Annotated in this window: 48 protein-coding genes and 2 pseudogenes (1 of these 50 cut by a window edge); 9 read left to right on the forward strand and 41 right to left on the reverse strand. The window is 42.6% G+C overall.

Annotation, left to right across the window (positions count from 1 at the left end; all coding sequences use genetic code 11):
• From HGO97_RS04205 to HGO97_RS04215, 3 genes are all read left to right on the forward strand, one after another.
• A protein-coding gene (locus HGO97_RS04205; protein WP_216239760.1) for a GntR family transcriptional regulator crosses the window boundary here: on the forward strand, positions 1 to 455 show its final stretch. The gene continues 940 nt to the left of window position 1, outside the view; the window shows 455 of its 1,395 coding nt (coding positions 941-1,395); its start codon lies beyond the left edge, outside the window; its stop codon occupies positions 453 to 455.
• A gap of 161 nt (positions 456 to 616) precedes the next feature.
• Positions 617 to 1,906: an ABC transporter substrate-binding protein gene (locus HGO97_RS04210; RefSeq protein ID WP_246597287.1), complete on the forward strand. Its 1,290-nt coding sequence runs from the start codon at positions 617 to 619 to the stop codon at positions 1,904 to 1,906.
• A 12-nt stretch (positions 1,907 to 1,918) separates the two neighbouring features.
• The gene (locus HGO97_RS04215) at positions 1,919 to 4,033 is read left to right on the forward strand and encodes a hybrid sensor histidine kinase/response regulator (protein WP_216239761.1); all 2,115 of its coding nucleotides are present in this window, start codon (positions 1,919 to 1,921) and stop codon (positions 4,031 to 4,033) included.
• 187 nt (positions 4,034 to 4,220) lie between these two features.
• Here the strand turns inward: HGO97_RS04215 and HGO97_RS04220 are convergent, their stop codons facing one another.
• The 6 genes from HGO97_RS04220 to HGO97_RS04245 all read right to left on the reverse strand — a co-directional run bounded on the left by HGO97_RS04220 (position 4,221) and on the right by HGO97_RS04245 (position 8,704).
• Complete coding sequence (locus HGO97_RS04220; protein ID WP_216239763.1) at positions 4,221 to 5,348, reverse strand: zinc-dependent alcohol dehydrogenase; 1,128 nt, start codon at positions 5,346 to 5,348, stop codon at positions 4,221 to 4,223.
• A gap of 135 nt (positions 5,349 to 5,483) precedes the next feature.
• The gene (locus HGO97_RS04225; protein ID WP_216239766.1) at positions 5,484 to 6,230 is read right to left on the reverse strand and encodes an EFR1 family ferrodoxin; all 747 of its coding nucleotides are present in this window, start codon (positions 6,228 to 6,230) and stop codon (positions 5,484 to 5,486) included.
• Between the two features lie 133 nt (positions 6,231 to 6,363).
• A complete protein-coding gene (locus tag HGO97_RS04230; protein WP_216239768.1) occupies positions 6,364 to 6,909 on the reverse strand; it encodes a nitroreductase family protein in 546 nt (181 codons plus the stop codon).
• A 67-nt stretch (positions 6,910 to 6,976) separates the two neighbouring features.
• Positions 6,977 to 7,801 (reverse strand): DUF2703 domain-containing protein, encoded by an 825-nt coding sequence (locus tag HGO97_RS04235; protein WP_216239770.1) that lies wholly within the window; start codon positions 7,799 to 7,801, stop codon positions 6,977 to 6,979.
• Between the two features lie 65 nt (positions 7,802 to 7,866).
• A complete protein-coding gene (locus HGO97_RS04240; RefSeq protein WP_216239772.1) occupies positions 7,867 to 8,472 on the reverse strand; it encodes a class I SAM-dependent methyltransferase in 606 nt (201 codons plus the stop codon).
• A complete protein-coding gene (locus HGO97_RS04245; RefSeq protein ID WP_330654170.1) occupies positions 8,435 to 8,704 on the reverse strand; it encodes a MerR family DNA-binding protein in 270 nt (89 codons plus the stop codon). Before HGO97_RS04245 ends, HGO97_RS04240 begins: the two co-directional genes overlap by 38 nt.
• A 111-nt stretch (positions 8,705 to 8,815) precedes the next feature.
• Here HGO97_RS04245 and HGO97_RS04250 point away from each other — a divergent pair, with 111 nt between their 5' ends.
• A complete protein-coding gene (locus HGO97_RS04250) occupies positions 8,816 to 9,145 on the forward strand; it encodes a carboxymuconolactone decarboxylase family protein (RefSeq protein WP_246597288.1) in 330 nt (109 codons plus the stop codon).
• A 216-nt stretch (positions 9,146 to 9,361) separates the two neighbouring features.
• Here HGO97_RS04250 and HGO97_RS04255 read toward each other — a convergent pair whose 3' ends face one another.
• The 14 genes from HGO97_RS04255 to HGO97_RS04310 form a co-directional block, all read right to left on the reverse strand.
• Entirely contained in the window at positions 9,362 to 10,042 is a 681-nt protein-coding gene (locus HGO97_RS04255) for a DUF2461 domain-containing protein (RefSeq protein ID WP_216239774.1), read from the reverse strand.
• A 195-nt stretch (positions 10,043 to 10,237) separates the two neighbouring features.
• Complete coding sequence (locus HGO97_RS04260) at positions 10,238 to 11,080, reverse strand: RNA polymerase sigma factor (protein ID WP_216239776.1); 843 nt, start codon at positions 11,078 to 11,080, stop codon at positions 10,238 to 10,240.
• Between the two features lie 174 nt (positions 11,081 to 11,254).
• Complete coding sequence (locus HGO97_RS23650; RefSeq protein WP_330654171.1) at positions 11,255 to 12,481, reverse strand: SAVED domain-containing protein; 1,227 nt, start codon at positions 12,479 to 12,481, stop codon at positions 11,255 to 11,257.
• An 86-nt stretch (positions 12,482 to 12,567) separates the two neighbouring features.
• Complete coding sequence (locus HGO97_RS04270; RefSeq protein WP_246597289.1) at positions 12,568 to 13,794, reverse strand: hypothetical protein; 1,227 nt, start codon at positions 13,792 to 13,794, stop codon at positions 12,568 to 12,570.
• 84 nt (positions 13,795 to 13,878) lie between these two features.
• Positions 13,879 to 17,355: an HD domain-containing protein gene (locus HGO97_RS04275; RefSeq protein WP_216239780.1), complete on the reverse strand. Its 3,477-nt coding sequence runs from the start codon at positions 17,353 to 17,355 to the stop codon at positions 13,879 to 13,881.
• A gap of 28 nt (positions 17,356 to 17,383) precedes the next feature.
• Positions 17,384 to 17,914, reverse strand: coding sequence for a hypothetical protein (locus HGO97_RS04280; protein ID WP_216239781.1), 531 nt, complete (start codon positions 17,912 to 17,914; stop codon positions 17,384 to 17,386).
• Positions 17,911 to 18,789, reverse strand: coding sequence for a hypothetical protein (locus HGO97_RS04285; RefSeq protein WP_216239782.1), 879 nt, complete (start codon positions 18,787 to 18,789; stop codon positions 17,911 to 17,913). The genes HGO97_RS04280 and HGO97_RS04285 overlap by 4 nt, the downstream gene beginning before the upstream one ends.
• Positions 18,790 to 19,166: 377 nt before the next feature.
• A complete protein-coding gene (locus HGO97_RS04290; RefSeq protein ID WP_216239783.1) occupies positions 19,167 to 19,529 on the reverse strand; it encodes a VOC family protein in 363 nt (120 codons plus the stop codon).
• A gap of 71 nt (positions 19,530 to 19,600) precedes the next feature.
• The gene (locus tag HGO97_RS23655; protein WP_330654172.1) at positions 19,601 to 19,831 is read right to left on the reverse strand and encodes a nitroreductase family protein; all 231 of its coding nucleotides are present in this window, start codon (positions 19,829 to 19,831) and stop codon (positions 19,601 to 19,603) included.
• Entirely contained in the window at positions 19,780 to 19,998 is a 219-nt protein-coding gene (locus tag HGO97_RS23660; protein WP_246597306.1) for a hypothetical protein, read from the reverse strand. Before HGO97_RS23660 ends, HGO97_RS23655 begins: the two co-directional genes overlap by 52 nt.
• The gene (locus HGO97_RS23665) at positions 19,968 to 20,144 is read right to left on the reverse strand and encodes a nitroreductase family protein (protein ID WP_246597290.1); all 177 of its coding nucleotides are present in this window, start codon (positions 20,142 to 20,144) and stop codon (positions 19,968 to 19,970) included. The genes HGO97_RS23660 and HGO97_RS23665 overlap by 31 nt, the downstream gene beginning before the upstream one ends.
• Before the next feature lie 413 nt (positions 20,145 to 20,557).
• The gene (locus HGO97_RS04300; protein ID WP_216239786.1) at positions 20,558 to 21,145 is read right to left on the reverse strand and encodes a GNAT family N-acetyltransferase; all 588 of its coding nucleotides are present in this window, start codon (positions 21,143 to 21,145) and stop codon (positions 20,558 to 20,560) included.
• Between the two features lie 280 nt (positions 21,146 to 21,425).
• Entirely contained in the window at positions 21,426 to 21,989 is a 564-nt protein-coding gene (locus HGO97_RS04305; RefSeq protein ID WP_216239788.1) for a TetR/AcrR family transcriptional regulator, read from the reverse strand.
• Positions 21,943 to 22,296: a TIGR04076 family protein gene (locus HGO97_RS04310; RefSeq protein WP_216239862.1), complete on the reverse strand. Its 354-nt coding sequence runs from the start codon at positions 22,294 to 22,296 to the stop codon at positions 21,943 to 21,945. Before HGO97_RS04310 ends, HGO97_RS04305 begins: the two co-directional genes overlap by 47 nt.
• Positions 22,297 to 22,496: 200 nt before the next feature.
• Between HGO97_RS04310 and HGO97_RS24170 the strand changes: the two genes are divergently transcribed.
• Entirely contained in the window at positions 22,497 to 22,763 is a 267-nt protein-coding gene (locus HGO97_RS24170; RefSeq protein WP_216239790.1) for a hypothetical protein, read from the forward strand.
• A gap of 542 nt (positions 22,764 to 23,305) precedes the next feature.
• Here the strand turns inward: HGO97_RS24170 and HGO97_RS04320 are convergent.
• The 6 genes and pseudogenes from HGO97_RS04320 to HGO97_RS04345 all read right to left on the reverse strand — a co-directional run bounded on the left by HGO97_RS04320 (position 23,306) and on the right by HGO97_RS04345 (position 28,231).
• A complete protein-coding gene (locus HGO97_RS04320) occupies positions 23,306 to 24,148 on the reverse strand; it encodes an RNA polymerase sigma factor (protein WP_216239792.1) in 843 nt (280 codons plus the stop codon).
• A gap of 477 nt (positions 24,149 to 24,625) precedes the next feature.
• A complete protein-coding gene (locus tag HGO97_RS04325; protein WP_216239793.1) occupies positions 24,626 to 25,246 on the reverse strand; it encodes a sugar O-acetyltransferase in 621 nt (206 codons plus the stop codon).
• Between the two features lie 23 nt (positions 25,247 to 25,269).
• Positions 25,270 to 26,103, reverse strand: coding sequence for a bifunctional DNA-formamidopyrimidine glycosylase/DNA-(apurinic or apyrimidinic site) lyase (mutM, locus tag HGO97_RS04330; RefSeq protein ID WP_216239794.1), 834 nt, complete (start codon positions 26,101 to 26,103; stop codon positions 25,270 to 25,272).
• A pseudogene (locus HGO97_RS24375) lies at positions 26,096 to 26,844 on the reverse strand (radical SAM protein). Before HGO97_RS24375 ends, mutM begins: the two are co-directional and overlap by 8 nt.
• The gene (locus HGO97_RS04340) at positions 26,832 to 27,779 is read right to left on the reverse strand and encodes a DUF1848 domain-containing protein (RefSeq protein ID WP_216239795.1); all 948 of its coding nucleotides are present in this window, start codon (positions 27,777 to 27,779) and stop codon (positions 26,832 to 26,834) included. The pseudogene HGO97_RS24375 and the gene HGO97_RS04340 overlap by 13 nt, the downstream one beginning before the upstream one ends.
• Complete coding sequence (locus HGO97_RS04345; RefSeq protein WP_216239796.1) at positions 27,776 to 28,231, reverse strand: MarR family winged helix-turn-helix transcriptional regulator; 456 nt, start codon at positions 28,229 to 28,231, stop codon at positions 27,776 to 27,778. Before HGO97_RS04345 ends, HGO97_RS04340 begins: the two co-directional genes overlap by 4 nt.
• A gap of 224 nt (positions 28,232 to 28,455) precedes the next feature.
• Here HGO97_RS04345 and HGO97_RS04350 point away from each other — a divergent pair, with 224 nt between their 5' ends.
• Both HGO97_RS04350 and HGO97_RS24500 read left to right on the forward strand, forming a co-directional pair.
• Positions 28,456 to 28,731: a restriction endonuclease subunit S domain-containing protein gene (locus tag HGO97_RS04350; RefSeq protein ID WP_216239797.1), complete on the forward strand. Its 276-nt coding sequence runs from the start codon at positions 28,456 to 28,458 to the stop codon at positions 28,729 to 28,731.
• Between the two features lie 192 nt (positions 28,732 to 28,923).
• A complete protein-coding gene (locus HGO97_RS24500; RefSeq protein WP_408610842.1) occupies positions 28,924 to 29,100 on the forward strand; it encodes a TetR-like C-terminal domain-containing protein in 177 nt (58 codons plus the stop codon).
• A 48-nt stretch (positions 29,101 to 29,148) separates the two neighbouring features.
• Here the strand turns inward: HGO97_RS24500 and HGO97_RS04360 are convergent, their stop codons facing one another.
• Genes HGO97_RS04360 through baiCD form a run of 4 tightly spaced genes read right to left on the reverse strand, consistent with a single transcriptional unit; the run spans position 29,149 to position 38,997 of the window.
• A complete protein-coding gene (locus tag HGO97_RS04360) occupies positions 29,149 to 31,404 on the reverse strand; it encodes a glycoside hydrolase family 3 C-terminal domain-containing protein (RefSeq protein ID WP_216239866.1) in 2,256 nt (751 codons plus the stop codon).
• Between the two features lie 55 nt (positions 31,405 to 31,459).
• Positions 31,460 to 34,114, reverse strand: a complete 2,655-nt coding sequence (locus HGO97_RS04365) for a glycosyl hydrolase family 2 protein (RefSeq protein WP_216239798.1) — start codon at positions 34,112 to 34,114, stop codon at positions 31,460 to 31,462.
• Positions 34,114 to 35,514: an MFS transporter gene (locus tag HGO97_RS04370; protein ID WP_216239799.1), complete on the reverse strand. Its 1,401-nt coding sequence runs from the start codon at positions 35,512 to 35,514 to the stop codon at positions 34,114 to 34,116. The genes HGO97_RS04365 and HGO97_RS04370 overlap by 1 nt, the downstream gene beginning before the upstream one ends.
• Before the next feature lie 12 nt (positions 35,515 to 35,526).
• Positions 35,527 to 38,997, reverse strand: coding sequence for a bile acid Fe-S flavoenzyme BaiCD (gene baiCD / locus HGO97_RS04375; RefSeq protein WP_216239801.1), 3,471 nt, complete (start codon positions 38,995 to 38,997; stop codon positions 35,527 to 35,529).
• A gap of 173 nt (positions 38,998 to 39,170) precedes the next feature.
• On the opposite strand from baiCD, the gene HGO97_RS04380 reads away from it, so the two are divergent.
• Positions 39,171 to 40,196, forward strand: coding sequence for a MerR family transcriptional regulator (locus HGO97_RS04380; protein ID WP_216239804.1), 1,026 nt, complete (start codon positions 39,171 to 39,173; stop codon positions 40,194 to 40,196).
• A gap of 730 nt (positions 40,197 to 40,926) precedes the next feature.
• Here HGO97_RS04380 and HGO97_RS04385 read toward each other — a convergent pair.
• The 3 genes and pseudogenes from HGO97_RS04385 to HGO97_RS04395 all read right to left on the reverse strand — a co-directional run.
• Positions 40,927 to 41,316 (reverse strand): annotated as a pseudogene (locus HGO97_RS04385) (transposase); the annotation flags it as partial.
• A gap of 163 nt (positions 41,317 to 41,479) precedes the next feature.
• Positions 41,480 to 42,982, reverse strand: coding sequence for a beta-glucuronidase (locus HGO97_RS04390; RefSeq protein ID WP_216239806.1), 1,503 nt, complete (start codon positions 42,980 to 42,982; stop codon positions 41,480 to 41,482).
• Between the two features lie 144 nt (positions 42,983 to 43,126).
• On the reverse strand, positions 43,127 to 43,651 hold the full coding sequence (locus HGO97_RS04395; RefSeq protein ID WP_216239808.1) for a TetR/AcrR family transcriptional regulator: 525 nt from the start codon (positions 43,649 to 43,651) through the stop codon (positions 43,127 to 43,129).
• 203 nt (positions 43,652 to 43,854) lie between these two features.
• Between HGO97_RS04395 and HGO97_RS04400 the strand changes: the two genes are divergently transcribed.
• Positions 43,855 to 45,258: an MFS transporter gene (locus HGO97_RS04400; RefSeq protein ID WP_216239810.1), complete on the forward strand. Its 1,404-nt coding sequence runs from the start codon at positions 43,855 to 43,857 to the stop codon at positions 45,256 to 45,258.
• Between the two features lie 362 nt (positions 45,259 to 45,620).
• Here the strand turns inward: HGO97_RS04400 and HGO97_RS04405 are convergent, their stop codons facing one another.
• The 8 genes from HGO97_RS04405 to HGO97_RS04440 form a co-directional block, all read right to left on the reverse strand.
• Positions 45,621 to 46,034, reverse strand: a complete 414-nt coding sequence (locus HGO97_RS04405) for an arsenate reductase ArsC (protein WP_216239811.1) — start codon at positions 46,032 to 46,034, stop codon at positions 45,621 to 45,623.
• Positions 46,035 to 46,394, reverse strand: a complete 360-nt coding sequence (locus HGO97_RS04410; protein WP_216239813.1) for a thioredoxin family protein — start codon at positions 46,392 to 46,394, stop codon at positions 46,035 to 46,037.
• A gap of 142 nt (positions 46,395 to 46,536) precedes the next feature.
• Complete coding sequence (locus HGO97_RS04415; protein WP_216239816.1) at positions 46,537 to 47,535, reverse strand: permease; 999 nt, start codon at positions 47,533 to 47,535, stop codon at positions 46,537 to 46,539.
• On the reverse strand, positions 47,532 to 47,828 hold the full coding sequence (locus tag HGO97_RS04420; protein WP_216239818.1) for an ArsR/SmtB family transcription factor: 297 nt from the start codon (positions 47,826 to 47,828) through the stop codon (positions 47,532 to 47,534). The genes HGO97_RS04415 and HGO97_RS04420 overlap by 4 nt, the downstream gene beginning before the upstream one ends.
• 84 nt (positions 47,829 to 47,912) lie before the next feature.
• The gene (locus HGO97_RS04425) at positions 47,913 to 48,068 is read right to left on the reverse strand and encodes a hypothetical protein (protein ID WP_216239820.1); all 156 of its coding nucleotides are present in this window, start codon (positions 48,066 to 48,068) and stop codon (positions 47,913 to 47,915) included.
• 1,108 nt (positions 48,069 to 49,176) lie between these two features.
• Positions 49,177 to 49,338: a hypothetical protein gene (locus HGO97_RS04430; RefSeq protein WP_216239822.1), complete on the reverse strand. Its 162-nt coding sequence runs from the start codon at positions 49,336 to 49,338 to the stop codon at positions 49,177 to 49,179.
• A gap of 167 nt (positions 49,339 to 49,505) precedes the next feature.
• Positions 49,506 to 50,072, reverse strand: a complete 567-nt coding sequence (locus HGO97_RS04435) for a DUF3795 domain-containing protein (RefSeq protein WP_216239869.1) — start codon at positions 50,070 to 50,072, stop codon at positions 49,506 to 49,508.
• Entirely contained in the window at positions 50,072 to 50,377 is a 306-nt protein-coding gene (locus HGO97_RS04440) for a hypothetical protein (protein ID WP_216239825.1), read from the reverse strand. The genes HGO97_RS04435 and HGO97_RS04440 overlap by 1 nt, the downstream gene beginning before the upstream one ends.
• Positions 50,378 to 50,784: the final 407 nt, after the last annotated feature.

The following is a 50,784-nucleotide window of genomic DNA, read 5'->3' on the forward strand; positions in this document are numbered from 1 at the left end:
ACTTTACCAAATCTCCTATCCAGGAGGGCTGCAGATTCTATCTCGACAGTCTGCAGATTCTTGCGCTGACCATACGAGGGATTTCCTTTCATACATGGACCCATGCTGCATCTAAAAAAAAGGAGGCTTTACTGGAAAAATTGTCTTTCCTTTTATCTGAAAAAAAGTGCAGCCTCTGTATTGAATCCTGCCTGATCTTCATTGAACAGGAAAGTACGCTTCCTATGGTACAGGAATGCTACACAAGGCTCAGGGAACTTTTGACCTGGGGTTATCCCCTGACGCTGGCAAGATTCAAGAGACAGAACATGGATGAGAAATATGAAACCAGCATTACCAGTATTATCCAATGCCTGACAGAAAAAAGCCCTGAGAAATTCTCTGCTGCCCTGGAAACACTTCTTCTGGAAGAAGAAAAATATTCCCGCCAATTCTGGACCCCCTATATCAACTAATATCCACTTTAGAGGTATCACAATTTGTGGTACCTTTTTTCATTTTATCAACTCTGTTCACATTAGTGTCAAATTTCCTTGTTTTCATCCTGCTTACATGTTACAATGAAAAAAATGAACGGATTTAGCATACGTATAAACACGGATAGGGGAGAATATCATTGAAAGTAAAGCGCATAATCCCTGGTCTTCTGGCATTCCTGATCACAGCAGGAACACTGGGCGGCTGCATGGGCAACAAAAAAGAAACTATGGTGATCGACCTCAATACAAAACCATTGAGCCCAGAGGTTTCCTTGACCTTCTTCGGTTTTAAATATGAAGCGCTCAACGTTATGGCGATTGAGCATACCCTTCATCATTTCATGGATGAATACCCGGCCATCACGATTTCTTACGACGGCATTAAGACCCCGGAATACTTTGAAGTGCTGGAAAAGCGCCTCTCCACCGGCAATGGAAATGATATTTTCATGATCGATCACGAGCGTGTACAAAAGTTTGCAAAGCAAGGATATCTGGCTGATCTATCCGATCTTTCGACCCTGGACAATTTTAGCGGCCTTGCAAAGAGCCAGATGTCTGTCGGCGGTACCATAGATTATCTGCCAACCTCGATCTCCGCCTTCGGACTTTACTGCAACCTTGATCTATTAGAGGAACACGGACAAAAGATTCCTTCCAACCTGTCAGAACTTAAAGATGTATGTGATTATTTTGTTTCCACGGGAATCACTCCCATTGTTGCCAATAATGACATCTCTCTTAAGACCGCAGCTATCGGCATAAGCCTGCTCCCCATCTATCAGCAGGATGATCCGAAAGCTGCCCTCGACCGTTTAAACAGCAGCCCGGATCAACTGGCTCAGACTTTTCGCCCTGGCTTTAAGTTAGTAGAACAAATGCTGCATAAAGGCTGGGTAGACCCGTCGGAAGCGCTTGAAACCTCAAAGACCAAGGATGACCTGGCCCTATTCTCCAAAGGAGAACGCCCTTTTATGCTGACTGGAGCCTGGGCAGTGCCGCGGCTTCGGGATCTGAACCCTGATCTGAACTTTGAAGTGCGTCCCTATCCGATTCTAAGCGATGGCAGTGTCCTTGTCATCAATGTGGACACCCGCATCAGCGTGAATGCTGCCAGTCCTCACCTGGATGAAGCCAAAAAGTTCGTAGAATATCTGACTCAGAGTGATTCCATGTGGGAATTTGTGAACAGCCAGAGCTCTTTCAGCCCTTTAAAGGAAAACCGGCTGGCAGAGGATCAAGCCATCCAGTCCCTCGGACCTTATCTGAACAATGGTTACAGTGTCATTGGTTCCGACGACAATCTGAACTGCCCTCTCTGGGAGATTTCCCGGAAATGTATCCTAGGGATGCTCAATGGCGATGATGCCGACAGAGCAGTATCTCATATGGAAGAATTGATTGCCGAATGGAGTGCAACAAATTAGGAGTGTAGCAAAATGAAGGCTAAATACAAAAACAGAGGATGGTTCCTCATCATCCTTTCCATTATCATCCTCCTTATCAGTGGATTTTTCTATCTTAGGAGCGTACAACGTTCTCTCTGGGAAAAGTCCCTCACAGATATTCTGGAGGTGACCACGCAGGGACGCCATGCATTGGATACCTACATTGAAAAAGACATGGAAATGCTCAGCTTAATCGTCGCAGAAGCTGCTGCCCAAGATCCCCAAAATGAGGAGGCGCTGTCTCAGTGCATGAAATCAAGCGGCACGTCAGATTCCTCTTATATCTGTGTCAACCTGGATTCGGGAATGCTCTACACAGGCTTTTTAAATAGGGGCTATTCTTTGAACGATGAACAGCTTGCCATGCTTTCTGTGCTACAGGGAAAAGGCATCCGGGAGCCATTTCTGGATGGCCGAACCGGTGTCTGGACGCTTGGTTATTATGAAACATTCACCTGGCCTGATGGAACGAAGGGACTGGTTCAAAAAACACAGCCTCTTTCTGAAATCGCAGAGCGCTTTTCCCTCTCCTTTTATAATGATACCGGTTTCTCCTATGTGGTGAATCAGGACGGCGATATCCTCCTGCGTTCCATGCACCGCAACAGTAACCGGACCTTTCACAACCTGTTCGATATCATTGACCTACAGGGCAACGATGCGCAACAGGTCAAAGCCTTTGAATCGGCTCTGAAAGCTGGTAACAGAGGCGTTGCCCGCTTCTGGTATCAGGAAGAAGAATATATTTTCTGTTATGTTCCTATGAAGAACGCACCCGACTGGTATGTTGTATCCATAATCCCCAACCACGTCATCATGGAACAGGCTAACAGCATTGTGAAGGATTCTCAGGTTTTCCTGATTCTGATTCTGGGCGCTTCCGTCGTGATGGCCGCATTTTTCATCCTTTACCGCAATTCCACCCGCCAGATTCTACTGGCAGAGGAAAAAGCCCGCAAGGCCGCAGAAAGCGCTAATATTGCCAAGAGCCGCTTTTTGTCCAACATGTCCCACGATATCCGTACCCCCATGAATGCCGTGCTGGGCATGACAAATCTGGCGTTGGAACACATAGATGAACCTGACAGACTCCAGGGATATTTAGAGAATATCAATGTGTCTGGTCAGCTCTTAGTGGGCCTGATCAACGATATTCTGGATATGTCCAAGATTGAAAGTGGAAAAATGACTTTGAACATTGACACTGCTTCTCTCGATATGGTGCTGGAAAAGATCGTTAAAATCATTCAGCCGACAGCAGCAAAAAAGAATTTAAGTTTTGATATTCAGCTTCATAGAGTTGAGCATAAGACACTCTGTTTTGATGTCCTGCGTCTCAATCAGATCCTGATCAACCTGCTTTCCAATGCAGTGAAGTTTACCCCGGAAAATGGTTCCATCCGCATGGATATCACGGAATCCCCTTCCGAAAAGAAAGACCACGCACATCTGACTTTTTGTATTGCAGATACGGGAATCGGAATGAGCCAGGAATTTAAAGACCATATCTTCGACTCCTTCACAAGAGAACAAAATGACCATGTCAACAAAATCGAAGGCAGCGGCCTTGGAATGGCAATTTCTAAAATGATCGTGGATATGATGGAAGGCACCATCAAAGTGGACAGCGAGGCTGGAAAGGGGACCATCTTTACGGTCGATCTGGATTTCCTTATTCCCGATGAGATACCAATATTCCAGCCATCTGATGAGAAGATTAATCTGTCAGGCAGACACATCCTGCTTGCTGATGACAACGCCATTAATCAGCAAATAGCTTATGAACTGCTGACCGAACTGGGTGCAATCGTCACAACTGCAGATGATGGACTTGTCTGCACACAGGAATTCGAGAACTCCCCTGCCGGCTATTTCGATCTCATTCTGATGGATATTCAAATGCCGAATATGAACGGGTATGAAGCAACAGAAAAAATTCGGGAAATGGACCGCCCGGATGCAGCCCAAATTCCCATCTTCGCCTTGACAGCAGACGCATTTGCAGAAGATATCGCTGCAGCAAAAAAGGCCGGGATGAACAGCCACCTGGCAAAACCACTGGATATCCCGGGAATGATGCGGGAAATTCAGAAATATGTGAAGTAATAAAGGGGCTGTCGCTTTAACGATGATATGCTCCCTTCTAGGTAGACAAGTTATCATACCCACAAACTGCTTTCTACAAGAAAACTGCCAGCGCAGGACAGAATTTCTTCCTCCCAGCTGGCCTTTTTCCTGCTTATCTTCACTTTTACACTTAATCTGTCAATATCCCTTGTTTACATATCTTCTCTTAAGGTCTTAAAATAACCTTTATACAATTATCCTCTTTTTTATCAAAAATACTATAGGCGTGGCTCCCTTCTTCCAAAGAAAGTGTATGGGTTATGATATCTGTCGCATCAAATTCACCTTTTTGAATTTTCTGCAACAATAAATCAACATATCTGGTTGCAGGGCACTGTCCCATTTTTATAGAAACATTCTTGGAAAAGAAGTTTCCAAGAGGAAAATTATTGTATTTATTGCCATATACTCCAATTAACGCGACTGTCCCGGTTTTTCTGATACACTGGGAAGCCATTTCTATCGCTGATTTGGACCCGCCCTGTAATTTGAGCGCAGTTTCAATTTTTTCCACGACCGAGGTTTTTCCGTCCAGCCCGACACAATCAATGACACAGTGAGCTCCGCCATGTGTCATTTCTTTTATATATTCCCCTACCTGTTCGTATTCTTCAAAGTTTAAAGCTTCTACACCATAACTTCTTGCATGTTCCAGACGATATCCTACGCGGTCGACTGCAATGATCCTGCCTGCACCTTTCTGGATACACCACTTGATTGTCATCAGTCCTACCGGTCCGCAGCCTAGTACAACTACGGTGTCTCCTGCCTTAACATTTGCAATTTCCGTTCCCCAATAAGACGTGGGTAGGACATCTGTGACGAATAGAACCTGCTCATCCGTTAATCCCTCCGGTACTTTTTTGGGCCCTACATTGGCATAGGGAACCCTGATGTATTCGGCTTGTCCTCCGGCATAATTTCCGTGATATTTACTATAACCTAATAATCCGCCGGATTCCCCGTAATCATTGGAATGATCACACTGGCTGAATTCTCCCCTGTCGCAGAATTCACAATGCCCGCATGCCACAGGAAAAGGGATCACCACTCTGTCGCCTTTCTTTAAATTTTTAACTTCCTTACCAACCTCTTCGACAATCCCCATTGTCTCGTGACCCAACACATATCCGTCATACATGCCTTTTACTAAACCATGCACTAAATGTAGATCTGATCCGCAAATGGCTGTGGAAGTAACTTTTACAATAATGTCATCTTCCTTTTCAATCCTTGGGTCTTCTACTTTTCTGCATTCCACTTTTTGTATTCCATCGAATACGATCGCCTTCATTGTAATACCTCCTGATGTTGTTTAGAGGTATTATTTGTAGCTGGGGCAAAAATATGCTAAGGAGAGACCATATCGAATCATACTGAATGCGGTGCAGCTACCAGGTAATTTCCTGCGTAAATGCTTTCATCCCTCTTATTTCGGACAAATATATCTTGCTTTTCCCTTACTCTTCTTACCATACTCTATGGCCTCTTTTGGGCAGCGGCAGATACAGGCCATACAGTGAGTGCAGTTATCTCCCCATACCGGCTTTCCCTTTTCAAGACGAATATTGGAAAGGGGACATTGGGTCACACATTTCCCACATGAAATACAGGAATCCAAAGCGTAAAACTTCTTACTATGCACGAACACAGGATAGAATACAGGGTTTATCACCGTACTGCTTATTTTATCCACGATTCCCCTCTTTGGCTCCAAAAATGCTGCACCATTCTTGATACTGGCGGCTGTCTCTTCTATGATTCCTTCCGCATCCTGGATGATCCGCAGTGCTTCTTCCTTTGAAGGCGTCCCGAACATGGCAATATAATTCTCAGGCATGACAATCTCCTGACATCCCATATACCTCATGCCTTTCTCTTCGCATAATATTTTCAAATACTTCCCTGCATTCCCAATACTTCCGCCGCAGGTCAGAATGAAGTAGATCTGCTTATTTCCAGTCAATTTTGTTCTTCTCAGCCATTCTTCTACAATTCTTGGAATTCTCCATGAATAGGTAGGTGCCACAACCACCCAGGGCCTGTCTGAACTCAAATCCGAAAAATCATGCCCACGGATTCTATCAAATAGATTGATTACCTCATCGTCAATCAGCTGCCCGGTTCTCTTTGCAACAAATTCACTGTTTCCTGTTCCTGAAAAATATATAATCATAATTATGAGTCCTTTTCCTTTAGATTTTATATTATTGTGACAGTATCAGTTACACTTATATCTTCTGACTGAATATCAAGAACAGATATCTGCCAGATTTTTATGCAATAAAACCTCATACCAACTTTCTTCTTTACCAATGATTATAACTCAGGACTTCGTCCAAATCCTTCCTTATCTTTCTGCGTGGCTCACCGCTTTTAGCCGGATATCCCACAGTAATGATCAAACGTACCGCCCGCTCCTTAGGAATCCCAAATGCCTGGTGCAGCTTTTCCTGATTCATTGTACCAATCATGCAGGTTCCCAACCCTAACGATGTAGCTTCATAGCATAATCCCATCGCTGCCATCCCAATATCCATTTGTGCAAAATGCTGGGATCCGTAATGTTCTGCAACTCCAGGTTTTAAATGCCCCTCTTCCTCACAGATTAAAATAAAAGCCGGCACTTTTGCTCCCCATGGACATCCAGTCAGTCCATGATCATCAAACGCTTCTACTACTTTTGCATGTGCCTCCGGTTCATCCACGATAATAAAATGCCACGGCTGTGAATTGCAGCCACTTGGAGCCATTCGTGCCACGTCGACCAAATGAGTCAGTAACTCACGCGGCACCTTTTTATTACTGTAAATTCTGCAGCTTTCTCTTGCTGCCTGTAAGTTTTCAAAATCCATGTCATTCTCTCCTTTTCCTGCCAGATTTAAAAATTTTATAGTCATTTTCTCATATTCATTTTGTAAATTAACAGCAGCACTTTTCCGGGGAACAGCCTGCCTTTTTCTTTGCTTTCCCTTCAAAGAAAACACGCAGATTTTCAGGCAGTTCATAACAGCAACAATCCGTCTCCGGTCCGGTAGCAAACATATTTCTAAGAATCGCTTCGGCAAGCATCTGTTTCGGCGGAAGTTCATATAACTTTCCTTCATACTCAAACACACGGCAGTCCACATCCGTCCCGCTGATCTGACTACAGCAGCCGCAACTGGATTCACTCACCTCACTGCATATATCCACACCATTCACCCGGACTGTCGGGGAGGATAAAAACCGATGCTTTACCGCAAGCTGTTCCGTAGAAATCTCAACCTTATGATACTCTATAGAATATCCTGCCAGATTCAAGGCAGGCGTCAATTCCTCAATTACCTCCTCCAATATCTGATCCGTGCCAATACACCGTTCACATACCTGCAGATCCAGAAAAAGATAATCTATCTGCACTGTCTTCCCGGACGAACCGCACTCGGAAGAACTGCACTCGGAAGAACTGCACCCAGATGAACCACACCCACAGGAACAGCCTGCAGATTCTTCTTTTATAATCAGGGTATCCTTCTCTACATTGCAGGGCGGAGTCCACCCCGTATCATCTCCGGCATATACAATCGCCCCTGTCGGGCAAAGATTTCCACACCCATGGCAATGGTTCACACAATTCTCCGGCCGTATTACCACAGGTAACGGAGCCTTAGAAGAATCGAATACCCCATGTGTGCATTGGTTTATACATTTTCCACACTTAATACATCCCGCATAATCAATTACAGGATACCATCTTTCAGCCATAACCTTATTCCTCCTCTAAAATCAAATACAACTGTCTGTTAGTTCACCACATTGTCCACTGGCGTTCATTTTTTTGCGGAAAAAAATAACACTGTGCCAGCTATGTTGGATTCAATCTCAGTAAATCCAGCCGATTCAAAAAATAGCCGAATTTCCTTTTGACTATACACTCTCACATCACCTGTTTTCGTAAATGGATATACCACCGTGTTGGCAAGCCACCGCACCACCGGAGAAAAAAATGGCTCAGCCATAAAAACCTTTCCATTCTTTTTCAAAATCCGCATACATTCATTGGCAAAGGCCTGAGGTGTTTCAAAGTGATGGAATGCACAGGACACCGTTATGAGATCCATACTCTCGTTTTCAAACCCAAGAGGCGCACAGGACCCCACTGCAAATGTGCAGTCCGGATATCTTTCTCTGGCGGCGTTAATCATATTTTCAGAAATATCTATTCCAAACGCATCGACTTTCGCCTTTTTGGAAAGTTCTCCAAGCAAATGCCCATTACCACAGGCAATGTCCAGAATGTGATCTCCGTCTCTGAGCACAGCCTTTTTAATAATCTCTTCTTTATGGGATCTTGTATAATTGCCCTCCGGGGTTGAATCATATTCCCATGCCATCTCGTTATATACACTTCGGGACTGTTCCGTCTTTTTTCCCATATTCCTCCCCCAAAAATTCTATCTCTGTTTCATAATATGTTATCTTTCTATCCAGATTTTCCAGATAATCCGCCCACTTTTTCTGTTCAGCCAGCACTACTTTTCTATGCTCACTCAGAAGTTCCTTACGCTCCCGCATAGTCTCATCGCCCTGATAACGTAAATCAGAATAATGCCGAATGTCCCGCAGGAGCATTCCTGTATCTTTCAGACGTTTGATGAACTTTACCACTTTCTAAAACTTTCTAAAACCCACTAAAAAGTTCTTGACATCGAGTATAGTCTAAGAACTACCCTTTTATAGCAGCTAATTCTATTCTATCAAACACGGAGGTAAAATGATATGGAGAAAACAAAATTTGAAAGAGGTTTGAAGAATTTAAAGAAAATTGACGGTGCTGGCGGCGAAGCCGTAATCCAATCACTTAAAGACATCGCACCAGATTTGGGAAACTATATTGTTGAATTCGCATTTGGCGACATCTATGCAAGAGAAGGCCTGTCTTTACAGGAACGTGAAATCATTACCCTTGCCAGCCTTCTCACTGCCGGTGGATACGAAGCGCAGCTGGATGTCCATATTGCAGCAGCACTGCACGTTGGGATTCCGTTTGAGAAAATCATAGAAACTTTTTTGCAGTGTATTCCCTATACTGGTTTTCAAAGATGCTGAATGCATTGGCTGCTGCCAGGAAATTTCTTGCATAGTAACGTCGGCGGCAGATTTTCCGAGCTGCTGCAATACACAGAACAGGATTTCCATAAATACCGTATCATTGCTGACAACCGTTTCTGCTTGATAAAGCTTAAATTAACCAATAAAACAATGACTGGAAACAGACATACTCCTAAAACACTTGGGATTGAACGAAGGAAAATGAGCATTCCGTCAATGTCTTACCGGCATGGTAAATCCACCCAGAGCCCGGTTGATAAAATCATTGAACGGCTTCATCTGCAAAAACCGCTCGCTTGCGAAATCAACGAAGGCCGGCAAATCGCTAAATATGCTGTCCTCTACCGGGTACTCAATGAACCAGCTCTTGTGTTTTAGGTATTTTGCCACAGCACAGTCGGCGGGATATTCCTTCGGTACGTTTTTCAGGGAGTTACCACGTACCTCGAAATGTTCCACAAACTCCGGCTCTTCCACGATACTGAGAAATTCCTCCTGATGCTGGTAAATATACTCTCTGATCATACTTGTAGCGTCCTTAAACATATCAGCAAAGAGTCCCCCGCCTAAAAACGAGCGGCTTTGGGGCTGGATCATCAGGAAGTAGCCAACCGGAACAGGCTGTTTTCCCCCGGCAGCAATATGCGCACGAAACGCAGGGGTATAAGGGGACTTGTCGTGGCTGAACCGTGTGTCCCTCACCAATCTAAACGTCAAATCCTTGGGTACGTTGTGCAGAATGCTGCCGTCCGTTTCACCGATTTTAAAAATCAACTCCTGAACCAGTGCTTCAAACTGTGCGTTGGCCTCCTGATATTCGGTTTTGTGGGCATGATACCACTCGCGGTTGTTGTTCGCCGCAAGCCCTGTGAGATAATCAAACATTGCATTCATTTTTCTTCCTCCTAAGCTTTTTTCTTCTACTTAATTAGACAAGCTTAAGCATTGCCGTGTGACAGCAAATGCAAATTTTACACTCTAAATTTGTTACAGCAAAAATACAAATACTCTTTTACTGATATACCATTCGCCGTATCGCTTGCCAGCCTCGTATTTACCAGCTCTTTTACCTCTGGTTCCCTTGCCATTTTAGCTCTCCATCCTGATCACATCCATACTGTCGGATTTCAGCAGCTTATTGAGGAAACTCTTTGCATCTAAAGGAGAGCGGTATTGAGGCAGCTGTGTGAAAACACTGGACAGTCTGTCCATCTCTTCCATCGCTTCTGTAAATTCTGCAGTAGTAGAATGGTCCAGCTTCTCCAGGGATCTGTATTCGAGATTCCCGGGATTAAGTCTATGCGTCAGGATTGCATATCCCACACGTTTCTGACAGTTACACTTTCCTGTACCGGAAAGCCCACAGTATTCCCCTAAAAATGCAGCTACCTTTTTGCGGATGCGTGAAAGCCGCTGACGGTAGGCTTCGGCAGTTAACCCCAAGATTTCACCACATACCCTGCTGTCTGCCTTAAACATCAGCCCCAGCACATAGATACAACGGCTTTCAGGGTCCAGGCACTGAAGCATGACATTGGTGCAGGAAGCTTTTAATTCATCTGCCAGTATTTCCTCCTCTACCCCTTGCAGTAAATCCTCTGTATTTGGGACAAACCCCATATTGATGTCCTGGCCATAAAATTCAAAACTCAATGGCCGCTGTGCAAACATGGACTTTTTACAGTTAATAAGATAATTGGTAGCTACACGGTAAGCCCATGTGGAAAACGTACTCTCCTTGCGGAATGTCGACAACTGTGTAATAATTTTAATCATGATTTCCTGCACGGCGTCTTCTGCATCCTGTGGGCTTCCCAGCATTCGCAGTGAAAGATTATAAATCATATCCTGAACACTTAGAAGAAGACTTTCCAATACTTTTTTATTGCCGTTTACCGCCTGATCGATCAATTCCGATTCTTTCTTTTGCATGATACTACCTCCATTTTTTATATTATATCTTATTAGACAATCTTTCTGACCAGTTGTGACAAGAAAAGTTATTATTTGTAAAAATTATTTCACCCAAAATAAGCGCAAAATAATAACGCGGTAAAGCAAAAGTCCTGGCAGATAAGACCGCCAGGACCTTTATTCCAGGAAACACTATGTATCTCTGCTAAATCTGATTGCCTGTGAGTATGTACAAGAATCTCTTTGCTCAAAATCGTATTCATATAGAATACATTTACCAAATCCCGTTGAATTTTGACCTAAGAAAAACATAAATCCATTAGGAGCTGCAGCAAAAATATGTAGTGTTGCACGTCGTTCTACTGTACTTCTTTTTCCAATAGCATTATAAATTGAATTAGCTAAAATTGCTGCATGCATACCATCTTCTATCGCAAAATTTGTTGCGCCAGCTTCGCTTGGTATACAGTTAATAATACGCCCAATTGGTAAATCATTTTCCTTTATGAATTTTAACGCGTCATCGTAAACATAACGAGTAACATTTAAAAATAATGCAGTATCATACTGATTTTCATGAAACTCTTCGTGTGATATATTCCAATTAGCATAGTTTCTTTTAGATAACAGTTTCAAATCCCATAATATGGTACCCCCGTTTGTTGATTTTTGTATTGGAAAGACATTGATACCCGATTTACTATTGAGAACCCTCCCAGCAGCAAACGCTAAAGATGTATGTGTATCTAAAAATATCTGATATGCGTACTTGTTACTGGTATTTTCAAGCAAAAATCCTTTCAGCTTTTCATAAATATCATCATTCCAATCATATTCTTCTTTTATTTTTCGATCTTTAAATTTGTCTTCTAATGGTAAATATAATACTTTATCTTCAGAGTTTATCTCTTTACAAGGAAAACTTTTAATACCAATAGATATTCTTTTAGGGGAATACTTATCCGCGACAAGAAAAATGCGTTTTTCCAATTCCTCATCGAATTCTTTTCTCATAATGCCATTCCCGTGTGTTGAAGAAATCATCTGATCCTCCACAGTAGCCGACGCAATAAGACTAATTTGCTCAAAAGTCATCATATGATTACTTTGTGAAACATATCGAAATAAAGAGTCTCTTACTATTTTTTCCAATGTGTCGATATTATAGGGAATACATGTAAAACTTACTTTTCTGCCCAGAATACAACTTGTGTCAAATTCCTTCAATGATGATTGCGCTTTATCATCCAATTCATTGCTTTGAAACTTATTTATTGAATTAATAAATGTAACAGCATCATTATCACATTGTCCTATTAAAAATAACTCAAATTCATTTGCCCCCACATCATCGTTAATGAGATCCTGCAACCATTTTTTTAATGAGCTTTTACTAAAAGTATATATTGTCGATTTCACTTGAATGCTTTTGAAAACCCTCCCCTTCTCTTCCTCCCACAATACTCCCCCTTATTAAAAATTATTTGCTTTACTTACTGAACACCTTAACCCGCTATAAGATAAATCTTTCTATCGTCAAAACAAATCTGTCCTGTATGATTATAAATCTGAATCATGTCCTCCATTTTCTCAATAAAGACGTGCGTTTCAGGATTACTTATTTCTGCAAAAGCTTCAATTGTACTCAGCTCGATATCATCGGCACTTTCCCTTATATGTGAACCACTGTCCTGGAGGAATTCATCTACCGGTCCTTCTTTTACAACAGGAATGCTGCCGATGAATTTTCCTAGAGCTTTACTTGCAGTGCCAAGTCCCTTTAGCACATTAGTTTCAACAGATACACCACTCATTTTTTCCAGGTACATGGAACACTGTCCATATAGATTTCGATAAGTCATAGAAAGATTTTCGATTTCCTCCTTAATACCAGTAATATATTCCTCTTTGAAATTACCACTAAGCATAATCTCAATGAGTGATGCCATTGAAAATGTATACAACGAAAGTCTATAGTACTTGAACTTCTTCTGAAGATTCTTCAGTATAGAGTTCACTTGATTCCGGGCAACAATCAATTTCTTTGAACTAAGAACCTCATGGACCTTTTTCTGATAACCGTTCATATTTTTTCTTGCAGTTCTCTGAATATCAAGAACCAGCTTATGGTTGCTTGCCACAAAGTGTTCATTATCCCAGTTAAGTTTGTATTTAGAAAGCATGTTAGCAAGTGTTTCGACATCTGCCTCAATTTCAGATTCCTTCTCAATTTCCAAGAAGGAAATAATCTGTTTTTCCATTTTTTCGATATCACTCAACTTCTGTTCAACAGAGAACAGAGCGACCGCCATCATCATGGTTGCAGGGTTAATTGCAGCCACAGTTTCTGTTGTTGCTTCTATAGGTCCTGCCGCCTTAAGCTGAGCAAATTTTGACTTACCCTCTGCAGTCTTGAATGCTCCCCAGAAATTTCCGTTCTTTGCAATCTTCAACGTATCTCCCACAGTGGCATTAGCAAGTTGATACAGTCCCTGCGTATTTATTGTAGTCGTCTGAGTAACAGTTCTTAATACCGGAAGGAGAGACGAAATTCCAGCACCTAGTGTGGCTAATTGAGCAATTGGCACACTCATTGTCCTTTTACCAATAACATCAGCTTTTGCATCATAAAGAATTCCATCTGTTATCTCAACAAGTTCTTTTTCATTTCTAATAATCACATCGTTATGTTTGTTTTCGGAAAAACCGTTTATTTTTACTATTTCACCCATATCCATTCCTCCATCTCTGAATTGTTCTGCATGGATACTCTTTCATATTATTATAGTACTACTTTCTTATGTTTAAAGTACCCTTTAACGGCATTTCTGTTCCTCTAACGTTTTTCTAAGATACCTGTCTAATATTCCGAACTGCTTTGCATCAAGACTAGTTCTATTGGCAATTTTCACACGAACTGTTACTTCTGTTCCGAAATAGTTATCAGGTACAGATTTTAAATATTCCCATAGTGCAAAAAGTTCCTGCATAAGATAACCATTTTTCGTAGAAAACCATCTGCATAAAAAATTACAGACTTCACTTCCGCTTTTACAAACTTCCCCTATACTCAGTTCAAATCCGTTATCATCAATATTTTCAATTTCCATATATCTGCATGGTTTTTCACATTCAATCTTTGACATTTGAGACATATCAACAATAACAATTAAAATCAACTTCTCCACGATAGACTTTGGAGTCAGACATGCTTTTTCGTCCTCTATCGTATAGTCTGTTTCCAATTCATATCCCTGTGTCAGTAGATGAGATATCCAATGAAAAGCAGACTTTTCTGACATCTGATCCAGATTATGATAAAGAATTGGTCTGGATATCCTGCAGTTGCTCATATCCAGCAAATCAGCAAGGCGAAGCAGAATTTTATCAAATTTCAGGCTGATCATCTTTTCAGAGGCCACGGATCTTGTAAAATAAATATCTCTTTCATCTGCCTGATGGGCTTCCGAAACCTCTGCAACGAATTCCCTTAAAGTTTCATCCAGGAAATCCAGATCTTCTCTTGTACGAATTTCAGCAGCGCTGTCTGAAGCATGTTTCGCCCTGATTTTCTTTTCATAATAAGCATCTAATTTCCTATAACTCTGGGTCATCCACTTTTTCACCTGTGAAATATCTTCTATATTTGTGTCTATATTTATTGCTTTATTTTCAGTGCCATTCTCACCCTCGGATTCGCCATTTTGCGGAACATCCTGTTGAATTTCTGACAAATGCTCCCAGGCAATGCTGTCTCCGTCCTCTCGATCTACCAAAAATGCATCTAAAGCAGGTATTTTTACCATTGAAATATCGTGAAGATAGCAAGCCAAAAATAATATATAAAAATCTAGTGAAGATATTTTAAAAAATCCGATTCCATGAATCAGCTTTACGATGTTCCGTATCAATGCAATCGCATGTTCCTGATTATGCAGGGTATAAAAGTACAAATGTTTGGAGCCATTTTTCCACACCTCACAAGTATACTGATGGGTCAGAATCAGCTTATCAATACGGACCGGGTCCGCCACAAAGGACTGGAATATCTCAACGACTTCCATGACTGCATAGTCCAAATCCGCTTTATTTCTTGGATCGTCTAATAAAAACTTCTGCTCCAGAAATGCTTCTTCTGTAAAGAGCCTGTTCCTTAAAAACAGTAAAATTCGAAATTCACCACAACTTAAGGGTTTCCTGCTAAACTTTCTAATCACGAAGCGATCTTCTATTTCTACATCAAATAGCTGTGAATATACTGCATTTGCGACCATTCGTAAAAATTGTGACGTATTCTCATTCACAATTTCTGCCATTTTGATCATATCTTCTGACAGCAGCCTTTTTAATACCTTGCTTTTCCAGTCCCCTTCCTGTATTTGATCCACCCATCGTCTGGCTACCTCATAATGCTTATGGGAAAATGTCTTCAATTTCCATGATGCATAATATTTTAAAGTTTTATATAGATCTTTGGATTCTATTGCAAGTCTTTTACATTCATCTTGATACTTGCTTTGATCTTCCTTACTTTTAAGCAATTCACCATACACTTTAAACAGAAAAGAGCTTTCTTCCTCTTCTCCCTCAAAACAGATAGAATTGAGTTCACTTATGTATTCTCCAAGTCTCTCTCGTTCCCTCTCATCCGCTAACTCACGATACATAGAAACTGCTGCATCCCATATATTCTCATTATAAGACTTCATAAAAGCCTTTCGCTTCTCCGAGTCTTCATCATATTTTTCAGCTTCAAATATAATGTTTTCTAATTCTGCCTTATTCTTTTCATTCTCCTCACACACTCGTCTTAAATAGAGACGCTGTTTCCGATATTCAAAGAAACGGTAATAACGTATCCAGCGTTCACGGAATTTACTTAAATTTTGTATCTGGTTTCTACAATTTTTGATAGCATCATCTGGCTGCTCGTCCACTGACAATGCCAGCAGTTCCTGCAGCTTATTCTCTGATTCACTTAATTTGCCATTCAACTCCTCCATCTTCTTTTGAATTTGTTCTGAAATCACTCCCATTTTCCGTTCAAAAATAACATCCTCTTCATCGGAATACATTTTAAAAAGTTCATTTCCTGCCTGAGAAGCCTCACGGCTAATACATTTCAAATAGATTTCACTTTCATCCAGCTGATCCAGCCTTGTAAAACTGCTCTTGCTCACAGCCTTTTTCTTATTTAGTTCATGAACCTTAATGCCGTAAAGTCCAGCCGCCTTCATGGTCATTGCAATCCTTGGTTGTAAATAGACATTTTTTTCTATAAGAAGTTCAGATTCCAGTTCTCCAATTTTCTTATTTATAGATTCAAGCTGTTCTCCAAACTTATCTTCATTAACATCATTCGTAAAGATTACCGAATCATCCACATAAAAGTAGCTGATTCCCTTGAATTCCTTCTGGAAAATCTCCGCTATCGGTATCATACAGATATTTCCAAAAAAATATGATTGTGGAAGACCTTGAGGAATTCCACGCACAAAATTCTCTTCAAAAGTACACGCTTTATTTCTTTTGTTCTTATAATAGACCTTCTTCAACCTATCGGAAAGTTTGTTTATTAACCTGCAGAATAAAAGTTTTATTAAAATTCTTTTCAATAATTCTTTATCTGAATTTTCTATATTTACAGGAAGACGTTCTACAATCAGCTGATAAACCAACATTGGATTGATTGTTGGAAAAAAGTTCTCCAAATCAAGAGATACCTCATATTTGTATTCCAAAGAGGCATTATACTTTTTCAATGCCTCATTTGCATTCTGAGTATATGCCTGATACTGCTGCTTCCAGGGTTTAAATAAGACCTCTGGATTTAGAGATACTCTGTTTCCATAAAAATTTCCTGGAAGCAGGCGACTTACATTCGAAAGATAAAGTTTCTTATTCTTATCTGGTATCTCATATACCAGTAGATGTAGCATCGCCACAATTGCGATCTGGCTGATAATATCCGTTGTATGAAGCGGCCTGTAAACAACCTTATCGTCCTCCACCTTTTTGGGTCGGAAATAAACTTTGGCTTCTATAAAATAGTCATCTTTATCAAGCAAATCTATAATCCTGTTCTGCACTTGAGTAATGATTTCTTTAATATAGACTTCATCAAATTTGTCCTGCAGGCGGTAATACGCTATTTTGTCCACCTCTTCCAGGAGTTCAAAATCAAATATGTAGGAACGCAATGAATAAATTGCATGATAAATGTTCTGATCCGACAGCAAATAATCTCTATATCTGCCACTGTATTTCTCCGCACGCTTTTGTTCTGTTTTCATCTTATGTTTTTTGGTTCCTTTCTCTTTATTACACTTCCCCATCTCTTAAAGTCGCCTTATTATTCAAAAACTCCCTCAACTTTTCTACTTCCTGTAACACTTTTTCCTCAACATTTCCTATCTTACTTTGATAAATAAAACGCTTTGTCTCACAGAGGACACTGCATTCAACCAGCATCTCCTCAGAATAAACTAAGCCTTTTTCATAAGAAGGACATACCTTCCAGTATGTAAAGATTTTTTCTTTCTCATTATCAAAAATGCAATCTTGTTGCCAATAACGGTCAATAATTAAAGAAACTTCTGTATAACAGGACGCTACTTCAAAAAAAACTTTTACAAGTGGATATTTTCGATAGAAACATTCCAAAAAATCCAGAAATTCATCTATATAATGCGGCAGATATGTACCATTATAGTGATAATCCTTATTCATCCCGCTTAAAAAGGTAGAAAATGCATAAACCTGTTTTTCGAAATCTTCCCTCGATAGTTCTCCTTCAGTCACCCTTTCTCCCAATTCTGCATAATTTTCCCACAAAAGTTCTATATCTATCAACGTTCATCACCTCCATACCATATACGAGAAAATTCTATTTTCAGATATGCCTGTAGTTTTTCTTTCCAACATATGTATTCTCTGTAATCCTGTTCCCTATCATTTTCATTCATCTTCTCCAACAATTGGGCTGCTGACTCCTTCCCATCAATAATCTGCTGCCATAACATTTTTTCTGAGTCTAAAAGAATTCTACGGTAATCAGGAAACTGAATCGTCTTCAGTCGATATTTTCCCATTGGTGGCTTCTTATTTTGATCTTTTACAATTCTTGTTTCAGAAGCAGTAAGAGGTATTTCTTCCAACTCGATGTTGAGAAAAGGAGGGAGAAGTATTTCCCGTTCATCCCAATGGGTATATTCATTTTTTTCTAATACCTTATCATAATCAATAAATGGTATATTAGGGGAAAGTTCCGCTTCTATAAGAACAATTCCATTCTTTCTGGCAAACGCTGAATCATAGTCACACTTTGAACACGAAAAAAATGATTGGGTAAAACCATTTTCATAATTTGTAACTGATGATGCACGATCTACCCGCTTTCCAGTTACGCGGTAATCGAAATCTTCCTTCCTGACTTTCATCAGAGTAAAAATATTTGTATAAACTTGTATTGTTTCCTCTATCTTTCTGATAAACTCAGAATTTAGCGTATGTCCCTCTTTCCAAATACGTTCCTGTTCATTCTTGTTGCCTTCAAATAGGAGTGCATTTAATGTCCGATAAGCATTTTCATCGCCATACATAGCATCCCTAGACTTTCTGCCCATATAACCGTTGCTGCACCGTTCACGGGTATCGCCTCCGTAAAAGCGAAGCGCATCAACGCCTTTACATAGGGGCATATGATCCTTTTCAGATAAACTTTCCATCCCCTGTTTCTTCCTCCATCTTTCAAACTGTTACTTTCACCTGCAAAATGTACTCCGCAGTTCTCCGTATTACTATTAATTATAGCTGCTTGTCTGCTGGACTGCAACACACGAGACTCACATCATTATGAAAAACATTCCTCTTACCTATAGACTTTATCGCATAAAAATGCACCCATGGTTCTAAAATTAAATCTAAACCATGGATGCATATTTTATTTCTTACAACAACCGTATACAATTAACTTTTGTTTAAGAAAACTCCTATACTCGTGTTAACTGTACAAAGTTAAGGAGATGGAATATTATGACATATTCAGACGCTATTATTAAACGATTGATAGAACTTTGCTCTGAAAGAGCTCTTACTCTTCTTATTATTTCTGTTCAATAATTTCCAGATGTAAACCATCCGGATCCTGAATAAAGAAAAAGCGGGTTTTAGGATTTGGCTGAATTGGCCCACTGACAATTTCTACCCCCTGAGCTTTCATAACTTCCATTGCCTGATCCAAATCATCTACTTCAAATCCCAGAGATGGATATTCCCCATACTGTGAGAGTTCTTCATCCTTGTTACAAATCAATTCTAATTCCGCCGGACCATCTGCCAGAAAAGCAATCTCTGTCTTTGGTCCTCCCGGAAATCTTCTCACCAGTTTCAAACCGATTACTTCCTCATAAAAGCGAATAGAATCTTCTAAATTTTTCACATGAATTGTTGCAAATATAAATTTCATCTCATACCTCCTGAGTTTTCCGGCAATTTTTCAGATTTTTATGCAGTAAAACCTCATTCCGACTTTCGCGTTTACCAATGATTATAGCCCAGAACTTCGTCCAAATCCTTCCTTATCTTTCTGCGCGGCTCACCACTTTTAGCCGGATATCCCACAGTAATGATCAAACGCACCACCCGCTCTTTAGGAATCCCAAATGCCTGGTGCAACTTTTCCTGATTCATTGTACCTATCATGCAAGTTCCCAATCCTAATGAGGTAGCTTCATAGCATAGCCCCATAGCTGCCATCCCAATATCCATCTGTGCAAAATCTGGGACCCATAATGTTCTGCGACTCCAGGTTTTAAATGCCCCTCTTCCTCACAGATTAAAATAAAAGCTGGCACTTTTGCTCCCCATGGACATCCGATCAGGCCATGATCATCAAACGCTTCTACTACTTTTGTATGTGCCTCCGGTTCATCCACGATAATAAAATGCTCGGCTGTGAATTGCAGCCGCTTGGAGCCATGCGTGCCACGTCGACCAAATGAGTCAGTAACTCACACGATACCTTTTTATCACTGTAAACTCTGCAGCTTTCTCTTTCTGCCTGTAAGTTCTCAAAATTCATGCTCTTCTCCCCTTTCCGTTCCAGATACAGGTAATACTATGATCGCAGAATGCCATCTTTCAGCCATAACCTTATTCTTTCACAAAAATTCTATTTCCTGGTAAGTTCAGTTTCCTATACTTTAGAGAAACAGTCCATAATTCAAAGAACTTTCTCAAAACCAGTACAGCGTAAATTCAGAGTCTGCTTTACTGCTTCCTCATAGTGACTGCGCTGCTTATTTTATCCGCAATTATTTTCATCGTTCTAATTCATTTTGCACAGGCGGGAACGGATTCTCCGTTGATTGCAATACAAATCTGAGATTTTGTATAGACCCGGTCAGGAGACTACATTAAAACGCAAGAAATTTATATTCCTCGGCCACCAAAACTGTACGCTTCACGTCAAATTACTTCTTCATTTCTATAAAATCACAAATTTTCTTCAACGAAATGATTCTCATACATATCCCAATACTTTTTATATACAAAATCTTCATCGCTGTTAAAGTTTAACTGGTACATTCTGAATATTACAGGAATATTTTTCGGTTGCCACTGTTCTTCATACGAATAGCAATATTTCATTCCCACTTTTTGCATAACCTTTCCGCTTCTTATATTATTCCTGTCGTGAGTTGCCGTGATATAGGGCAGGCCGTCTTTTTTTACCTGCTCCACAATAGCTTTCGCTGCCTCTGTTACAATTCCCTGATGCCAAAATTCCCTGCAGAGTCCGTAACCAAAGTCGTGATGTTCTTCCATATCAACTTTAATATAACCAATCGGAAGATTATCACTTTTAAGGCAGATGGCGTATGCGTAGGCCTGCGGCAGTTCATACTTTGCCGCATATCTTTCTTCATAAAATTCTTTAGTCTCCTCAAGACTTTTCACAGGATACCACGGCAGAAACTGATTAACCACCTCATCTTTTAGGATGAGGAAAAGAGCCTCCATATCCTCTTCTGTAAACTTTCTCAAAATTAAACGTTCTGTTACTAATTTAGGTGTATTCATAATGCTATTCCTCTGAGATGTTTTATCAAATTCATTTATAATAACTGACCATTTCCCTGTTATCCTCCGGGGTCAGGCCGATTTTCAATCTCTTTTGCTTCAAACGTCTTGATGGTTTCTCTCAGCTTATGTACCCGGCAGGGTATACTTACTCTACGAAGCACATCATAAATAAAATTTCATCACGAACAAAGTTATATATCTGCTTTATGCAATTGAACTCATCTGCATTTTTTCAGTGCAACAAATGGTATTTGCTTTACCTCCTGCTATTTTCAATTCACCTTGTTTTTTCAGGGAAATAGAAAGGAACTAATATCTGTGGAATAATTAGTTCAAACCGTTTTACCATTTCCTCATCCTCCACTTGCATCCCACCGATAATCCAGTCTCGCATGACGAAAGTTCCACCTACATCTTTTGCCTCAATTCCAAACAGAATTCTTGGATCTGTAATATCCACACCTTTCCTTTTCAGAATTTCTTTATCAAACCAGATTGTTAATTCTATTTCATAATCAAGCGTACATCCAGTCTCCCTCGATGTAAAAAGATGCCGTACAAAATCCAAATGCTCACGAAATGCGGAAAACTGCTGGAGGTATATTTTCCTCCAGTCATCTTCTTTCACAAATTTTTCAGGTATAATGATATCTTTCTGAAACAACTCATAATAAATTTCATTCACAAGCTCATATTTATCTTTATAATATCGGTAAAAAGTCTGTTTACTGATTTCTGCGGCATCCACGATTTCTCGAACAGATACCTGTTCCACAGCCTTCCTGCTTACAATCTCATACGCCGCTTCCTTTAACATTCTCCTGGCATTCACTTTCTTCATCCACTCTTTCCACTTTAATGATTACCGGCCTTAAACCATCATTACAGGAACAGATTGCCATACCTTTGTGCCTGGGGTCAATCCAGTCATCAAAATACCATCCTTCCGCACCATTCGCAAGCGCAAATACATACTGATATATGGCCTTCCATGCCTCATCACAAAACCCTTCCGGCTTTGCATAATCTGCATAAAAAACCTGACCTTCTCTCATAAGAGGACAGGTTGTAAAATTGGGAACCCCATACTGTTCGGCAAGTTCTTTTTGCAATGTGGTCGTTAAAATAGTAAGCCTGCATTTCTTCATCATACTGGTATCCTCCATAAATATCTTTTCCTTGATTCTACCAAAACAAAAAATTTCTTTCAGCTTACATTCACAGTGACTGGTTCCAAATGTGACTATTTCTCCTGTTTGTCACTTTTCCCACTGTATAATAGTATATCAGAAAGACAAAACCATTAAAATATCAGAATTCCTACTGCATATCATTTTTTCAGATTCTCATGAAAAAATCTCTCTGTCTTATCAAAGGGAATGATATCTTTCCGGTCATAAAGGTCTGTATGGACAGTACCGGGAATACAGATGAAAGGGCTGGAAGAAGAATTAAGAAAAAACTGTTTACCCGGAGCAGTTATAGTATCCTTTTGACAGATGAAGGGATGCTGCTTCACAAAAAAGCCGAGAATTTACTGGCTATGGCGGATAAGATCACGAATGAATTTCATACCATAGATGACATCACGGGCGGGGATATCTATATTGGCTGAGCAGAGTCCTATCTGATCAAATATCTGACCGCAGCCGAAAAAAAATTGAACAGGCGCTATCCAGGCATTCATTGCAGAACCGCCTGACCTCTCAAAATACGTTTATCTGGAAATACCAGAAAGCGATACCGGGGGGCCCCGATGCGAAGGGACTGCCCGCTAGCGCAATACCAGAAATCTCACTGGAGGATTTAATCCCCTATCCCATCTTCTGCTAGGAACAGTTCGTAAAATCAGACCTACCACGGTGCTGCGGAGAAAAGATAAACCCTCTGCAGATCATAGTCACCTTTAATCTGTCCAATAACGCCGTCGTTTTTGTCCGAGAAGTGCTAGGTATTGCCCTTTTATTACCCTGGAGCTGTTACTATCTGCATAGTCAATTTTCCAACTCCCAATAAGCTGACCAAAATAGTTAAATTCCTCGGGCAGAGCTATATTTTTTCTCTCACATATTAATGACTCAATCATAATCACATTCACCGTATCCGCTTGCCAGCCTCGTATTTACCAGCTCTTTTACCTCTGGTTCCCTTGTCATTTTAGCTCTCCGTCCTGATCACATCCATACTGTCGGATTTCAGCAGCTTATTAAGGAAACTCTTTGCATCTAAAGGAGAGCGGTATTGAGGCAGCTGTGTGAAAACACTGGACAGTCTGTCCATCTCTTCCATCGCTTCTGTAAATTCTGCAGTAGTAGAATGGTCCAGCTTCTCCAGGGATCTGTATTCGAGATTCCCGGGATTAAGTCTATGCGTCAGGATTGCATATCCCACACGTTTCTGACAGTTACACTTTCCTGTACCGGAAAGCCCACAGTATTCCCCTAAAAATGCAGCTACCTTTTTGCGGATGCGTGAAAGCCGCTGACGGTAGGCTTCGGCAGTTAACCCCAAGATTTCACCACATACCCTGCTGTCTGCCTTAAACATCAGCCCCAGCACATAGATACAACGGCTTTCAGGGTCCAGGCACTGAAGCATGACATTGGTGCAGGAAGCTTTTAGTTCATCTGCCAGTATTTCCTCCTCTACCCCTTGCAGTAAATCCTCTGTATTAGGGACAACCCCCATATTGATGTCCTGGCCATAAAATTCAAAACTCAATGGCCGCTGTGCAAACATGGACTTTTTACAGTTGATAAGATAATTGGTAGCTACACGGTAAGCCCATGTGGAAAACGTACTCTCCTTGCGGAATGTCGACAACTGTGTAATTATTTTAATCATGATTTCCTGCACGGCGTCTTCTGCATCCTGTGGACTTCCCAGCATTCGCAGTGAAAGATTATAAATCATATCCTGAACACTTAGAAGAAGACTTTCCAATACTTTTTTATCTCCATTTACCGCCTGATCAATCAATTCTGATTCTTTCTTTTGCATGATACTACCTCCATTTTTTATATTATATCTTATTAGACAATCTTTCTGACCAGTTGTGACAAGAAAAGTTATTATTTGTAAAAATCATTTCACCCAAAATAAGCGCAAAATAATAACGCGGTAAAGCAAAAGTCCTGGCAGATAAGACCGCCAGGACCTTTATTCCAGGAAACACTATGTATCTCTGCTTCTATAGAATTTAATTTTCCTGATAACTATATTTTCTAACTTTCAACTACTTCACTGTCTCCCAAATCTCTTAAAAGTATATCATATCAATTCTCAACCACTTTCATTTTATTACCGCTGCTTTTTCCCGCAAATACCTATATCGTATTATGGACTATACCTATAGTGCATTATTTCCATCCAGATTTAAACATATCTTCAAACTGGCTCCGCCTGAACTTTGTATATATGACGGTTTAAAAGAACCGACTATGAGACTCCAAATAGCTTTACCAATCCAATCTATTATTAAACTAAGTTTTCTGAAATCAACTTCCCATGCATATAATATACATCATCGTCCGGTCCAATCTCTCTCAGCACACGCCCCGGGCTGCCAACAGCCAGCACATTTGCAGGGATATCTTTTGTAACGACTGCCCCTGCCCCAATAACAGAATTATCACCGATATGCACACCAGGGAGAATAGTCACATTTGATGCAATCCAGACATTTTTCCCGATATATACAGGCTCATTACATCCATAGCCCTCTGCCCTGAGTTTCGGTGAAATCGGATGTGAAGCCGCTATAATCGTAACATTGGGGGCAATCATCGTTCCATCTCCAATATAAATATTTGCATCATCAACCAAAGTTGCATTAAAGTTCAAATATACATTTTTTCCTAAATGAACATGGTGTCCGCCCCACATTGCATGATATGGTGCCTGCAAATAGGAACCTTCCCCGACCTCTGCAAACAACTCATTCAAAATCCGCCGCTTTTTTTCCTCTCCTTCCGGAGTATAGCCAGCGTTGTTATATTCCTCCATCATTTGAAGATACTTGTAATAGTCTCCCTCATCATTCGTTAATTCCCACACTTTATACAATTTCCCGGAATTAAGTAGTTCTTCTGTTGTCATCTTACAATCTCCTTATGCAATTATTAAATTTTCTTTCTCTGACAGACCGGACAATAGTAGCTGCTTCTGCCCCCAATCATGATTCTTTCTATCGCCTGCCCACAACGGTTACATGGCTGTGCTTCTCTTCCATACACTCTTAGATGAGGCATATTCCGATATTCTTTGCCTCTGCCCTCAAGATACTCCTCAGGAGTCATTTCATTTGTATCAATCCCCCACGCAATAATCTCTTTTATTGCTTCTGCAAGACGATTCCAGTCGTCAGAGCCCAAATTAGCACACTTTTCTTCCGGATAAATCCCGGCAGCATAAAGAATCTCATCAGAATAAATATTTCCGATCCCGGCAACAATGGACTGGTCATGAAGCATTTCTTTCATAGATTTCTTCCGCTTTCCCATCTTTTCCTGCAAATAGGCAGCTGTAAGGGCATCCTCCAATGGTTCTACTCCTAGTTTATCCTGCCCGGTCACTGTATCCTTTTCATCCGTTTTGAGAAACCAGAACCGTCCGAAACGACGGACATCCATGTATCGAATCTGGTTACCGCCGGATAATTCTGCTATCAGATGCGTATGTTTTTCCTCAGGATATGCAGCAGGGGTTACAAGCAGCTGCCCTGTCATCCTTAAGTGAAGTACAAGTCTGTCACCGCTTTCAAAATGAACCGTGAGAAACTTTCCCCTGCGCGTCATATTTTTTACAGTCTGCCCGGTGAGCGATTGCACAAACCACCCTTCCTCGGGATACGCAATAATCTGTGCATGATTGATTCTTACATTCCGTATTTTTTGTCCCTTTATCTGCGGTTCTATGATTCTTCTGATTATTTCTACTTCCGGCATCTCAGGCATTCTTTCTCCCTCCCCTCTTTGCAGACTTCTTGATTTCTTCGTGATAGAAAAAGTTCACAATCACAGGCGGTGCATCAAAAGGCTTTTTCATAGTGTCGTCGTCACGGAGATATTCGAGTCCATTTTTTTCTGCATAGGAGCGGACAGCCCCATCAAGAGATTCCCAATAAAGCCGGCTGCCATGCTGATAAATTTCCTCATACAGAGGAACTAAATCCGGGTGTTTTTCTCTTATATATGCAAGAATAGCCGTCTTGTAGCTGCCGCGGAGATTCAGATTTTCCAGCCATACAAGATTACACTGGTCTTTTACTCTGTCTATAATCGCCGTGACATCCGTAATCCCAGGATTAAATCCAAATCCCGCAGCACAAGGTCTGACTTTGTTTGAATACTCAGCTTAACGCCGCTGCCTTTCAACTGTTCCAAAAGGGTTCGTGTGCGTTTATAGGATTCTTCCTGGGGATTATAGGGATCTGTTACCGAGCCTACAAATAATTCCTTTCCCGCATATTTCTGTGGATTTTTAATTTCCGGCCAAAGTTTCACATCAAGAAATTCTCCCCAGGGTTCTCCATGATTTGTAAATCTTTTCATAAAGCTGGCATAGCAGTATTTACAGGCATGAGTGCATCCAACATAAGGATTCACCGAATAATCACTGACAGGCAGATTCGATTTTGTCAAACGCTGCTTCCTCTGGATAATAAGCCGTTTCACTTGGATAATTACAAATCTAATTCCTGCTGCACGCAAGTAATACCGCCTTTTAGATAAGACTTCTGCGCCCCTTGCTGCACCATATCTGTCTCCTTCAAATGCCCCAAAAGAAGCGGGGAATCTGGATCATGATATCTATAATTTTCAAATGCTTTCTCCGGGTTCTTATTCGCATAGCAGTATTTACAGCCATTCATACAGGTATCATATGCGCCGATATCACGACTCTCAATGCAATGGCAACCTTGACGTGTTCCCTTATGCTTTAAGTCCTTGAATAGGATGCCGTTTGCCCCGCCGAGAATGTCCAAGGTCATGCATCCGGAAGAATGGATTCCGTACCGTGAATAATCACCGTTGGTTCCGCAGGTCTGAATATACAGACCATATTTTTCTGCAATCTTTCCCAGCCCTTTTGCAAGATTGTCTTTGTCTGTATCGGTCATAGGAATCAGTTCCGGCATATTAGTTTCCAGCTTCTTATACATTTCCACAAAGCTGAAAATACAACGGTCAACATAAGGTGACAATTCCTTCGCCATATTTTCAAAGGTCTTTAGATGAGTCTGTATTGTATACTTTTCTGTCAAAAGAACAGGGTCATACCGCCATGCCAGCCTTTGCTTTCCCACAATTGCAGACAGCCTTTTCAGGGTATCCATACTCTTTTCAATTGAGGGCGCACCGGGTTCTATGTCTTTGCCATAGGCAGTTATGGTATAGTGAAAATATGTATGGAAGCGTTCTGTGATTTTAGAAATATCTGCTAGAATCGGCTCATAATTCTTTGAACAGAACACGACGCAGTCCACCTTGTCCGGTGTCAGCTCATATCGTGTAACCTTGTTTGGAAACAGAGGGTTGCGTGAAAGAACATAGCCTTCCTCAAACCGCTTTAGCAGCCATTTAGCATAAAACTGCACGGTATCCGTTCTTGCCCCTGTATTAATAATCATGTTTCATCCTCACTTTCGTTAATTAGCTTCGTCAGATTTTTTGTAAATCTTCGTGAAAGACTGATAAGCTGTTCCTGTTCTTCTGGAGTAAACATGGACATTGCCGTGTCCTCCGCCCATGTAATGTGAACAACAGGTTTTTTTGCATAATTTCTGCCCTCTTCCGTTAATTTCACAAACTTAATCCTCTTATTCTCCGGATTTTCTTCCACCGTAACGTATGCCTCTTTCAGAAGATTTTTTATAATCAGATTCACTGTCTGCTTAGACTGAAAAGTCCTGTCTGTGATTTCCTTTTGAGTCATGCCATCCTTTGCATAGTAAAGAGCATTCAGAACCAGCAAAGTTTTCATCAGCAGACCATTCCTCTTCGCATATTCATCATACAATGCATACTGTTCATCTCTGAATTTACAATATAGGTATGCGTTTTTTTTATCTTCCTTGGTCATAGCGCCTCTCTTTCGGTAAATTTCTTTACGGTCAATTAATTTACTATTACTATATTATATTAACCCACCTTTGTCAACTGTCTGCGGACAGGACATCATTTTGAAAATTAAATGCTTCTAACATTTAATGCATTTATCGAATAAAAATGTCTCCACGGTTCAACGATTAAAACGAACCTGGATGCATACATAGTTTGCATTATGAGAAGTTTCAGGATGGAACGGTGAAATGTATAGAAAATGAGATACCGTTTGATATTCCTGATGGCTGGGAATGGTGCAGAATACCGAATATATCATTGAAAATATTTGCTGGTGGAGATAAGCCAACAATATATTCAAAATTCAAAACTTCTGGTTGTTCTGTTCCCATTTATTCAAATGGAATGGATAATGCAGGTCTGTATGGATACACAAATGAGGCACGAGTTTTTTCACCAAGTCTTACAATTTCAGCAAAAGGAACAACAGGATTTTGTTGTATAAGAGAAATGCCTTAAGCAAATTAGAGAAATTGAATGTGATAAAAACTCTATTTTCGAACTAATATCCGCAACTAAATCAAAAGTTCTTAACCTCGCCATTCGAGGGAAGCTTGGCCCGCAAGACCCGAATGATGAGCCTGCTTCTATTCTTCTTGAACGCATACGAGCTGAAAAAGAAGATTTGATTACTTATAAATTGAACCTTCTATCCGAACAGTTTTTTATGAATTTCCTGACTCTAAGAAATCGGATATCCACTACATTGCACAGCAGCTTTTTTCTTTTGGCCTATTGGGCATTATCATCGAATGGATCCGGGATGGTTTCCAGGAATCTCCCAATGAATTGTTGGAAATATTAGAAAAAATTTCAAATGAAACCTAGATTATCACCCATTAGCGTGAATAATCCAGGTTTCATTATGTGCTTCTCTTAAACTGCCCCGATTGTCTGGTTCAATACTGTAATCAGCCCTTCCATCTGCTCCCCGTTCATCATTCCAAAACTTACTATGGATTTTAACGGCATAGCCTGCATCATTGCCTGTATTGCCTCCGCGCTCATCATATCTCCGCTGTCTGCAGCCTCCTCATTTGGCGTGTTTGCTGCCATCGCTTTCTGAGCCTCTGCCATCATCTGCTGTATGACCGCCGCTGTCCTTGGATCCGCTAACAACTCTCCCAACGTTGTAGTTCCGTCTACTGTAAAAGGAAGAAGCTTCTTTGTCCGGAAGGTAATCGTTGTTTTGGCTTCCAGACAGTCACTGGACGGGCCTATTGAGATTTCATAGCTTCCGCTTGGCGCATACCAATCCCCAAGCGCCTCGTGATAATAAGACAAATCTCTGGCACACAGTTTAAAAGTAACCGTTTTCCTCTCTCCCTGTTCAAGCGGCACTTTTGCGAAGCCTTTTAACTCCTTATCAGGTCTTCCAAAGGTTCCGTTCCTGTCACTGACATAGAGCTGTACCACTTCCTTGCCTGCCCGCTCTCCCTTATTTCTTACATCGATGCTTACCTCTATCGTTCCCTCGTCGTCCATTTCTTCTGCAGAGGCGCGCAGATTTTCAAAAGCAAAACTTGTGTAAGACAGCCCATGTCCGAAAGCCCACCTTACCGGTATTTTCTTTTTGTCATAATAGCGATACCCTACATAAACTCCCTCACCGTAATGCACCTTTTTGCCGTCTCCCAGGAAGTACAAATAACTGGGGTTATCTTCCAGCCGGTAAGGAAATGTCTCTGCTAAATGTCCACTGGGGTTTGCCTCTCCATACAGCAGGCGGTCGCAAGCCTCGCCAACGCCCTGTCCGCCCAGGTACATTTCCAGAATTGCCGATACCTTATCCGCCCAGGGAACCTCCACCGGACTTCCGTTGTGCAGCACAACCACTATGTTGGGCTGTACCCTGGCAATTTCCTCGATCAGCGCGTTCTGGCAGTCTGGCATTTTCATATTCTTACGGTCAAAGCCCTCCGATTCAAAAGAATCCGGCAGCCCGGCAAAAATCACCGCCACATCAGAGGATTTTGCAAGTTCAATCGCCTCTGCAAATTTCTGATCATCCTTTACATCCCCATCAAAGGGAAAACCTTGCGCATAAGTAACGTTTCTGTCTTTTTTCTGTGCCGCCTCCCATGCGGATGTGACCCTGCTTGCATTGATATGGCTGGAGCCTCCGCCCTGATAACGGGGCTTTTCTGCGTATGCGCCAATATAAGCAATTTTTTTCCCCTGTTTCAACGGAAGGAGGCCGTTATTCTGTAAAAGCACCGCACATTCCGCTTCAATATCCACCGCCTTTTTATGGTCTGCTTCACGGTCAAAGACCGCATCCGGATTCCTGTGATCCACATAGTCAAAGACCACTCTCAAAAACCTTTCTACCGCCCTGTCCAAAAGCTGCTCGTCAAGTGTTCCATCCTGCACGGCTTTTACGATCTTCGCATCGTTCATGCCGCCGGAAGAAGGCATTTCCAGCTCCAGACCCGCCGCCAGACCCTTCACACGGTCATTTACCGCACCCCAGTCCGTCATCACATATCCCTCAAATCCCCATTCGTCACGCAGGATATCTCTCAAAAGTTTTCGATTCTCGGATGAATAAACCCCGTTGATTTTATTATAGCTGCACATGACCGTCTTAGGCCGGGCGGCTTTTACCGCTTCTTCAAACGCCGGAAGATAGATCTCGCGCAACGTGCGCCGAGAAACCTCAGAGGAACAGCTCATCCTGTTATACTCCTGATTGTTCGCGGCAAAATGCTTGATGCTCGTACCCACTCCCTTGCTCTGCACCCCGCGGATATATGCCGCCGCCATTTTCCCCGCAAGATAAGGATCCTCTGAAAAGTATTCAAAGTTCCTCCCGCACAGAGGGCTCCGCTTGATATTCACGCCGGGGCCGAGCAGTACGCTGACATCCTCCGCCTGACATTCCTCTCCCAGAGTTTCCCCCATTTTTTCGATCAAATCCGTATCAAAGCTGGATGCCACCGCACAGGCCGCCGGAAAGCATACAGCCTTGATGCTTTCATTCACACCCAGATGGTCCGTCTCCCCCTCCTGCTTACGCAGTCCGTGAGGCCCGTCGGACACCATCACCGATGGGATGCCGAGTCTTTCGATTCCTTTTGTATGCCAAAAGTCCGCGCCGGAACAAAGCCCGGCTTTTTCTTCCAAAGTCATCTCCGCAATTAATTTTTTGATATCTCTTGCCAAAATATTTCCCCCCTTATCAATCTTACCTTCGGTACAGCTTCACTTCGCCCACGATTCCCGTAGGCTTGCAGTCCTCAAATTTCTTTGGCGGCTGCCCCGGTACCGGGTCCTGACAGCGCTCCCGCTCTAAAGTCGTCGCTACCTCAATCCGAATCTCATTCGTTCCTTCATGAAGTGCAGTCCCCAGGGAATACAGGAACGGTTTTTGTACTAAAATTCCCTGGCTGGCTCCGTTGACAAACACCTCCACGCCTTCCCAGGCGTCGTCAATTTCCAGATAAACATTCCGGGACACTTCATCCAACTTTACACTGTTTTCGTACCGGATGACACCGGAGAAATCAGGCAATTCTTCCCCGACGTTTCGGAATTCCTTTTTGGTTGTGTGTCCCGTAAAGTCCGGGTATTTTGCTGCCGCCGCTATGCTCCGCGTCCATTCCCCCGTAAAATCAAGCAGCTCTATCCCGGGCTCACCATCTCGCAGTGTCCTGCACTTCTCCTTAAGCATCTCCTCTTTGGCAGTTCCCGCCATCAGAAAACACGTTTCGCCTGATGAAAGAGAAAGGGGCATTTTCAGGATTCCTTCTTTTTCCACCATCTCTGCCGGATAACAGCAGTCCCTCCACGGGTCATATTCGTACCGCTTCCTGTCATCAGAAAGGAGAAGCTCTCCCTCATAGGCATCTTTCCCCTCATTGACGATATAAAATACATCCTCCGCTCCAAGATAATGCAGAATCCGAATGTCCTTGTCCGCCGGACAGATTGCGGCATCCGCAAGGGAAAACACGCCCATTTTACCCAAAGTTTCTTTTAAATCCTTTTGTTCTACCATTGGCAGCGTAGCTATCCTTTCGGACAGGGTATCATCACTGTCATAATATCCTTCCGGATATCCTCCCACAAAAATCACCCCGCACTGATCCTCCGGCAGCTTCTCCAGTGCCTGTGCGAAGCTTTTTCCAATGTATTGCGCGTATGGAATCAGCAGGACTCGATATTCATACCCATTCACTTTCAGTCCGTTATCCAGATTCGCATGGTACTTTTCCGGTTCACAAAATACATCGGCCGGCAGGAAATGGTAATCTATCTGCATTTCGGCAAGTACTCTTGCGGGCTTCTGCATCAGCATACATTTACCCGTCCACTCCGCTTCCGCGTGATAGAGAATGGCAACACGAGTGGAAGTCTTCCCGCCATCTAAAAGGGTGCACACACGGTTCATGTAACGCATCAGCCAGCCAAAATGGCGGTACTGGGGATTATGCCCCCCTGCGTAGAAATGCGGCGGGCAGTCTGGGTCCGGATATTCCTTCGGCGAAAAGGCATGAGGCACAAAACGGTTTACGCCGCGCACCATAAAATGATCCGCCAGATATTTTTCCAGACGCACTCCTTCCTCCCAGCCATAATTCCCGAAGATCTCACACATCGTGCGCCCATGCTTTTTCGGATCGATCGCTCCTGATGATACCCCAAGCTTTCCCAGCACAAAATGATAAAACTCTCCGTCCCTGCTGGAAAGGAATGTGACAACCTGCAAATCTTCTCCCTGCGGAAGCACCTGGTTCCCAATATTGTCAATGCCCGCCATATCCTGCCCGGCAAGCCCTCTGAAATAATGCCCAAGGCTGCTCCCGGTGCGGGCATGCTGATTGTTGTCCTCTATGAGATGCCCGATATATAAGACGCCATGTTCCCTGCACCAGCTCCCGATCTGCTCGGAAAAGCACTCCCGCACCAGTTTTGTCACAGCATCCATATAGGCATACCGCACCTTTGCCGTCTCATGGGGATTGGCGCCATTTTCCCACAGAAGATATAACTTCTCCGCATACTGCTCCCCGAGGCTCTCGGAAAGTCTCTGTTCCAACTCCCTGCTCCACGGCAGATCCTGATCTGTACCCAGGATATTGTCCGCCGGATACATGCCGCCATTGCCAAGCTCCGGCTCATCCGAGAAGAAGCCCATAATAGTACTGCCAAAATCTACACCGTAATGTTCAAAATGCTTTTCGTATACCTCATCAATAAGAATACGGCAAGACTCCCTATCCAGCATATTGATATACTGCCTGTGACCGCCTGCGTTCCGCGTCAGATAGGTCACATAAACTCTCCAGTTCCCTTCCTCCGGGGTAAATTCCACCTTTTTCCCATCCGCTGACAAAGAAAGCTCCAGCACCTCGCCAGGAGCGCCGTCCTCCTTGATCCGTACCGCCCTTGCATCCAGAATCACTTCGTCATAGTACAAGCGCTCCGGCTTCTGGTAAGCCCCAAACTGCTGCATCATCTGCTCGAACCCGCTTAAGGGCAGTTCTGGTTCTTCGGCTGCATCAAAGCACACCCTGTCCCCGGCTGCTGCATCCCTCCTATAGCAATACACACTCTGACGGTGCAGTCCGATCGGCTTTTTTTCCATCGCACCATTGGCAAATCCGGTGGGGAAATGACTGTCATCCAGTATCCACACCTTCATCTGCCTTTTTTTCGCCTCGTCCAGAATAATGTCCATGTCATGCCACCACTTCTCGCCGCAGAAATCCGGGTGTGGTCTGCTCTCCACACAGACGGCATCGACATTACTCTCCTTGATCACCCTCATGTAATCCCGAAGCGTTTCTTCCTCTTCCCCATGCTGCCAGAAAAACGGAAAAATATAATCTTTCTTCATTACTTCACCTCTTCCGCCCTCATTTTCTTCAGATCCTTGTCAATCCGATAGATGACTGCCAGCACCACAAACAAAACCATCAGAATAAACGGAATGATATTGAACACCATATGTATAGCAGTCGTAGCGCTTGCAGACTGGACAGCCAGCGCAGCGTTATAACCGGCACGGCCCATCACGATACCGAGAAGCCCTGACGCAATGCCGCTCCCGACCTTTCCTGTGAAGGAATTGACTGAGGTAATCAGACCTTCCACGCGCACACCCGTTTTTCTGGCGCCATACTCCATACAATCGATCAGATAGATACTGATCATCATGGAAATCGGAACCTGACCCACTGTGATAAGGAGCGAACCAAGAACCAGCGTTACCATATTCGTCCCGCCGACAATACGGACTATGAACCCCGCCGCGGATATGACAGCGCCAACCCTTAGCAATGTCGTAGCCCCGAATTTCCTGCTAAGTACCGGAAAACCGATCAGCATGACAGGGGTAATCAGGCTTGCCAGGCTTAAAACGCTTGCCAGGCCGATGTCTCCCATAATCCATTTGAAATAATAATTATTTGCCGCAGTACCCATGTTCGTGGTCAGATTGACGAGGAAATTCATTCCGGCAAGGATAAAGATATATTTGTTTTTCGCCAAGCACTTAAGCCCTTCTTTCATAGAAATCTTATTGCTGGCCTTATCATCGGACTTTTTGCTGTCCTCTTTCTGCTCCGTATCCGTGACAACCTCTTTCACAAAGACAAAGCGCAGCATACCGATCAGCCCAAGAGGAATACCCATGACACATGCCATAGCAGTCCAGCCCGCTTTCGTTGTGCCGATCCCCTGAATCAGCTGCGGAAGCAGTGCAGACATGACCACGGAACCCACCATGACAAGCGCTCCGTTAAAAGACATCATTGACACCTGATTTTTACTGCTCCGTACACTCCTAGCAAGATAAACCGCATCCGCACCGTTTAAAAAGGTGGTGCAGATGGACTGAATCAGAGAGTACATCAGGAAAACATAGATACTTTTTCCCACAATGCCAAATTCCGGGGTCGAATACAGCAAAATGGTAAACAGCCATGCAAGCAGAATGAAAATCTCATACGGCCTTGCCTTTCCCCATTTCGTGCGGGTATGGTCAATGATGAATCCCACTGCCAGGTCTGTCATGCCGTCAAACAGCTTGGATGCAAGCAGCAGCGTTCCAACCAGTGTCGCAGGCATCAGCAGGATATCCGTGCAGTAATATGTCAGCTGCATGATGAATACCAGATTGATCGCTAGAGACACCGCTCTGGATGACCATGCCCATTTCACATATTTGGGCAATTTTTCATTTTCGGCTGTCGTATTCGGGTCCAGCCAGTTCGGTTTTGTTTTCTCCTTTGCCATTTTATTTACCTCCTATAAACTCAGTTTTTCCTTCAGTTCTTCCATCACATCATAAGCGCTGTACTCCATCGGAATGGAATAATCATCGTTCTCGCCGTGAATCGGCGTCCATACCTGCGCGTAGAACGGGTTTTTCTTTGCGATCTTCCCGTATTTCCACTCATGGGCAAGGCACTTTGGGCACCAGTGTCCCCCCTGCAGCGCCGCATTCACCGACATCTTGAACTCATGTCCGTCAACACATTTCCACCGGATCGGCGTGTAAATATCCTCCGGAGCCTTTTCTTCAAGGCAGCTTCCCCCGCGGAATGCCGCTGCTTTCTGCAAATCCTCCAAAGAAAGGTTCTCAAGTCCCTTTTCTTCATCATATCCATGGTCAAGGTAAGTCACTTCCTCGCTGGGATGATAAAGCGCAAAGCCCTCGTCAAATCCCTTGATCTGCTGCTGTTTTTCCCTGGAGCCCCAGAATGCCCTGATCCAGTCTTCCTCATCGTTTTCCAGCATCCAGTAAGGCCCCCTGCGCAAATGTCCGATTCTCTCATAATTGGCTCTCATCTGCTCCGCCGAAGGGAACATCGCCGCAACCATCGGATTTGCCGCCATGCGGCGCATTTCCTCCTGTACGCCTCCCCAGTACTGCTCAGCCGGGATACAGCGGAAGTGCAAGATGTCATCCAGCTTATCCGCATCTGAATAATAATGTCCATGGAAGTTGTAGGTAGCCAGCATTTTGTTGTCATACAGCTGGGTAATGTCTATCCCAAAGGCTCCCATGCTCATGTTCAAAAGCTCCCAGGTGGTCTTACGGTATCCAGCGCCGCTGCTTAAGTTATACCCCTTTCTCCAAAAGTCCTCCGGCACCCAGTCCTCGCAGAGATTCGCCATGCAGATCCCGGATTCAATGGAGGTGCTCCACTCAAGCACATTGTTGGCGGGCATATGGAACACGATCGGGTCGTCACCTGAATCGTGAGCCGGGTGCATACCGGTCTGCCGGATGGACACCCAGTGCTTTAAGCCGGATTCATACACCGCCAGCTCCGAAAATACCTTTGATATGGCATAATAGTCAAAGATGGACGGGTTGACAGGATCTCCTACCCTTCCCCAGTGGATCGGGTCTGTTCTGCCTCCAGTCTCCGCCACCGTTCCCACATAGGCAAAATGTACTTTGTCTGGGTCCGGCTGCTCCCTGATCGCCTTGATCAATTTCAGCGTTGACCCGATATTCGTGTAAAGCGTCTTTTCCGGGAACTCGTCTGACATCGGGGATACCATCGCCGCAATATGCAGCACATAGTCAGCGCCGTCTACGCAGCGTTTCAACGTGTCATAATCATCCATATCACCCCAGACAACCTCAAGGGAAGGGCTGTTATACTTTTTCAGCAGTTCCCTGTTTTTGTCCGAAGGTCTTGCAAGGATACGCACCTTAAAGCGGTTCTTCCTCTCCAAAAGCTGCTTCATGGTTTCCTGGCCCATCATTCCTGTGGCTCCGGTGACGAACACTAACTTTTGCGGCTTTGTAACCTGTGCATGTACCTCGGGATCGTCAAAGGAAAGCGCCGCATCATAGGCTTCCCTTACGGCGTCTAACGCCCTGCGCGCCTTCCCGGCATCTCCGATGACCATGTATCCGGCTCCTACTTCACGCGCCGCCTGCTCCAGCGCACTGCCGTCCCTTGCTCTGGCTCCTATGGCAAGCACCGCATAATCGCATGGATATTCCACCGTCTCTCCGGCTTTTTCTCCGACAACCTTCCCCTGCGCAATCTCTGTCACGGTCACTTCCGTAACCGTTTCAATTCCTGCCTGCTGTACGCTTTCCACTACACAATATTTGCGGGCCGCCCCCATATCGGCGCAGTATTCCTTCATCATTTCGAGGGCAGTCACCTTACAGCCTTTCTCCACAAGGTACTCCGCGACCTCCATACCAACCATGCCGCTGCCGATCACTACCACATTTCCGGACAGCCTGACCTTTCCATCCAACACATCATGGGAATTTATTACGTTTTCCCTGTCATAACCCGGAATTTTGGGGATAACAGGCTCTGAGCCTGTCGCGTTCAATACGGTATGCGGTTTCAGCTCCCGGATCAGTTCTCCCGTCACGGTCGTGTGAAGATGGATATCCACTCCCAGACGCTCCGCTTTCCTGCCCATAGCAATTACAGCCGCTTTCATCTCCGCCTTTCTGGGGGCTTCCCCGGCTGTCAAAAACTGTCCGCCAAGCCTTCCCGATGTCTCACACAGCACCGCATGATGCCCGCGTTTCGCTAGAACAATTGCCGCTTCCAGTCCCGCAATACCGCCGCCTGCAATCAGAACCTTTTCCGGTTTCTTTGTATTGACGATCTGGCAACTTTCCTCACGCCCCACTGCCGGATTTCTCAGACAGGTAATATGCGGGCAGTCGGCATTTGAAAATCCGTCCAGACATCCCTGGTCGCAGCCCACGCAGTAGTCAATATCCGCCACGGCTCCCGCCTTTGCCTTATTGCAGAATTCCGGGTCTGCAAGCTGCGCCCTGCCCATGACCACCAGATCTACTTTGTCTTCCTCCAAAATCTTTTCTGCCAGCTCCGCCGTGTTGATCCGTCCTACGCCGATGGTCAGCATACCCGTTTCATGCCGGATTCTTGCCGCATTCTCTATATTGAACCCCTGCGGAATGTCGATCGGCGGCACTTCATATTTGCTTGCCGGGGATATGATATTCCCTCTGGATACATCCAGCACATCCACCCCGGCTTTCCCTGCTTCTTTACAAAACCAGATCACATCCTCTATCGTAAGACCGCTTTCCAGATAATCGTCCTGTGCGCCAATTCTCATAAACAAAGGCATCGTTTCCGGGATGTTCTCACGGATCGCCCGAATACATTCGAGCGGAAACCTTGCCCGCCTCTCCAGGCTGCCGCCATATTCATCCGTCCTGTGATTGATTCCCCCAGAGAGGAAGGAATGGGGCAGATAATTATGCGCACAGTGAAATTCAATGCAGTCAAACCCCGCTTTCACAGCGCGTGCGGCGGCTTTCCCATAGCAGTCCACGATTTCTTTGATTTGTTCCACACTCATGCCCGGCAAGGTCATCTCGGCGCTCACGGGCATATCGCTGGCAAACAGCATTTGGGCGGTCTGATCCATTCCCACCGCCAGGCTTCCCTGCCAGAGCTGCAGACCTGCCTTTCCGCCCGCCGAATGGATCGCATCCGTCAGTTCCTTAAGTCCCGGTATGTACACATCTTCGCTGATAGACAAAAATCCTCTGGGCGCACTGGGCGTATGGACGCTGCATACTTCCACGATATTTAAGCCTGTGCCTCCCTCTGCCCTTGCAGCGTGGTAATGGATGTGCTGCGGTGTTACAAAGCTTGCCTTCCCGGAGAACTTTGTACCCATAGCCGGCATAATCACACGGTTTTTCATCTCCATTCCACGAATCTGAATTGGGGAAAATAGTTTTTCAAACATTTACCCAACCTCCTTTTCCTATTTTTCTATAATAAAACTTTACAATGTACAGAAACTGCATGGTCAATACCGAAAAACTGCTAAAAATAATTTTCCAAAAGCGGACTTTATGTTATACTGATTGTGAAAATTGACGGTAAGCCCTTTTTCCGCCGCCAAAAAAGGAGGAATAATTGTACAGTGGACTGTACAAAAAAGATATGAAGATTCAAGAATTATGCAAATGCTGCAAGATATCAAAACGAAATGTATATTTTTACATCAAGGAAGGGCTGCTTGAGCCATCCTGTGATGAACAGAGCGGACGATATGTATTTACAGAGGCGGACTGCACGAAGCTTTCCCTGATCGTATGTCTGCGCAATGTGGACATGCCCATCCCTTATATCCGCTCCATCCTAAATAAACCCGTACTGACCAGCTATTATCTGACTACACATATGAATGAAATCCGCCGCCAATGCGACCGGCTTGCGCAGACTCTTGGCAGCATGGACATTCTCCTGCAAAAGCTCCCAATTGAGCCGCAGCTTTCAGACCTTAAGCAGCTATGCATGGAAGCGGGCATTACACCCGATACGACAAAGGAAACAGAGGACTCCTACAGCATCAACGATGCCATACTCGCCAACCGTTTCCTCTTAAGCCCTTTTTCCTTTGAAAAAAATCCGACGGAATACCAAAACTATCTTTGGATTAAGATCAATCAGCTTGCAGCCGGGGAGCTGCGCAAGGATTACCGGAAAATCAATGAATTTCTGTCGGTCATATCCCCCTCCGTGCGTGATAAAGTCTATGCACAGGAAAACAAGCGCTGTGTTTCCATCACGTCAATGTCCCAGGCAGACTGCGCTGCCTACGCAGCAAAGGCCAGGATGGATATCTGCCATGCTCTTGACACTCCTGCGGCAGTCAAGCTTTGGAATAACTACTATGAATCCTTTTTTTCCGTCATCAACCGAATTTATGATTCGGAAATCGGAACCTTTATGCAGGAATTGAACCCTGTATTTACTTCTTACTGCCAAAATATCCATCTGATCTGCCAGCTTCTGTACGACTGGCTCTGCTCCCCGGAAGGCGATCCGGTTCTCACCCGAATGAAGAACGCCTTCCCGGAGCATTTGGATATCGAAAGCCATTACCACGGGCAGTTGGAAAGTATTGCAAACCTGATCGATTTGTGCAAACTGCTATAGCGTTACAAATCGACACAAACCGCCTTTTTAGTTGTTCCGTTTCACTAAAAAAATTTTGCCTTGAGAGGGTTCAAAAGCGGAGGCATGAGGGGGTTCAAATTTCCGGGGAGGGGGGCAAATCGAATCGACTTTATCGGCCGTCCAATCTTCCCCGCACACAAAAAGAGGGCTTCCAGCCAATGACCATATTCGCTGAAAGCCCTTGTTTTCTGCACATTCCCGTGGGATTCGCATTATCAAAATGTATCCCTTTACGCAATTACATATCCGCATATATCCCGGCACATTCAGATTCCGGGTTGCTATTGATACTCTCCGTGTAATATCTCACCTGTTTCTCATAACTTAAATCCTTGAAGAACAGATTAACAAGGCTCTTGATTACCTAAAAGATGAGAAAAACCGTGAAAAAGTTGTACAAAACGGAATTGTCATCGCCCAGTTAGTAATTAAGCTGACTAATAAGAGAAAATAACTTTCTATATGAATTACCCCATACTTCATACGGTGTACAAAAAACAATTTTTGAGTGGACTAATTATTATAGTGGAATACATCACTGTTTACCCTTCGGCAACATCCGCCCTACTTTCAAGAATGAACAGAAAATTAAAGCATAAGGGTGAAAAGTCTTAAAAATAGGCTTTTCACCCTTGCTTTATATATAACAGTTACAAAAAGGCCTGTCAACAGCAGGCGGTAAATCCGCCTGTTATTCTGCCATGTTCGATTACTTCGGAAGCCGTCCTTCGTACATGATACTTAATTTTCCATACACCTGAGCCCAGTTCCGGATGGTTGTGGACCATTTTTTTGTAGCCTCAAAGGTTGCTAAATATAACGCTTTGAGCAACGCTGTGTCGCTTGGAAATACGCTTCGCTGGCGGTTCAGCTTTCGATAGATGGAATTCAGTGATTCAATGGCACTTGTCGTGTAAATGACCTTCCTGACCATTGCTGAAAACTTGAAAATTGGGTAAATGGCATCCCAGTTATTCTTCCATCGCTTCATGGAATTCGGATATTTCGGTGTCCATTTTTCTGTCACCCGGCCAAGGGCTGCCAGAGCCTTCTTTTCATCCGCTGCCTGGTAGATAGTTTTTAGATCTGCGGCAAATGCTTACACATCCACTTCGTATGTACAAGTGAATTCGCACGTTTCCGTTTCTCTGATGAGAAACTCCAACGTACTCAACAGGTTCTATCCGCCCCATAAATAAGACTGCCCGTCCACGATAATTATGGACGAGCAGTCTATTTTATTTATGCACTGGCAAATCTTTCTATACCATTACAAATGCACATGCGGTTGGAGCTAATTTAAATGCTTCTTCTACTGTTACTGGAGTTAATTCCGGAAGTTCATCGTTTTCACCAAGTACAAGTGGTGTTCCATTTAATGTCATCACACGAGAGCGGAATTTATCCTGACCTTCAAGAACAAAAACTTCTGCAGCTTTTGGAAGTTCTACAGTTGTAGTTTCTGTTTTTGAATTGTTAACAATCAGGTAAGCAAGCCCTTCTTTGCCGTCTTTACGTGAATGTGCAAATACGTGTGCACATTCTTTTGTCATGTTTGTACGATATACATTCTGACCCATAATACGATTCCACAGTAATACTGCAAAATAGTTGGGACGTGGCATAAAGTCACCGTGATTTAAATATCCATATGCAGAAGAACATAGTGTGTTATGGAAAATTACACCATCTGTAACTGTTGGAAAATCTCCCAATTCGTTTAATGTACGTGGAACATCAGCATATGTAGGTGCCCATGTATTTCCGCCACAGCCAGCATCACCCGATTCTGTTACCCACATCTGTCCGCCCGGAACATATTTATCACGAACTGTTGTATAAAAACTTGCACATGCTTTTGCAATTCCCAAGTATCTATCTGTTAAGATTTTTTCGAAATCCCAGTGTCCGCCCATTGCTGCGCCACGTTCTGAAATTCCATTGTAATAGTGATAACTAAATACATCTAATTTCTCTTTTCCATTACCGATCAACTGATCTGTAGTTACTCTTTCTAATGCAGAAGCGATACCGCCGCCTACTCTATCTTCTCCTGTACTCACGATTTCTGCCGGAATATCTCCACAAGTACATGGACCTACTAGTAATGTTTCCGGATAATTTTCACGTACAAATGCACAGAAGAGATCATGGTCACGACAGAAATCCTCTGCTGTATATCCAGCAGGGAGTCCACTCATTGCCATCATATTCGGTTCATTTGTAAATTCTACCGCGTCAATCGGAACACCATATTCACGACTATAATCAAAGATTAATTTTGTCTGTTCAGGATTCCATGGTTCATCTGCGCTATGAATTCCAGGACAGTTTGCAACTGAAATTAATAATTTTCCGTCTACTGCCTTTACAAAATCAAGAACACCTGTCCACTGATCTTTTGTTAATAAATTCTGGAATCCTTCTGGAACAACACCATTAGTATGTCCATCAAAATCATAATATGTTTTATTAGCCCAAGTACCAGAAATACGTACCCATGCAGAACCCAGTTCTTTTGATAACTTGCGAAGGCGTGGATTATATAAATCAACCGGTTCATAAACCTGCTGTAATTTTGCCATGTCTCTCCAGTCACTGATTACAGGAAACTCTTCTGTTCCATCTACCTGCGCATCTGTGTATGCTTTCCAAAATGTCCCACCTGTAACTTCAGTCATTTCAATATTATAAGACACTAATCTAGGATCAACCTGACGAATAAGTTCAAGTCCGTTTTCTTTTAATTGAATTGTCTGACTCATTGTTTTCCTCCTATTTTTAGAATAAGTATTATAGAAATCATTATAACAATCCACAATTTTTAACATAAGGGACAAAAAAGAGAACTTTGGGACATTCTTCCACAAAGTTCTCCTCTGTTTTTTGTACAAATTCAACATATAGCGTTATTCTTCTCTAATACTCGGAATCAGAAGCACCACTGCATTTACGATTTTTTCCAGAGGCGTTACAAAACTTTCCTCATACCAGGATTCATACACTTTTACCAAACCTGCACTGATAAAAGTTCCTATCCAAAAAGCATCCCCACTATCTGCTTCCATGCTTTCCTGTACGCCATATTTGCGAAACTCTTCTATGGTAAACATCATTAAATCCTTCTCCATTAAAAGTCCCATGGTCTCATGTTTTTCCCTGTAAAAACTCAGAAAGTGTTCAATGAAGTTTCGCGTTCCCTGAATTCCTTCTTTATCCTGGATATATTCTATAAAAAGTTCATTTAAATGGTATTTTAAAATATCTTCTTTCGTTTCAAAATTACGATAAAAAGTTTTTCTGTTCACGCCCGCCATCTGACATATTTCTGTCACTGTAATTTTTTTAAATTCCTTATATTTCATAAGAGAAATCAAAGCATTTGCGATAGCACGTTGTCCTCGTATTATAATATCACCACTTCTCTGCCTCATAACCCAATCCCCTCTTAATTTACTTTCATTGTATCACAATAATCTTTACTTTTTCAATTTCAATGTGGCAAAATAGCCAAATTCCGCTCAAAACTTTTTTCAACAAAAGGGACAAATCCTGCAATAGTGTCCATTATAACAATCACATTAATCTTTTATAATCAAGGTATCGTAATTAATATAATATAAAGGAGGATGTTATTTTGAGCAATAACACAAAAGAAATCAAGATTCGCCCTTTTGGTGTTCTTGATAAACTGGCTTATATGATGGGGGATGTAGGTTGTAATATCGTACTTACACTTGCCAACAGCTACTTATTAGTATTTTACACAAAGGTTATGGGGGTTTCCGGTGCAATCGTTGGATCAATCTTCATGTTAGCACGTTTTGTTGATGCTTTTACAGACGTATTTGTTGGACGTGTCTGTGATACAAGAACCAACAAAAAAGGTGAACGTTACCGTTACTGGATGGCTTATGGAAGCTTGCCACTTGTAATTACAAGTACTTTGATGTACAACTACTTCCTTGCTGCTGCACCAATGACAATCAAAGTAATCTATTTAGCAATTACCTATATTCTTTTTGGTTCCATTTGCTACACTGCAGTGAACATCCCTTATGGTGCTTTATCGAATGTTGTTACATCTGACACAACACACAGAGCCGGTCTTTCCACATGGAGAAGTGTAGGTTCTCAGATTGGTGGTGTTATTTTAGGTATCGTAATTCCACTTGTTATTTATGTAAAAGATGCAGATGGCAATAATATTGCCAGCGGTCCTAGATTCTTTGTTGTATCTATCATTTTAGGCCTCGTAGCACTTGCAACAATTTTATTCTGCTGGAAGTTCAGCATTGAACGTGTTCGTTTAAAAAACCAGACTGGTACAGAAAAGAAATCTGACAACAGCTTAGTTGTTATCAAAAAATGTTTTACAGACCGAGCTTTATTAATGAACTTCGGAAACGGTATTTTCATTTATGCAGCTATTCAGATTTTTATGTTATTCAACCAGTACATTTTCCTGGATTACTTTGAAAATACCAGCCTTTCAGGTTTGGCAAGTATTGTAATGTTCTTAGGTATGATGGCTTCTGCACCGGTCGCTACAATCTTTGGTAAAAAGATTGGTAAAAAGGAAGTCAGTGTAATTGGTTTAACAATTTCAACACTTGCTTATATCGTAATCTTTGTAACAAGAGTAAGCAATCCATTCCTTTACTTCATTGGTGCATTCTTCGCATTCTTTGGACTTGGAATCTGTTCTATGTTAAGCTTTGCTATACTTAATGACTGTATCGACAACTACTATTTAAAAACAAATACAAATGCTGGTGGAACAGTATATGCCATGAACAGTTTCATGCGTAAAATGGCTGGTGCCGTATGTACCGGTGTTGGCGGATGGAGCCTTACATGGATTGGATATGCTGAAACAGCAGCTGTTCAGACAGAAGCTGTAAAACAATCTGTATTCAACATTGCTATTGGTATCCCGGCAGTATGCTTCGGATTGTCACTTGTATTTATGATTTTCTTCCCACTTAACAAAAAACGTGTAGAAGAAAATAACAGCAAAATGGCAGAACTTTCTAAATAATCATAAGGGGCGTTGCAAAATAGATGAGTAATCATCTATGAAGCAGCGCTCCATTTTTGTGTCAAAAACAGAAAAAGAGGAGGGCGCAAAATCATCATTTTAGAGAGATGCAGATTTCTTAATATTCAATCTGAGAAATCACAAAGTTATCCGTTTTAACAAATGCTCTTCCTTACTTCCCTATCCAATTAAAGAATTTTCTTACTCCGGCGCTCCAACAAAACAGTCTCCTACCACTTTCCAAAACGGTCCTTCGCCATTTTCTCACGATACCCAATCTCACGAAAACCAAATTTCTTGTGAAAGCGGATACTCGCCTTATTAACAGAAAAAATACTGACATACAGACACCAATCCCCTGTCTATAACAAACCGGATACAATTTTATCCCTTAATTCCCTGACTTTCCTCTCAATTTTCTCTGCTGTATCAATAAAGACATCATCATCCTTCCCTGTCGGGTCATCCAGCCCCCAGTCCTCCCGGTGTTTACACGGAAGAGATGGGCAGGACACATTACATCCCATCGTAATCACAATATCAACAGGCGGGATTTCAGAAATCAGCTTAGAATACTGCGTCTCCTCCATGTCAATCCCATACTTCTGCTTCACAATCCTTACCGCATCCTGGTTAATCTGCGGCTTCGTCTCTGTCCCCGCCGAATAACTCTCAAACACGTCCGAAGCAAACAGCCTTCCCAACGCCTCGGCAATCTGGCTCCGGCAGGAATTATGAACACAGACAAAAGCCACTTTCACCTTTTCCCTGTCCATTTATCCCCGTACCTCTCTCAACAGCCTGACAACTTCATCCTTCTTAAGCACCTTCCCAAAACAGACCACCTTTCCATCTACCACCAGAGCCGGGGTAGTCATGACACCATAAGCAGCAATCTGTGTAAAATCCGTCACATGGTCAATCGTTGTATCCATTCCCAGCTCGGCAAGGGCTTCACGGGCTGCTGCCTCCAATTCATTACATTTTGCACAGCCGGAACCAAGCACCTTCACACTGGTTCCTCCCTGCTTATCCGCTTCTGCTTTTGCCATGGTTTCTGCATTACAATTTCCTCCACAGCAGCATCCCGTCTCCTTCACTTCCTCTTTCTTCTTTCCAAATCCAAATAATGCCATAATCATTACCTCCTATTCGTTTTGTAAATTAACAACAGCACTTCTTCTGGGAATCTCCTGCCCCTTTCTTTGCTTTCTCCTCAAAGAAAACCCGCAGGTTTTCAGGCAGTTCATAACAGACCTCATAAGTTCCCTCATCCCATTAAATAAAGAATGAATGAAAAATATTGAACAAATATCCCACCAAAATAATACCTGCCGTACAAATACCGATAAACAATCCCAGGAGTCTCGGCTTTACAGCCTTACGAAGCATAATCATAGACGGCAGGGACAGCGTGGTAACCGCCATCATGAAACTGAGAACCGTACCAAGCTGAGCGCCCTTAAACAACAGCGCCTCAGCCACAGGAATCGTTCCGAAAACATCCGCATACATCGGAACACCAACCAAAGTCGCAAGAATAACACCAAACGGATTATTGCTTCCAAGAACTGCTTCAATCCAATGCTCCGGTATCCAGTTATGAATCACCGCACCGATACCTACACCCACAAGAATATACGGAAAAACTTTCTTAAAGGTGGAAACCACCTGGTCCTTCGCATAAACAAGGCGTTCCTTCTGAGACAGCGTGGGCGAATCTATGTCAACCCCGCTGGCATTGCGGATAAACTCCTCCACATAAAGCTCCATATGCAGCTTCTCAATCATGGTGCCGCCCACGACCGCAATCACCAGTCCCACTACTACATACGCAACCGCAACCTTCGTACCGAAAATACCCATCAGCAGAAGTAGACTGCCAAGGTCCACCATCGGAGAGGAAATCAGGAAAGAAAAAGTCACCCCCAACGGAAGTCCGGCACTGGTAAACCCGATAAACAACGGAATAGAAGAACAGGAACAAAACGGGGTAACCGTCCCCAGAAGCGCCGCAATACAGTTCGCCCATATACCATGGAAACGTCCCATGATTTTCTTACTCCGCTCCGGCGGAAAATAACTCTGGATATAGGAAATCAGAAAAATCAAAGTACATAGCAGAATCGTAATCTTAATCACATCATAAACAAAAAACTGAACACTTCCGCCTATCCGTGTACCCACATCCAGCCCAGCCGCTGTCAGCGCATTCCGAATGAGGGCATTCAGCCACTTCATACCTAAAATCTGGTCCTGTATAAATTCCCAGATCATTTACAGCACCCTCCCTTCTCTCCACAACAATTCAACCCCTCAATAAACTGCTTAAAGCCATTCAATGTTTCACAGTTCAAAGAGTAATGGCTCCACTTCCCCTCCTTCCTGGTGTCAACCAGCCCACATTCACATAGAATCTTCATATGATGGGAAAGTGTAGGCTGCGTAATCTCAAACTTCTCCAACAGCTTACAGCCGCATTTCTCACCATCCGATAACATCTGAATAATCTGCAGACGGTTAGAATCACCCAGGGCCTTACAGATTAAAGCTACATCTATCATATTCATATCATCACCTCATATAGATATTTGTCTATGTGTTATTATATGCAATACATAGATGATTGTCAATGTATTTTTTTTAATAATGCTTCAGAATTTATCCATATCCTCCTCCATAGTCTCCCTGTTTCTCTGCTCCGCCTTCTTCTGCTGCCACCGGCGGTAATATTTCTGATATTCCTCTTCCGGAACCTCTATCCTAGCCATTTCTTTTCCAGACTGGATTTTGATTTTTCTTTCTGACATCCGCTGTCCCTTTCTTTACTTAACAGTAAAGCCAGACATGAACAAATGTCCCTATCCAAAAAGTAGAATAGGCGGGTGAAATTTTCACCCGCCCCTCATCAAACCGTGCATGAGGTTCTCCCTCACACGGCTTTCCGACATTCTTCTTTCTACAGCATTGTGTCATCCGATAGCCATTTTCTTTAATCCCTTTTCGTAAATGCTACTCCTAACAAATCCCACTATCCAGCCGATGGCAGTATTCCAAACTTCCAGTGTGCAAACAGATTCCTATCACGCTTTGCTATTTCTCCTAACCAGTATTCAGCTCTTTTCCTTGAGTTTCGGTTCTTGTACTTTCTTCTTACCTAGTAGACCAGCCGTCCGTTGATGTATCTTAGAACCTCATATATTTCTGATTGATAGAAATACCATCAGTTTATCTTGGTTTACATTATCAAAAAACTTTTCGATATCTGCATCCACTATATAGTAACCTTTATTGTTACACGCTTTTCTTACTTCTTCGAGTGCCTGTTTTGCACTACTTTTCGTCGAAATCCGTAGGAACAGTCTCTAAAGTCAGCTTCGAATACTGGCTCTATGGCTATCTTTGTCGCCATCTATATGATTCTGTCCTTGATCGTTGGTATTCCAAGAGGTCTTTCACTTCCGTCTGATTTTGGTATCATAACACATTTTACAAGGGATGGTTACTCCAATAGATCCTTTGTCAGCTTTTGCTCGTTTCCATGCTTCAACCTCCCATCAGAAGTATGATTTCGCCCATGTGTGCAAGGCTCAACTTCCCTTTGTTCTCTTTCGAGACCTTTTTTAACGATACGGTAGAATTCACTTAATGTTACGGTCTGCATGATTGATCGCACACTTTTATCTCCCCAAAAACCCGAATTATACCATATTGAGAAATCCAATCCAAAAACATTTTTGCTAATGCAAAATACTCCTATCTAGTTTTCGTCTCTTTAATTAGATCAGAAACCAGATCGTAATTTTGACCGTTGATATTATATTTCATGGTCACCTCCGAATAACTTTAAATTTCTAAGCTATGCCCTCCCCGATATTATCATCTAAGAAATTATCTGTTGATAAAAGACCAAATTGTTCATAAAAATGCCTTTTCTTCACAATCTCCATAGCTTACTATGCTTAATAAAAATTTCTCACTCTCTAATACAGGACATAATTCATAAAGTTCATAGTTTATCCTCCGTAAATTCCCCATGGAAATCACAAGCTGTACGCACCATTTCCCATGAATTTCCATGTATATTTAGCATTTTAGAAGGTTTTCTTTGCTTAAAATCCTTCGCATACGCCTTGTCCTCAAAAGCATGCTCATGAAAAGCAGTCCAATAATCCAACGCCTCATGAAATCATATCTTTCTGAAATCATCGATTTTTTCAAGTTTACCTAACTGCATTTCATCACTACTATTTTTCTTTATTCTTTGGCGGTTTTCTTCTCAATTTCAATATCACACTTTTCTGACTGGCTGTTTCTTGAATTAATTCAGTCAGATATAATGCCTTTTCTTTTACAGAAACATCCTTTTCCTGTTCTGCTGTTTTCATCTTCTCCATCACTGCCTGTAAGTCATCCAGTTCCAGAAGATTTACTGCCAGACAAAAGAACGTCTTTTTGCGACCATCATTATAATTCTTAAGTAAATCCGCCAGAATTTCCGTCTTTTCGATCTGTTCAGTCTTATATGCCTCTATGCCAAGTGCTTTTATTTTTTCAAAATCCTTAAATCTGTTACGGTGTGTGATAAAGGAATCATACTCCTCTGTTATATCATATTTTTCGCATGGAAAGCTCCTGCATTGAAAACAATATTCTATTTTCCCATGCTCCAGACTGCACTTTGCAATTTTGCAGGACTGGTTTCCCTCCCCGCCCCCGCATCCAGGGCAGTATCCATCCAAATGCATGGTGCATAAACCACAATTTAAACCACAAAGAGAAAACAACAGGTCTTCCCTGATAAAATTCTTCACTAAACTTTCCCCCATACGTGTTCTTTTAAATAAATCTTCTCTTCTTCTATATCAAGAATTCTCCACGTTAGCAGATTCTCTACCACCTCGTCCAACTTTCCAAAATCAAAGTGTTTAATCTTATTCTCTTCCTTTAATGTTCTAATTTCATTCGCTAACTGTTCCCGTGTATGACCAATCATATAAGCATTTCTTTCATGAAGGACATATACTATAACAGCTTCATCATAACTGAGCTGTTCTTCTGTCAAACCTGATTTCTGAAAGTATTTCATCATAGTTTCAATGCCATGCTTTTCGTCCACTACTGTTTCTCCTCCAAAGTGCAAAATCTCCTAATCATCTGGTGGTAAAAAGAAGTGAGTATCAGATATATTCCCCATGCCCCCCCTCCTCTATCTCAAAAAAAATAAGTGTATTTACATTTTAACATGATTTACTTCATCAAAACAGTTCCTCTTTGTGTTTTCTGCTTTATTATGTATACCCCACTGTTTCCGCAGACATTTTTTCATTTCCTCTTATTCAGTCTAACATAACAGCTCTATATATTAACAGAAAAAGCAGAGTATAAACTCCGCTTTTCCGCATAAAATCAAGGTGATTATTCCGGGCGATTAGCCCATGCGCTGAAGCGCGTTCAGCGCATGGGTATCGCCGTTTAGCAAAGGCTGGTCGCAGTTCAGCCCAGGTCATCAAGCATGTGATAGAT

The organism is Faecalicatena faecalis (assembly GCF_012524165.2).
Taxonomy (GTDB): domain Bacteria; phylum Bacillota; class Clostridia; order Lachnospirales; family Lachnospiraceae; genus Faecalicatena_A; species Faecalicatena_A faecalis.

Coding starts and splice junctions, on each gene's coding strand:
- HGO97_RS04305 (WP_216239788.1), bottom strand. CDS start 21,989: ATGAAGAAAGTGAATGCCAGGAGAATGTTAAAGGAAGCGGCGTATGAG.
- HGO97_RS04235 (WP_216239770.1), bottom strand. CDS start 7,801: ATGGCTGAAAGATGGTATCCTGTAATTGATTATGCGGGATGTATTAAG.
- HGO97_RS04215 (WP_216239761.1), top strand. CDS start 1,919: ATGAAGGCTAAATACAAAAACAGAGGATGGTTCCTCATCATCCTTTCC.
- HGO97_RS04220 (WP_216239763.1), bottom strand. CDS start 5,348: ATGAAGGCGATCGTATTCGATGGAATACAAAAAGTGGAATGCAGAAAA.
- HGO97_RS04430 (WP_216239822.1), bottom strand. CDS start 49,338: ATGGAAATTCATGGGAAATGGTGCGTACAGCTTGTGATTTCCATGGGG.
- HGO97_RS04425 (WP_216239820.1), bottom strand. CDS start 48,068: ATGTCAGAAAGAAAAATCAAAATCCAGTCTGGAAAAGAAATGGCTAGG.
- HGO97_RS24170 (WP_216239790.1), top strand. CDS start 22,497: ATGAAAAAATCTCTCTGTCTTATCAAAGGGAATGATATCTTTCCGGTC.
- HGO97_RS23665 (WP_246597290.1), bottom strand. CDS start 20,144: ATGAATTTTGAGAACTTACAGGCAGAAAGAGAAAGCTGCAGAGTTTAC.
- HGO97_RS04240 (WP_216239772.1), bottom strand. CDS start 8,472: ATGGGAAAAAAGACGGAACAGTCCCGAAGTGTATATAACGAGATGGCA.
- HGO97_RS23655 (WP_330654172.1), bottom strand. CDS start 19,831: ATGGATATTGGGATGGCAGCTATGGGGCTATGCTATGAAGCTACCTCA.
- HGO97_RS04360 (WP_216239866.1), bottom strand. CDS start 31,404: ATGACTTTGGAAGAAAAAGCCGGGCTTTGTTCCGGCGCGGACTTTTGG.
- HGO97_RS04420 (WP_216239818.1), bottom strand. CDS start 47,828: ATGAATATGATAGATGTAGCTTTAATCTGTAAGGCCCTGGGTGATTCT.
- HGO97_RS04230 (WP_216239768.1), bottom strand. CDS start 6,909: ATGGATTTTGAAAACTTACAGGCAGCAAGAGAAAGCTGCAGAATTTAC.
- HGO97_RS04415 (WP_216239816.1), bottom strand. CDS start 47,535: ATGATCTGGGAATTTATACAGGACCAGATTTTAGGTATGAAGTGGCTG.
- HGO97_RS04340 (WP_216239795.1), bottom strand. CDS start 27,779: ATGATTATTAATACAGGGGCAAGAACGGATACCGTGCAGTTTTATGCT.
- HGO97_RS04405 (WP_216239811.1), bottom strand. CDS start 46,034: ATGGACAGGGAAAAGGTGAAAGTGGCTTTTGTCTGTGTTCATAATTCC.
- HGO97_RS04290 (WP_216239783.1), bottom strand. CDS start 19,529: ATGAAATTTATATTTGCAACAATTCATGTGAAAAATTTAGAAGATTCT.
- mutM (WP_216239794.1), bottom strand. CDS start 26,103: ATGCCTGAGATGCCGGAAGTAGAAATAATCAGAAGAATCATAGAACCG.
- HGO97_RS04345 (WP_216239796.1), bottom strand. CDS start 28,231: ATGACCAAGGAAGATAAAAAAAACGCATACCTATATTGTAAATTCAGA.
- HGO97_RS04410 (WP_216239813.1), bottom strand. CDS start 46,394: ATGGCATTATTTGGATTTGGAAAGAAGAAAGAGGAAGTGAAGGAGACG.
- baiCD (WP_216239801.1), bottom strand. CDS start 38,997: ATGTTTGAAAAACTATTTTCCCCAATTCAGATTCGTGGAATGGAGATG.
- HGO97_RS04395 (WP_216239808.1), bottom strand. CDS start 43,651: ATGAGGCAGAGAAGTGGTGATATTATAATACGAGGACAACGTGCTATC.
- HGO97_RS04370 (WP_216239799.1), bottom strand. CDS start 35,514: ATGGCAAAGGAGAAAACAAAACCGAACTGGCTGGACCCGAATACGACA.
- HGO97_RS04285 (WP_216239782.1), bottom strand. CDS start 18,789: ATGGAAAGTTTATCTGAAAAGGATCATATGCCCCTATGTAAAGGCGTT.
- HGO97_RS04275 (WP_216239780.1), bottom strand. CDS start 17,355: ATGAAAACAGAACAAAAGCGTGCGGAGAAATACAGTGGCAGATATAGA.
- HGO97_RS04250 (WP_246597288.1), top strand. CDS start 8,816: ATGGAGAAAACAAAATTTGAAAGAGGTTTGAAGAATTTAAAGAAAATT.
- HGO97_RS04320 (WP_216239792.1), bottom strand. CDS start 24,148: ATGCAAAAGAAAGAATCAGAATTGATTGATCAGGCGGTAAATGGAGAT.
- HGO97_RS04390 (WP_216239806.1), bottom strand. CDS start 42,982: ATGAGTCAGACAATTCAATTAAAAGAAAACGGACTTGAACTTATTCGT.
- HGO97_RS04255 (WP_216239774.1), bottom strand. CDS start 10,042: ATGAATGCAATGTTTGATTATCTCACAGGGCTTGCGGCGAACAACAAC.
- HGO97_RS04325 (WP_216239793.1), bottom strand. CDS start 25,246: ATGACAACAGAAGAACTACTTAATTCCGGGAAATTGTATAAAGTGTGG.
- HGO97_RS04270 (WP_246597289.1), bottom strand. CDS start 13,794: ATGGGTGAAATAGTAAAAATAAACGGTTTTTCCGAAAACAAACATAAC.
- HGO97_RS04310 (WP_216239862.1), bottom strand. CDS start 22,296: ATGAAGAAATGCAGGCTTACTATTTTAACGACCACATTGCAAAAAGAA.
- HGO97_RS04260 (WP_216239776.1), bottom strand. CDS start 11,080: ATGCAAAAGAAAGAATCGGAATTGATCGATCAGGCGGTAAACGGCAAT.
- HGO97_RS04225 (WP_216239766.1), bottom strand. CDS start 6,230: ATGATTATATATTTTTCAGGAACAGGAAACAGTGAATTTGTTGCAAAG.
- HGO97_RS04300 (WP_216239786.1), bottom strand. CDS start 21,145: ATGAATACACCTAAATTAGTAACAGAACGTTTAATTTTGAGAAAGTTT.
- HGO97_RS04365 (WP_216239798.1), bottom strand. CDS start 34,114: ATGAAGAAAGATTATATTTTTCCGTTTTTCTGGCAGCATGGGGAAGAG.